This window comes from Bradyrhizobium sp. NBAIM18, assembly GCF_020193825.1.
Taxonomy (GTDB): domain Bacteria; phylum Pseudomonadota; class Alphaproteobacteria; order Rhizobiales; family Xanthobacteraceae; genus Bradyrhizobium; species Bradyrhizobium yuanmingense.
Genome location: NZ_JADYVO010000023.1, coordinates 1 through 56,153, shown reverse-complemented (window position 1 = coordinate 56,153; position 56,153 = coordinate 1). Strand labels below are relative to the sequence as shown.

The 56,153-nt window shown below is 65.3% G+C and carries 51 protein-coding genes; 19 read left to right on the top strand and 32 right to left on the bottom strand.

Annotated features, from left to right (window positions below; genetic code table 11):
- Positions 1-64 precede the first annotated feature (64 nt).
- Positions 65-418: a cupin domain-containing protein gene (locus I6F17_RS32280; RefSeq protein ID WP_036024830.1), complete on the bottom strand. Its 354-nt coding sequence runs from the start codon at positions 416-418 to the stop codon at positions 65-67.
- Positions 419-529: 111 nt separating this feature from the next.
- On the opposite strand from I6F17_RS32280, the gene I6F17_RS32275 reads away from it, so the two are divergent.
- Positions 530-1,216 carry a glycosyltransferase family 29 protein gene (locus I6F17_RS32275; protein WP_157785115.1) on the top strand — a complete coding sequence of 229 codons (687 nt, stop codon included), beginning with the start codon at positions 530-532 and terminating at the stop codon, positions 1,214-1,216.
- Positions 1,217-1,293: 77 nt separating this feature from the next.
- Here the strand turns inward: I6F17_RS32275 and I6F17_RS32270 are convergent, their stop codons facing one another.
- The 6 genes from I6F17_RS32270 to I6F17_RS32245 all read right to left on the bottom strand — a co-directional run bounded on the left by I6F17_RS32270 (position 1,294) and on the right by I6F17_RS32245 (position 5,961).
- Positions 1,294-2,124, bottom strand: coding sequence for an outer membrane beta-barrel protein (locus I6F17_RS32270; RefSeq protein WP_050991748.1), 831 nt, complete (start codon positions 2,122-2,124; stop codon positions 1,294-1,296).
- Positions 2,125-2,381: 257 nt separating this feature from the next.
- Positions 2,382-3,152, bottom strand: coding sequence for a sulfite exporter TauE/SafE family protein (locus tag I6F17_RS32265; RefSeq protein WP_036037120.1), 771 nt, complete (start codon positions 3,150-3,152; stop codon positions 2,382-2,384).
- Positions 3,149-4,405: a CCA tRNA nucleotidyltransferase gene (locus I6F17_RS32260; protein ID WP_225130894.1), complete on the bottom strand. Its 1,257-nt coding sequence runs from the start codon at positions 4,403-4,405 to the stop codon at positions 3,149-3,151. The genes I6F17_RS32265 and I6F17_RS32260 overlap by 4 nt, the downstream gene beginning before the upstream one ends.
- Positions 4,406-4,415: 10 nt before the next feature.
- Positions 4,416-4,679 (bottom strand): DUF6111 family protein, encoded by a 264-nt coding sequence (locus I6F17_RS32255; RefSeq protein WP_036013774.1) that lies wholly within the window; start codon positions 4,677-4,679, stop codon positions 4,416-4,418.
- Positions 4,676-5,347: a CoA pyrophosphatase gene (locus I6F17_RS32250; protein WP_057026264.1), complete on the bottom strand. Its 672-nt coding sequence runs from the start codon at positions 5,345-5,347 to the stop codon at positions 4,676-4,678. Before I6F17_RS32250 ends, I6F17_RS32255 begins: the two co-directional genes overlap by 4 nt.
- Before the next feature lie 2 nt (positions 5,348-5,349).
- The gene (locus I6F17_RS32245; RefSeq protein ID WP_225130892.1) at positions 5,350-5,961 is read right to left on the bottom strand and encodes a DUF1285 domain-containing protein; all 612 of its coding nucleotides are present in this window, start codon (positions 5,959-5,961) and stop codon (positions 5,350-5,352) included.
- Positions 5,962-6,229: 268 nt separating this feature from the next.
- Here I6F17_RS32245 and I6F17_RS32240 point away from each other — a divergent pair, with 268 nt between their 5' ends.
- The 6 genes from I6F17_RS32240 to I6F17_RS32215 all read left to right on the top strand — a co-directional run bounded on the left by I6F17_RS32240 (position 6,230) and on the right by I6F17_RS32215 (position 16,260).
- The gene (locus tag I6F17_RS32240) at positions 6,230-7,228 is read left to right on the top strand and encodes a MoxR family ATPase (RefSeq protein WP_025038173.1); all 999 of its coding nucleotides are present in this window, start codon (positions 6,230-6,232) and stop codon (positions 7,226-7,228) included.
- Positions 7,228-8,172 (top strand): DUF58 domain-containing protein, encoded by a 945-nt coding sequence (locus I6F17_RS32235; protein ID WP_225130890.1) that lies wholly within the window; start codon positions 7,228-7,230, stop codon positions 8,170-8,172. The genes I6F17_RS32240 and I6F17_RS32235 overlap by 1 nt, the downstream gene beginning before the upstream one ends.
- Entirely contained in the window at positions 8,169-10,979 is a 2,811-nt protein-coding gene (locus tag I6F17_RS32230; protein ID WP_225130888.1) for a DUF4159 domain-containing protein, read from the top strand. The genes I6F17_RS32235 and I6F17_RS32230 overlap by 4 nt, the downstream gene beginning before the upstream one ends.
- A gap of 142 nt (positions 10,980-11,121) precedes the next feature.
- Positions 11,122-13,185, top strand: coding sequence for a hypothetical protein (locus I6F17_RS32225; RefSeq protein ID WP_225130886.1), 2,064 nt, complete (start codon positions 11,122-11,124; stop codon positions 13,183-13,185).
- A 143-nt stretch (positions 13,186-13,328) separates the two neighbouring features.
- Positions 13,329-13,736 carry a DUF2946 family protein gene (locus I6F17_RS32220; RefSeq protein ID WP_225130884.1) on the top strand — a complete coding sequence of 136 codons (408 nt, stop codon included), beginning with the start codon at positions 13,329-13,331 and terminating at the stop codon, positions 13,734-13,736.
- Between the two features lie 145 nt (positions 13,737-13,881).
- Positions 13,882-16,260: a TonB-dependent receptor gene (locus I6F17_RS32215; RefSeq protein WP_225130882.1), complete on the top strand. Its 2,379-nt coding sequence runs from the start codon at positions 13,882-13,884 to the stop codon at positions 16,258-16,260.
- Between the two features lie 279 nt (positions 16,261-16,539).
- On the opposite strand, the gene I6F17_RS32210 is transcribed toward I6F17_RS32215, so the two are convergent.
- From I6F17_RS32210 to I6F17_RS32200, 3 genes are all read right to left on the bottom strand, one after another.
- Positions 16,540-17,055, bottom strand: a complete 516-nt coding sequence (locus I6F17_RS32210) for an N-acetyltransferase (protein WP_225130880.1) — start codon at positions 17,053-17,055, stop codon at positions 16,540-16,542.
- Between the two features lie 92 nt (positions 17,056-17,147).
- On the bottom strand, positions 17,148-18,089 hold the full coding sequence (locus I6F17_RS32205; RefSeq protein ID WP_036013795.1) for a glycosyltransferase family 2 protein: 942 nt from the start codon (positions 18,087-18,089) through the stop codon (positions 17,148-17,150).
- A gap of 87 nt (positions 18,090-18,176) precedes the next feature.
- The gene (locus tag I6F17_RS32200; RefSeq protein ID WP_036013806.1) at positions 18,177-18,668 is read right to left on the bottom strand and encodes an NUDIX domain-containing protein; all 492 of its coding nucleotides are present in this window, start codon (positions 18,666-18,668) and stop codon (positions 18,177-18,179) included.
- A gap of 108 nt (positions 18,669-18,776) precedes the next feature.
- On the opposite strand from I6F17_RS32200, the gene I6F17_RS32195 reads away from it, so the two are divergent.
- On the top strand, positions 18,777-19,661 hold the full coding sequence (locus tag I6F17_RS32195; RefSeq protein ID WP_225130927.1) for a metallophosphoesterase: 885 nt from the start codon (positions 18,777-18,779) through the stop codon (positions 19,659-19,661).
- Positions 19,662-19,769: 108 nt separating this feature from the next.
- On the opposite strand, the gene I6F17_RS32190 is transcribed toward I6F17_RS32195, so the two are convergent.
- The 3 genes from I6F17_RS32190 to I6F17_RS32180 form a co-directional block, all read right to left on the bottom strand.
- Positions 19,770-20,324, bottom strand: a complete 555-nt coding sequence (locus I6F17_RS32190; protein ID WP_036037088.1) for a hypothetical protein — start codon at positions 20,322-20,324, stop codon at positions 19,770-19,772.
- A gap of 184 nt (positions 20,325-20,508) precedes the next feature.
- The gene (locus tag I6F17_RS32185) at positions 20,509-20,718 is read right to left on the bottom strand and encodes a hypothetical protein (RefSeq protein ID WP_036013800.1); all 210 of its coding nucleotides are present in this window, start codon (positions 20,716-20,718) and stop codon (positions 20,509-20,511) included.
- Positions 20,719-20,788: 70 nt separating this feature from the next.
- Positions 20,789-22,423, bottom strand: a complete 1,635-nt coding sequence (locus I6F17_RS32180) for an isocitrate lyase (protein ID WP_225130878.1) — start codon at positions 22,421-22,423, stop codon at positions 20,789-20,791.
- Between the two features lie 230 nt (positions 22,424-22,653).
- On the opposite strand from I6F17_RS32180, the gene I6F17_RS32175 reads away from it, so the two are divergent.
- Positions 22,654-24,099 carry a short-chain fatty acyl-CoA regulator family protein gene (locus tag I6F17_RS32175; RefSeq protein ID WP_036013804.1) on the top strand — a complete coding sequence of 482 codons (1,446 nt, stop codon included), beginning with the start codon at positions 22,654-22,656 and terminating at the stop codon, positions 24,097-24,099.
- Between the two features lie 179 nt (positions 24,100-24,278).
- Here I6F17_RS32175 and I6F17_RS32170 read toward each other — a convergent pair whose 3' ends face one another.
- Positions 24,279-24,572: a hypothetical protein gene (locus I6F17_RS32170; protein ID WP_036013813.1), complete on the bottom strand. Its 294-nt coding sequence runs from the start codon at positions 24,570-24,572 to the stop codon at positions 24,279-24,281.
- A gap of 227 nt (positions 24,573-24,799) precedes the next feature.
- Here I6F17_RS32170 and I6F17_RS32165 point away from each other — a divergent pair, with 227 nt between their 5' ends.
- Positions 24,800-25,600, top strand: coding sequence for a hypothetical protein (locus I6F17_RS32165; RefSeq protein ID WP_225130876.1), 801 nt, complete (start codon positions 24,800-24,802; stop codon positions 25,598-25,600).
- A 165-nt stretch (positions 25,601-25,765) separates the two neighbouring features.
- Positions 25,766-26,116: a hypothetical protein gene (locus I6F17_RS32160; RefSeq protein WP_036013820.1), complete on the top strand. Its 351-nt coding sequence runs from the start codon at positions 25,766-25,768 to the stop codon at positions 26,114-26,116.
- Between the two features lie 203 nt (positions 26,117-26,319).
- On the opposite strand, the gene I6F17_RS37975 is transcribed toward I6F17_RS32160, so the two are convergent.
- The 3 genes from I6F17_RS37975 to htpX form a co-directional block, all read right to left on the bottom strand.
- Positions 26,320-26,712: a DUF3551 domain-containing protein gene (locus I6F17_RS37975; RefSeq protein ID WP_346657042.1), complete on the bottom strand. Its 393-nt coding sequence runs from the start codon at positions 26,710-26,712 to the stop codon at positions 26,320-26,322.
- Positions 26,713-26,920: 208 nt separating this feature from the next.
- Positions 26,921-27,562 carry a tetratricopeptide repeat protein gene (locus I6F17_RS32150; protein ID WP_193375055.1) on the bottom strand — a complete coding sequence of 214 codons (642 nt, stop codon included), beginning with the start codon at positions 27,560-27,562 and terminating at the stop codon, positions 26,921-26,923.
- 135 nt (positions 27,563-27,697) lie between these two features.
- Complete coding sequence (gene htpX, locus I6F17_RS32145) at positions 27,698-28,636, bottom strand: zinc metalloprotease HtpX (RefSeq protein ID WP_225130874.1); 939 nt, start codon at positions 28,634-28,636, stop codon at positions 27,698-27,700.
- 287 nt (positions 28,637-28,923) lie between these two features.
- Between htpX and I6F17_RS32140 the strand changes: the two genes are divergently transcribed.
- The gene (locus I6F17_RS32140; protein WP_225190461.1) at positions 28,924-30,270 is read left to right on the top strand and encodes an HlyD family secretion protein; all 1,347 of its coding nucleotides are present in this window, start codon (positions 28,924-28,926) and stop codon (positions 30,268-30,270) included.
- Entirely contained in the window at positions 30,267-32,207 is a 1,941-nt protein-coding gene (locus I6F17_RS32135; RefSeq protein ID WP_225131890.1) for a glycosyltransferase, read from the top strand. The genes I6F17_RS32140 and I6F17_RS32135 overlap by 4 nt, the downstream gene beginning before the upstream one ends.
- 35 nt (positions 32,208-32,242) lie before the next feature.
- Here the strand turns inward: I6F17_RS32135 and I6F17_RS32130 are convergent, their stop codons facing one another.
- A complete protein-coding gene (locus I6F17_RS32130; RefSeq protein WP_225131891.1) occupies positions 32,243-34,567 on the bottom strand; it encodes an AI-2E family transporter in 2,325 nt (774 codons plus the stop codon).
- 278 nt (positions 34,568-34,845) lie between these two features.
- On the opposite strand from I6F17_RS32130, the gene I6F17_RS32125 reads away from it, so the two are divergent.
- The 3 genes from I6F17_RS32125 to I6F17_RS32115 all read left to right on the top strand — a co-directional run bounded on the left by I6F17_RS32125 (position 34,846) and on the right by I6F17_RS32115 (position 38,042).
- Complete coding sequence (locus I6F17_RS32125) at positions 34,846-36,147, top strand: lytic murein transglycosylase (protein ID WP_225131892.1); 1,302 nt, start codon at positions 34,846-34,848, stop codon at positions 36,145-36,147.
- Between the two features lie 111 nt (positions 36,148-36,258).
- Complete coding sequence (locus I6F17_RS32120) at positions 36,259-36,762, top strand: DUF1993 domain-containing protein (protein ID WP_036013837.1); 504 nt, start codon at positions 36,259-36,261, stop codon at positions 36,760-36,762.
- A gap of 179 nt (positions 36,763-36,941) precedes the next feature.
- Positions 36,942-38,042, top strand: coding sequence for an alkene reductase (locus I6F17_RS32115; RefSeq protein WP_225131893.1), 1,101 nt, complete (start codon positions 36,942-36,944; stop codon positions 38,040-38,042).
- 236 nt (positions 38,043-38,278) lie between these two features.
- Here the strand turns inward: I6F17_RS32115 and I6F17_RS32110 are convergent, their stop codons facing one another.
- The 7 genes from I6F17_RS32110 to glpD form a co-directional block, all read right to left on the bottom strand.
- On the bottom strand, positions 38,279-40,021 hold the full coding sequence (locus I6F17_RS32110) for an ABC transporter substrate-binding protein (protein ID WP_225131906.1): 1,743 nt from the start codon (positions 40,019-40,021) through the stop codon (positions 38,279-38,281).
- Between the two features lie 130 nt (positions 40,022-40,151).
- A complete protein-coding gene (locus tag I6F17_RS32105) occupies positions 40,152-40,481 on the bottom strand; it encodes a DUF2160 domain-containing protein (protein ID WP_036013844.1) in 330 nt (109 codons plus the stop codon).
- Positions 40,482-40,491: 10 nt separating this feature from the next.
- A complete protein-coding gene (locus I6F17_RS32100) occupies positions 40,492-41,298 on the bottom strand; it encodes a carbohydrate ABC transporter permease (RefSeq protein WP_036013847.1) in 807 nt (268 codons plus the stop codon).
- Positions 41,298-42,287 (bottom strand): sugar ABC transporter permease, encoded by a 990-nt coding sequence (locus I6F17_RS32095; protein ID WP_225131894.1) that lies wholly within the window; start codon positions 42,285-42,287, stop codon positions 41,298-41,300. Before I6F17_RS32095 ends, I6F17_RS32100 begins: the two co-directional genes overlap by 1 nt.
- Complete coding sequence (locus I6F17_RS32090; RefSeq protein WP_036024798.1) at positions 42,287-43,372, bottom strand: ABC transporter ATP-binding protein; 1,086 nt, start codon at positions 43,370-43,372, stop codon at positions 42,287-42,289. Before I6F17_RS32090 ends, I6F17_RS32095 begins: the two co-directional genes overlap by 1 nt.
- A 12-nt stretch (positions 43,373-43,384) precedes the next feature.
- Positions 43,385-44,524: an ABC transporter ATP-binding protein gene (locus tag I6F17_RS32085; protein ID WP_225131895.1), complete on the bottom strand. Its 1,140-nt coding sequence runs from the start codon at positions 44,522-44,524 to the stop codon at positions 43,385-43,387.
- Positions 44,521-46,071: a glycerol-3-phosphate dehydrogenase gene (glpD, locus tag I6F17_RS32080; RefSeq protein WP_225131896.1), complete on the bottom strand. Its 1,551-nt coding sequence runs from the start codon at positions 46,069-46,071 to the stop codon at positions 44,521-44,523. Before glpD ends, I6F17_RS32085 begins: the two co-directional genes overlap by 4 nt.
- A gap of 228 nt (positions 46,072-46,299) precedes the next feature.
- Between glpD and I6F17_RS32075 the strand changes: the two genes are divergently transcribed.
- Together I6F17_RS32075 and I6F17_RS32070 are read left to right on the top strand one after the other, a co-directional pair.
- A complete protein-coding gene (locus I6F17_RS32075; protein ID WP_036024793.1) occupies positions 46,300-46,584 on the top strand; it encodes a type II toxin-antitoxin system Phd/YefM family antitoxin in 285 nt (94 codons plus the stop codon).
- Positions 46,581-47,006: a type II toxin-antitoxin system VapC family toxin gene (locus I6F17_RS32070; RefSeq protein ID WP_225131897.1), complete on the top strand. Its 426-nt coding sequence runs from the start codon at positions 46,581-46,583 to the stop codon at positions 47,004-47,006. Before I6F17_RS32075 ends, I6F17_RS32070 begins: the two co-directional genes overlap by 4 nt.
- Positions 47,007-47,009: 3 nt before the next feature.
- On the opposite strand, the gene I6F17_RS32065 is transcribed toward I6F17_RS32070, so the two are convergent.
- Positions 47,010-47,855, bottom strand: a complete 846-nt coding sequence (locus I6F17_RS32065) for a DeoR/GlpR family DNA-binding transcription regulator (protein ID WP_225131898.1) — start codon at positions 47,853-47,855, stop codon at positions 47,010-47,012.
- A 106-nt stretch (positions 47,856-47,961) separates the two neighbouring features.
- Positions 47,962-48,648 carry an HAD-IA family hydrolase gene (locus I6F17_RS32060; RefSeq protein ID WP_225131899.1) on the bottom strand — a complete coding sequence of 229 codons (687 nt, stop codon included), beginning with the start codon at positions 48,646-48,648 and terminating at the stop codon, positions 47,962-47,964.
- A gap of 152 nt (positions 48,649-48,800) precedes the next feature.
- On the opposite strand from I6F17_RS32060, the gene I6F17_RS32055 reads away from it, so the two are divergent.
- Complete coding sequence (locus tag I6F17_RS32055; protein ID WP_225131900.1) at positions 48,801-49,253, top strand: nuclear transport factor 2 family protein; 453 nt, start codon at positions 48,801-48,803, stop codon at positions 49,251-49,253.
- Positions 49,254-49,529: 276 nt separating this feature from the next.
- Here I6F17_RS32055 and I6F17_RS32050 read toward each other — a convergent pair whose 3' ends face one another.
- The 5 genes from I6F17_RS32050 to I6F17_RS32030 form a co-directional block, all read right to left on the bottom strand.
- Positions 49,530-49,721, bottom strand: a complete 192-nt coding sequence (locus I6F17_RS32050) for a hypothetical protein (protein ID WP_225131901.1) — start codon at positions 49,719-49,721, stop codon at positions 49,530-49,532.
- A 226-nt stretch (positions 49,722-49,947) separates the two neighbouring features.
- Complete coding sequence (locus tag I6F17_RS32045) at positions 49,948-50,355, bottom strand: acyl-CoA thioesterase (RefSeq protein ID WP_225131902.1); 408 nt, start codon at positions 50,353-50,355, stop codon at positions 49,948-49,950.
- Between the two features lie 7 nt (positions 50,356-50,362).
- A complete protein-coding gene (locus I6F17_RS32040; protein WP_225131903.1) occupies positions 50,363-52,459 on the bottom strand; it encodes a 3-hydroxyacyl-CoA dehydrogenase NAD-binding domain-containing protein in 2,097 nt (698 codons plus the stop codon).
- Between the two features lie 2 nt (positions 52,460-52,461).
- Positions 52,462-53,745, bottom strand: a complete 1,284-nt coding sequence (locus I6F17_RS32035; protein WP_225131904.1) for an acetyl-CoA C-acetyltransferase — start codon at positions 53,743-53,745, stop codon at positions 52,462-52,464.
- Complete coding sequence (locus tag I6F17_RS32030; protein WP_225131905.1) at positions 53,745-56,012, bottom strand: acyl-CoA dehydrogenase; 2,268 nt, start codon at positions 56,010-56,012, stop codon at positions 53,745-53,747. Before I6F17_RS32030 ends, I6F17_RS32035 begins: the two co-directional genes overlap by 1 nt.
- Between the last annotated feature and the right edge of the window lie 141 nt (positions 56,013-56,153).

Sequence of the window (56,153 nt, the reverse complement as noted above, 5' to 3'; positions counted from 1 at the left end):
CTCGACGGCGAGGACGCTGTGCGTCGACGGCCTCACCGCGGCACCGATGGCGGGCGCGGGTCGATCAGACGAGGATACGAGGCGCCGCCGTAGCTTTGTCTCCCGAATTCGGTGTCCCCGTCGGTTCGATCAAGAGGATGTGCACTTCCCCACGTGCGACCGGCCGGTGCTCAACGCCCTTCGGCACGACAAAAACCTCGCCGGGGTTGAGGGTGACCGTGCGGTCCCGCAGCTCGATGTCGAGCGTCCCGCTGAGCACGAGAAAGAAGTCGTCCGTGTCCTCGTGCTTGTGCCAATGAAACGGCCCCTCAAGCTTGGCCACCATGATGTCGTTGTCGTTATAGGTCGCCACCGTGCGCGGGGAGAAGCGATCGGTAAACGTTGCGAGCTTCTCGGCGAGATTTGCGGGTGCTTTCATCGCGTTTCCTCAAAGTGAAGACTTCCAGCCCATATGGTGACGGGTTACGCTCCTGGAAGGGATAGCGCGACCTGCTTTGGGAGCTTCATAAGACGCCTTCGAGGGAGTACCATGAGGATCGCAATTGTCGGAAATAGCGGTGGTCCGCTCAAGATGAAGCTTGGGCCATTGATTGACAGGTGCGATCGAGTCGTTCGTATCAACGAGTTCCGAACCAGTGGTTATGAGGAATCGGTCGGCTCGCGACTCGATATTCACATGGTCAATAGTTGGACCAGGATTGCCGCAGGGGACGACGAACGGCGAGCCGGCCAGTGTCTGTGGTTCGCCTTTCCAGATCCCATGTCATGGACGAGGATGCCGACGGCGTACGAAGGCTTCGAGCTGGAATACCTCACGAGGTGGCATCTCGATCTTCTTCCGGAGGAGGCGTGTCCTGAAATCCATGCTCGTGCACTGGAAGCGGTCGTTTCGTGTCCCGTGCAGTACTTCAGCCAGTCATTGATGATCGATCTGGTGCGCGCGATGGAGTTTGAACGCGCGGGGATCATGATTGGCAAAGACGGCAAAGTCGTACAACCAACGACGGGTCTGAAGGCCCTGTCGCTCGCACGCCATCTTTACCCAAATGCGGAGCTGCTTGCTTTGGGTTTTGATGGCTTTCAGTCAAGTACCTATTATTGGGATCCGCAGCGAGCCGACCAGTACGATAACCACGCGTACGCTCGGGAGGTCGAGTATTTCAGTCAGCTCGTGCAGCGCGGGGCGATAACGAGACTTGATGGTCGCGCGCCCTGACGGGCTGCTGCATGCGCTGTCAAGGACAATGGGTTTCGCAAGGGCTCGACCCATCCTGCGAGCTGATGTCGGTCGGATCAGAACCGATAGTTGATGCCGCCCTTGGCTGTATGAAGCTGAACCTCGGTGTCCGTGAAGGACGCGCCGGGGAAGGCAAGAGCATTGCCGTTCGACTTGCCGAGATTGATGTAGATGTACTCGGCCTTGAAGGTCCAGCGCGGGTCGAAGGCCCATTCAAAGCCGCCGCCAACGGAGAAGCCGACCTGGACGTCGGACGATGACGCGCTGCGCGTCAGGGCCGGGAAGAAGCCGTTGAAATTGGCGATGTTCGGCGTGGCGAGGTCGGAAGTGGAGATGCTGTTCTTGACGTGGCCCCAGGCGAAGCCGCCGGTGCCGTAGATCAAGAGATTGTTCGCCGCGTAGCCGATACGTCCGCGGACCGTGCCGAAGACGTCGATCTCCTGCTTGAGGTTGAACACGCCGGTGAACGCGCCATTGTCGCCACCGATCGTGCCGGTGACGCTGAAGGGGCGGCTCGCCGTCTCCTTGATGGCTGCGCCGCTGACATCCGCTTCCAGGCCATACACAAACGTGCCGGACTGCCAGTTATAGCCGATCTGGCCGCCGCCAAACCCGCCCTTGGGGCTCACATCCAGGGTGAACGGCCCGGTGCCACCCGTGACGACATAGCCGGGGACCGTCCCGGTTGCGAGCGCGCCCGGATCGAAGGTCGCGGTCGGATCGCTCCAGCCATAACCGCCATGCACGCCGGCATAAAAGCCGGTCCAGCTGAATGCCACCGGCACGGGCGGCGCCTTGGTGTAAGCCCTGCCGAGATCGGCCGCGGAGGCGGCGTGGGAGAGACAGAGAGCCGAGACCAGGAGAGTACCGGAGACGATGGATTTCATGACTTCCCTCGAACGCTGTGCGCGTGACAAGGCGGCGCCTTGCCGCGTGAGCACTCGTCAAACCGCCGATGACCGGCCGTTCGCTTTGAGCCGAGTTATAGAGGTGATCGTGCATTGCCGCTGTAGCAGCGGCAACACAGCGTAGAGCTGTCAAATAGCGGTTATGCGCGCGAAGTTCGCCTGACGCGACGCAGCCGAGATTATCGCGACGTCAGATGCTCCCAAGACGCCAAGAACGCCATTTCAGCCGGCGTCGTCTAGGCCATCAGCTGCCGCGCCGCCGCCGCGATCATCACCAGCCCGCCGGTGATCACGGCGGCATCGAGGATCGCCGTGTGAATCTGCACCGGCATCCGTTCGACGAAAGCCCTGGCCAGGAACGCGCCGGGCACGGCCATGCCGCCGATCAGCAGCGCCAAGGCGAGCACCTGCGCGGTGACGGCGCCGGCGAGGCCGAACACCGAGATCTTGATCAGGCCGGTACCGAGCGAGATCATCGCGTCGGTCGCAATCACGGCGGCGCCTTCGAGCCCTGAGGCCATCAGCAGCGAGAGCAGGATCACACCGGAGCCCGATGTGCCGCCCACCAGGACGCCGTAGCCGACCGAGCCGGCGGCAAGGCCCGCATCGCCGATCCTGACATCGCGGCGGCGGAGCATGCGGCGCAGCGGCACGCTCAGGATCAGCATGGTGCCGATCACGAGCGCGGCGCCGGCATTGGTGAGGCGGGTGTAGCCATAGGCGCCGAGGGCGGTGGTCAGCGCGGCGCAGGCCAGCACGATCAGCACGCGGCGGCGGTCGGCATGGCGGACATAGGCAAGCGCGCGGCTCGCGTTGGTCAGCATCGCGGAGATCGCGATGATCGGCACGACGGGCTCGGCCCCGACCAGCGGCACCAGCACCAGGGGCATCAGGGCCCCGGTGCCGTAGCCGGCGAGACCGCCGATGATCGATGCAAACAACGCCATCGCTGCGATCAGCAGAAGCTGCAGAAGCGAGATATCGGCGAAGCCTGAGACGATGGTCAATCTTTCTGGCCGCCTCTGATGCGGGCCACGGCTTGATCGGCAAGCGCGGCGAGCGCGGCTTCTTCCAGCGGGAAATCCGCCGCGAGCCAAGCGTCTTCGGCGAGCGCCAACACATGGCCGAGCGCAGGTCCTTCGGCGAGACCGCGAGCGATGAAATCGGCTGCCTTCAGCGGAAATTTCGGCGCGGTCCAGCGCTGCGGCAGCTCGGCGAGCGCGCGCCAGCGCGGCGAATGCACGTCAGCGGCGGCGCGTGCCCAGCCAAGCAATACGCGGTCTTGATAGCTCTCGGGCCCGAGCCGGTACAGCAAGCGCCGTGCATTGGCTTCGTCCTTGGTGGCGAGGCGCCACCAGCGGTGCCCCATCGAATCCAGCGCCTTGGCCTCGGCATTGGAGAGCCGCAGGCGCACGGCGAGGCGCTTGGCGTCTTCGGTGACGGCGACCGAGAGCGCGGCCAGGCGCCGCGTGCTGCTGGGGCTGAGGCCGAGCTCGCGCTCGATTGCGATCATCGTGTCCAGGGGACCCGTATAGACGACGCCGCCGGTCAACGCCTGCAGCAATCCGCCCTCGGCCATGGCTCGCACGGCCGCAGCCGCACCACCGGCGACCAGCAGCTTGAGCATCTCCATACGCACCCGCTCGGCCGACAGGCTGGCCAGGCCCGCGCGTCCGCGGATGCAGGCGAGATAGCCGTCCGGGTCGGGCTCGCCGGCACCGAAGGCGGCGTGGATGCGGAAGAAGCGCAGGATGCGTAAGTAATCCTCGGCGATGCGCTGGTCGGGATCGCCGATGAAGCGCACGCGCCGCGCTTTGGCGTCGTTGATGCCGCCGACATAATCGTAGACGACGCCGCGCGCATCGACCGACAGGCCGTTCATGGTGAAGTCGCGCCGCTCGGCATCCTTCACCCAGTCGCGGCCGAACGCGACCTTCGCCTTGCGGCCGAAGGTTTCGGTATCCTCGCGCAGCGTCGTGACTTCATAGGGGTGGGCATCGATCACCAGCGTAACGGTGCCGTGGTCGATGCCGGTCGGCACGCTCTTGATGCCGGCAGCCTTGGCACGCCGTATCACCTCGTCGGGCAGCGCCGTGGTTGCGATGTCGATGTCACCCGGCGCAAGACCGAGCAGCGCGTTGCGCACGGCGCCGCCGACCACCCGCGCCTCCTCGCCATCGGTGCCGAGCAGCGCCAGGACGCGCGCGGTGCCGCCTGCGGTCAGCCAGGGCGCATCGGCGAGTAAAGGCTCCGCGCTCATGGACCCGCCCCTACTTTTCCGTGCCCGGCACGAGCTTGCCGTCCTCGATATGGGCGGGGACGTAGGTCGAATCCGGCGGCGCGCCGGAGAACTCCGCCAAGCCGATGAGGCCGGCGATGACCAGCACGATCGCCACCAGCGCAAGACGCGCGACGATCGCGACCGGCCATGAGGAGCGTGCGAACACACCGGACCGCGTCGCTGCCAGGAACAGCGCATAGACGGCAAAGGGGATGAGGAAGATTCCGATCTCGGTCAGAACCGTCCGGATCATGACGAATAGATCCGCTCATACAGCACACGCAGCATGCCCGCCGTCGCCCCCCAGATGTAGCGTTCCGCAAACGGCATCGCGTAGTAGGACCGCGGCGTGCCGCGGAATTCCTTGCTGTGCACCTGGTGGTTCACCGGATTCATCAGGAAGGATAGCGGCACCTCGAAGGCATCATCAACCTCGGAATGGTTGATGCTGAGCGAAAAGCCGGGCCTGACCCTGGCAACCGTCGGCAGGATGCGGAAGCCGAAGGCGGTGCCGTAGAGATCGAGATAGCCGAGCGGCTCGACGAAGTCGCGTGCCAGCCCGACCTCTTCCTCGGCCTCGCGCAGCGCCGCGTCGAGCGGCGAGGCATCGATCGCGTCGATCTTGCCACCGGGAAAGGCGATCTGGCCGGCATGGTCGTTGAGATGCGCCGAGCGCTGCGTCAGCAGGATGGTGGGCTCGGGATGGTCGACCACCGCGATCAGGACCGCTGCGGGACGCACCGGCTGCTCGCGCGCGATGATCTCGAGCATCTTGTCGGTGCCGGGATCGCCCGAGGCGGGGATGATGTTGGGATCATAGAGGCCGGGCGGCACGTCGAAGCCGAGCCGCGCCTTGGAGCGGGCGAAGAAATCCGCAGCGCCAAGCGCGACCGGCTCGTTCGTCAGGATAGGGTTGTTCAAATTCAAAGCGCCGCCCTCACCTGCTCCGCATCGGCCATGGCGAAGAACTCGCCGGCCGACTCGACACCGAACATCGGCTGGCCATCGACCATCCGCTCCTCGCCCATGTCAACCAGATCGTAATAGAGCGCGCGCGTCACCTTGGCCCAGAGGTCGGCACGGACGTGCAGATAGGGCGTCAGCCCGCCATCCTCCGCCTGCTCGAAACGCAGCCGGTGCGCCGCGTCGCAGGTGACCCAGTCGTCGACATTGGTGCGGAAGTGCAGCACGCGATGGCTGCCCTCGCTGTCCTTCTGCATCTCGACCGCCATGAAGGGCGCGTCGTCGACGCGGATGCCCACTTTCTCCACTGGCGTGACCAGGAAGTGCTTGTCGCCCTCGCGCTTGAGGATGGTCGAGAACAGCCGCACCAAGGCAGGGCGCCCGATTGGCGTCCCCAAATAGAACCAAGTACCATCCGAGGCGATTCGGATGTCGAGATCGCCGCAAAACGGCGGATTCCACAGATGCACCGGAGGCAGGCCCTTCTTGGCGCCTTCGGCATTAGCAGCGCTTTTGGCGGCGGCAGTCAGTCCCTCGAGACCCCGATCGGCGCTCTGCCCTTGGTTCGCCATGGTTTGCCCTGACTTTGTGATTGGCACGATTGGTGCAGGTCTACGTTGTACTTAGGTGCGCGGTTCCATCCGGAATAGCCCGGTGTGGAGGTCGCCACTTCGTGATGCCGTACATACCCCGAAGCCGATAAGGTGGGGATAGGTTAATTCAACGAATACATGGCTTTCCTGCAAGTCTAGCATGGGGCCCATGATCTGGCGTGATGACCTGACGTGACAGGCTGACGATGCAAGCAAGCCGCGTTGCACAGGCTGAAGGAGCAAGCGAATGGCGGAGAGTGTCGAGAAACTCGAGGACGGGATCGTCCGTTCGGCCGAGCAGGTGTCGAGCCAGGTTCGCGCGGCCAAGGACGCGATCGCCTCGGTCATCTTCGGCCAGGATCGCGTGATCGAGAACACGCTGGTCACCATCCTCTCCGGCGGCCATGCGCTATTGATCGGCGTGCCGGGCCTTGCCAAGACCAAGCTGGTCGAGACGCTCGGCGTCACGCTCGGTCTCGATGCCAAGCGCATCCAGTTCACGCCCGATTTGATGCCCTCCGACATTCTCGGCGCCGAAGTGCTGGACGAGAGCACCGCGGGAAGGCGCGCCTTCCGCTTCATTGCCGGTCCCGTGTTCGCGCAGCTCCTGATGGCCGACGAGATCAACCGCGCCTCACCGCGCACGCAATCGGCGTTGCTGCAGGCGATGCAGGAGCAGCACATCACCGTCGCCGGTGCGCGTCACGATCTGCCGAAACCCTTCCACGTGCTCGCCACGCAAAACCCGCTGGAGCAGGAAGGCACCTATCCGCTGCCGGAAGCGCAGCTCGACCGCTTCCTGATGGAGATCGACGTCGACTATCCCGATCGCGATGCCGAGCGCCGCATCCTGTTCGAGACCACGGGCGCGGAGGAGACGCTGGCCAAGGGCGCGATGACGCCCGATGCGCTGATCACCGCGCAGCGCCTGATCCGGCGCCTGCCGGTCGGCGATTCCGTGGTGGAAGCAATTCTCTCGCTGGTGCGCTCGGCCCGCCCGGGTCCGGACGCCGGCGAAGCCGGCAAGTTCATCGCCTGGGGCCCCGGCCCGCGCGCCAGCCAATCGCTGATGCTGGCGGTGCGCGCGCGTGCGCTGATCGACGGCCGCCTGGCGCCCTCGATCGACGACGTGCTCGACCTTGCCGAGCCCGTGCTGAAGCACCGCATGGCGCTGACGTTCCAGGCGCGCGCCGAAGGCCGCACGATTCCGGACGTGATCCGGCAATTGAAGACACGGATCGGTTGATGGCAGCGGAGAACGGGCGGGCAGCGAAGGAGATCCTGGCGATCCGACGTGCCGATGGCGAAAGCCGCACGCTCGCCGCTTCGTTGCCGCGCCTGGTGCTCGAGGCCCGCCGCATCGCCGCCAACGTCATCCACGGCCTGCATGGACGGCGCCGCGCCGGCTCGGGCGAAAACTTCTGGCAGTACCGCCGCTTCGTCTCGGGCGAACCGTCGCAGAACGTCGACTGGCGCCGCTCGGCGCGCGACGACCATCTCTACGTGCGCGAGCTGGAATGGGAAGCCTCGCACACGGTCTGGATCTGGCCGGACCGCTCGCCCTCGATGGCGTTCGCCTCGAAGACGGCGCGCGAGTCCAAGCTCGAGCGGACGCTGATCGTCGCCTTCGCGCTGGCCGAGCTGCTCGTCGCCGGCGGCGAGCGCGTCGGCATTCCCGGGCTGATGGCGCCGACCGCAAGCCGCAGCATCATCGACAGGATGGCGCAGGCGATGCTGCATGACGATGCCGACCGCCTCAGCCTGCCGCCATCCTTCGTTCCGGCCGCGTTGGCCGAGATCATCGTGCTGTCGGATTTCTGGTCTCCGATCGCCGAGATCAGGACGACGCTCGCCGGGCTGTCCAGCTCCGGCGCGCACGGCACGATGGTGCAGGTGGTCGATCCCGCCGAGGAATCGTTCCCCTATTCCGGCCGCGTCGAGTTCGTCGAGCCGGAAGGCTTTGGCGTGATCACCGCCGGCCGCGCCGAGAGCTGGGCGCAGGATTACACCGCGCGGCTCGCGCTGCACCGCGACCAGATCCGCGCCGAGACCAACAAGCTCGACTGGCTGTTCACGACCCACGCGACCGACCGCTCCGCCGCCGAACTCTTGCTGTTCCTGCATGCCGGCATGCAGGTGAGCAAGTCCGGCGCCCGCACCACGACGATCAAGGCGGGGCCGGCCGCATGATGGGATTGCCGCTCGCCTTCACGCAACCGCTGCTCCTGATCGGCCTCCTCAGCCTGCCCGTGCTGTGGTGGCTCCTGCGCGTGATGCCGCCGCGGCCGCGGCGCATCGAGTTTCCGCCGACGCGGCTGTTGTTCGACATCACGCCGCGCGAAGAGACGCCCTCACGGACGCCGTGGTGGCTGACCGCGCTTCGCCTGCTCGCCGCCGCGCTGGTGATCTTCGCCGCCGCCGGCCCGATCTGGAATCCGCAAACGGGCATCGCCGGCAGCAAGGCGCCGCTGATGATCATGTTCGACGACGGCTGGAGCGCTGCATCGCACTGGGACGTCAGGATCAGGACCGCCGACGAGCTTATCGCCAATGCCGACAATGACGGCCGCGGCATCGCGCTGGTGCCGCTGTCCGAGCCGAACCGCGACATCACCCTGATGCCGGCGGGTGCGGCGCGCGTCGCGCTGCGGCAGCTGGCGCCAAAGCCCTATTCGATTGATCGCGTCGAGACGCTGGCCGCGGTCGACCGTTTCCTCAAGGTCACCGGCGACTGCGAGATCGCCTGGCTCTCGGACGGCGTCGACACCGGCCGCGGCGAGGACTTCGTGGCCGGCCTCGGCAAGACCATCGGCGACCGCAGCCTGACCGTGTTCCAAGGCGGCACCTCCTCGCCGCTGGCCCTGGTCGCCGCCGAGAACGCCGCGGCGAAGATGACGGTGAAGGTGCTGCGCACCGACGGCGGGATCGCGGTCGGCACCGTGCGCGCGCTGGACCAGAAGGCCTCGCCGATCGGCGAAGCGCGCTATTCGTTCGGTCCGCAGGACAAGGAAACCGAGGCGGCGTTCGACCTGCCGGTCGAGCTGCGCAACGACATCACGCGACTGGAAATCTCCGGCGAGCGCTCCGCCGGCGCGGTGCAGCTGCTCGACAAGCGCTGGCGCCGCCGCGCCATCGGCGTCGTCTCGGGCGCGACCAGCGAGACCGCGCAGCCGCTGCTGGCCCCGACCTTCTATCTCACCCGCGCGCTGGCGCCGTTCGCCGACGTCAGGCTCGCCGACAAGGGCTCGCCGCAGCAGGGCATCACGCAGTTTCTGGACCAGAAGCTGCCGATGATCATCCTCGCCGATGTCGGCACCATCGCGCCCGAGCTGCGCGAGCGCCTCAATGCCTGGGTCGACCAGGGCGGCGTGCTGGTGCGGTTCGCCGGGCCCCGGCTCGCACAGGCGGAGGACGACCTCGTGCCGGTCAAGCTGCGCAAGGGCGGCCGCACGCTCGGCGGCAGCCTGACCTGGGAGAAGCCGCAGCGTCTGGCCTCCTTCGCCGTCGACGGCCCGTTCGCCGGCGTCGCGGTCCCCAAGGACGTCACCGTGAGCCGCCAGGTGCTGGCCGAGCCCGACGCCGTGCTCGCCACCAAGAGCTGGGCCTCGCTGGAAGACGGCACGCCACTCGTCACCGGCGAACATCGCGGCAAGGGCCTCGTCAGCCTGTTCCACGTCAGCGCCGACATGCGCTGGTCTGACTTACCGATGTCGGGCACCTTCGTCGAAATGTTGCGGCGGGTGGTCGACATGTCCGGCTACACCGCAAAGCCCGGCGCCGGCGTTGCCGGCGAAGCAACCACTGAGACCGTGGCGCCGCTGCACATCCTCGACGGATTTGGCGCGTTCGGTCCGCCGCCCGCGACGGCCAAGCCGCTTCCTGCCGATTATCGCGACCGCGCCACATCAGATCATCCGCCCGGCTTCTACGGTCCGGCAGAAGGACCGCTCGCCGTGAACACGCTTGCCAGCGCCGACCGCATCGCCGCCCTGAACACCGCGAGCCTGCGCGCCCGGCACGCCACCTACACCAATGCCGAGCCGCGCGACTTGCGCGGCTGGCTGCTGTCGACGGCGCTCGCGCTGTTCCTGATCGACGCCATCATCATCGCGGTGCTCGGCGGCGGCATTGCCGCGCTGCTGCGCCGCCGCGCCGCGCCCGCGATGATCGTGCTGGCCCTGCTCGCCGGATTCGCGGCGCTCTCGCCGGCGCCGTCGCGCGCCGACGGCGTCACGGACGAGTTCGCGATGAAGTCGGTGTCGCAGACCCGCCTCGCCTATGTCGTCACGGGCAATGCCGACGTCGATTCCATCGTCAAGGCGGGAATGAATGGGCTGACGCTGTTCCTGGCCCAGCGCACGGCGCTCGAGGCCGGCGATCCCGTCGGCGTCGATCCCGCGCGCGACGAGCTCGCCTTCTTCCCGCTGATCTACTGGCCGATCGTGCCGGGCGCGCCGAAGCCGCCGCAGGACGCCATCAACAAGATCGACGCCTACATGAAGCAGGGCGGCACCGTGCTGTTCGACACCCGCGACGCGATCGAGGCGCCGCCCGGCGCCAACGGCGCGGCGCAGACGCCGGCGATGCAGACGCTGCGCGAGATCCTGTCCTCGCTCGACGTGCCCGAGCTCGAGCCGGTGCCGCGCGAGCATGTGCTGACCAAGACCTTCTATCTGCTGCGCGACTTCCCCGGCCGCTTCACCGCCGGCCAGACCTGGGTCGAGACCTTGCCGCGCGAAGACGACGATGAGAGCGCGCAGCGGCCGGCGCGCGGCGGCGACGGCGTCTCGCCGATCATCATCACCTCGAACGACCTGGCCGGCGCCTGGGCGGTGCGGCCCGACGGACAGGCCATGCTGCCGGTGACCGGCGGCGACCCCCGCCAGCGCGAATTCGCCTACCGCGCCGGCGCCAACATCGTGATGTACACGCTGACCGGCAACTACAAGGCCGACCAGGTGCACGCTCCGGCGCTGATCGAACGGCTGGGGCAATGATGCGGGTGGTGAAATTGAACATCCCCCCAATGGAAGCCGTCATGCCCGGCCTTGTGCCGGGCATCCACGTTCTTCGTGCCGCACGGCAAGTCGTGGATGGCCGGGACAAGCCCGGCCATGACGATGCCCAGAGAGTGACGCCATGAACTACGGTATCGCGTTCACACCGCTTGTTCCTACTATCGTGCTGTGGCTCGCGCTCGCCGCGATCGTCATTGTCGCGCTCGTGCTGCTGCTGGCGCGCGCGCGGGGGGCCGCGGTGCGCGTGGCCGCGCTGGCGCTGTTCCTGCTGGCGCTTTCCAATCCCTCCTTCACCCGCGAGGACCGCGATCCCCTCACCTCGGTCGCCGCTGTTGTCGTCGACAAGAGCCCGAGCCAGAACTTCGGCAACCGCAATCGCGAGGCTGCGCAAGCGCAGGAGGCGCTGGTCGACAGCCTGAAGAAGATCAAGGGCCTCGAGGTCCGTGTCGTCGAAGCCGGACAGGCCGACGGCGAGACCGACGGCACCAAGCTGTTCGGCGCGCTGGCCTCGGCCTTGGCGGACGTCCCGGTGGACCGCGTCGCCGGCGCGTTCCTGATCACCGACGGCCGCGTCCACGATATTCCCGCGAACGCCGCTGCGCTCGGCTTCCAGGCGCCGGTGCACGCGCTGGTCACGGGCCAGAAGGACGAGCGCGACCGCCGCATCGCGATCACCGCCGCGCCGCGCTTCGGTATCGTCGGGCAGAGCCAGACCATCTCCTACCGCCTCGATGACCAGGGTGTCACCGGCGAGCGCGCCAAAGTCACGGTCCGCCGGGACGGCGAGGTCATCAATGAGCGCACGCTCTCCAGCGGCCAGGCCGCGAGCGTCGACGTCGACATCAAGCATGCCGGGCCGAACATCGTCGAGATCGAGGCCTCGCCGCTCGAACGCGAATTGACGCCGGTGAACAATCGCGCCGTCGTCGCCATCGACGGCGTGCGCGACAAGCTGCGTGTGCTGCTGGTCTCGGGCGAGCCGCATTCGGGCGAGCGCACCTGGCGCAACCTGCTCAAGTCCGACGCCAGCGTCGACCTCGTGCATTTCACCATTCTGCGCCCGCCGGAGAAGCAGGACGGCACGCCGATCAACGAATTGTCGCTGATCGCGTTTCCGACCCGCGAGCTGTTCCAGCAGAAGATCAACGAATTCCAGCTGATCATCTTCGACCGCTACGCCCGCCAAGGCGTGCTGCCGATCCCCTATTTCGAGAACATGGCGCGTTATGTGCGCGCAGGCGGCGCCGTGCTGGTCTCGGCCGGCCCCGACTATGCCTCGAACAGCAGCATCTGGCGCACGCCGCTCGATTCGGTGCTGCCGGCCGAACCCGTCGGCGTCACCGAGAAGCCGTTCTATGCGCATCTGTCCGACCTCGGCAAACGCCATCCCGTCACGCGCGGGCTGGAAGGCTCCGCCAGCGAGCCGCCGCGCTGGAGCCGGTTCTTCCGCACCGTCGACACCCGCAATGCGGTCAACCCGCCCGTCATGACCGGCGTCGACGGCAAGCCGCTGCTGTTCCTGTCGCGCTTCGGCGAGGGCCGCGTCGCGCTCCTGCTGTCCGACCACATCTGGCTGTGGGCGCGCGGCTATGAAGGCGGCGGTCCGCATCTCGACCTGCTCAGGCGGATGTCGCACTGGCTGATGAAGCAGCCTGATCTCGACGAGGAGGCGTTGCGCCTCCAGGTGCAGGGCAAGGACCTCGTCGTGGTGCGTCAGACCATGGCGGACAGCGTCCAGCCCGTCAGCGTGACCTCGCCGTCGGGCGTGTCGCAGGATCTGACGCTGAGCGCCGGCGATCCCGGCGAGTGGCGCGCCAGCCTGCCGGCGAGCGAGCTCGGCCTGTGGCAGGCGACCGACGGCACGCTGAAGGCGTTGATCAATGTCGGCCCGACCAATCCGAAGGAATTTTCGGAAGTGACCTCCACCGTCGATACGTTGAAGCCGCTGACACAGGCGACAGGCGGCGATGCCGTGCGCGTGGCCTCTGGCTCGAGCGTCGAGCTGCCGCGCATCCTGCCGGTGCGCTCGGTCGGCATGTTCCACGGCGATGGCTGGATGGGCGTGCGGATGCGCGATGCCAGCGTCGTGAAGGGCGTCGGTGTGCTGCCGATCTTCGCCGGCGTGATCGGCCTGCTGCTGCTGCTCGGCGCGTTTGCGGCGACCTGGGTGCGCGAGGGGCGGTAGTTGCCCGAACGACACATCGGCTTGGCGGCTTGCATGCGCCGATCCCCCCGCCGTTGACATCGGTGAACCGGTCGGGCGATGTTATACTATAACATCGCGGCGTCCTGGGATTGACGCCTCGGTGTGGGGGTGGCGTTTTCCAGATGAAGTGGTTCCGGTCGAATAGCAGGCACGGCGCCCGGCTCGCGTTGTTCGCGATGCTGGTGCAGCTCGCGCTGACGTTCGGCCACAGCCATTGGTTCGCGCAGGCCGCGCCTTTTGCTCAATCATCGGTCCAACACATCGAAGGCGGCGCCAAGGACGTTGCAGCGACCGACGGCGCCGTCGTCGAGAAGCAATCGCCCTCAAGTCCCGACCGCGAGCATTCGCGCGACGAGAGTTGCGCCATCTGCGCCATCATTGCGATGGCGGGTGCGATCGTGTCGGCGACGCCGCCCGTGCTGCTGCTACCGCAGGCGATCGAGCTGCTCAGGCGCAGCCTCGACGCCGAGTTCGCTCATCTGACATCGGCCGGCACGGCGTTCCAGCCGCGCGCCCCTCCTGCGTCCTGACTCCAACGCTTGATCACGCCCAGCCTCGCCGCGCATCGGCAAGTGCCTGGGAGAAGTTGAAGTCGAATTCCGTCGCATCGCGACGGCAGGCCGCCTCCGATCAGCAGAGCATCATCCGGACGGCGCCTTAAGTGGAATCAGGACCATGTCATTTCAATTGCGGCGCGCGCAGCGCCTTGGCGGAGCAAGCCTGCTCCTGCTCGGCGCCGCCGCCACACCCGCCTTCGCTCAAGAGCCTGCCCAAGACAAATCATCGACCGAGCTCCCCGCCATCACCGTAACGGCGCCAAGCCCGATCGTACGCAGAGCAGTGGTGCCGTCGCGCAATGCGGGCCGCGGCACCCGCACCGCGCGGGTGCGCAGTCGCGAGCAGACGGCCGAAGCGGCACCGGCGGCCCCGGTGCCTGCCGCGCCTCAGCAAGGCGTGCTGCCAGTTGTGACCGATCAGTTCGCGACCGTCACCGTGGTGCCGAACGAGGAGATTCGGCGCAACGGCGGCGGCACGCTCGGCGATCTCCTGTTCTCCAAGCCCGGCATCACCGGCTCTGAATACGCACCCGGTGCATCGAGCCGCCCGATCATTCGCGGCCTCGACACCAACCGTGTCGGCATTATCGAGAACGGAACGGGCAGCAACGGCGCGTCCGACCTCGGCGAGGATCACTTCGTGCCGATCGATCCGCTGGCAACCAACCAGGTCGAGGTCATCCGCGGACCGGCGACGCTGCGCTACGGCTCCACCGCGATCGGTGGTGTGGTCAGCGCAACCAACAATCGCATTCCGGATGCCTTGCCGTCCTGCGCGGCGCCCTTTCCGACTTACGGACTCCCGACCAAGGCGCCGCTGGCAAACGTTGGATCGCCGGGCTGCATCACCGCGGAAACACGGACGGCCGTGACGTCGGTCGATCGCGGCACCGAAGGTGCCGTGCTGCTCGACGCCGGCGGCGGCAACTTTGCCTTCCACGCCGATGCCTTTGGCCGCAAGGCCGGCGACTACAACGTCCCGAGCTACCCGTTCTTGACCGACCCGACGCTGCCGTTCAACGGACGCCAGCCGAATTCGGCATCGCAGGCCTACGGCGGATCTGTCGGCGGCTCCTACATCTTCGACGGCGGCTACGTGGGCGCGGCGATCACGCAGCACAACGCGCTCTACCACATTCCCGGTATCGAGGGCAGCGAGTTCCTGACGCGGATCGACGGACGACAAACAAAATTCACGACCAAAGGCGAATATCGGCCGGACGCGGCGGCGATCGATGCGATCCGGTTCTGGGCCAGCGCCACCCGCTATAAGCACGATGAGGTCGGGCTCGCCGACTCCGCCGACCTCGGCTCCCTCGGCGTGAGACAAACCTTCACCAACAAGGAACAGGAAGGCCGCGTCGAGGTGCAGCTTGCGCCGTTCGACGTCCGCTTTGCCGCGCTGACCACCGCTGTGGGCGTTCAGGCCTCGCACCAGAAGCTGACCGCGCCGAGCCCAGACGATCCAGGCAGCCCGGTCAACGGACTGTTCGATCCGAACAAGAACACAAAGGTCGCCGGGTACATCTTCAACGAGTTCAAGTTCAGCGAAGCCACCAAGACCCAGATCGCCGGGCGCGTCGAGAGCGCAAGGTTGAGCGGCACGGCGCCGGCCTTCGTCCCCGATGTGTTCGACCTCGCCGTCGATCCGGCCGCGATCGGCCCAGCAATTGCGGTCAACCGCAACTTCACGCCGGTGAGCGGGAGCGTCGGCCTGATCCACAACCTTCCCTGGGATCTGGTCGCCAGCATCACCGGCCAATATGTCGAGCGCGCGCCGAAACCTGCGGAATTGTTTTCGCGCGGCGGCCACGATGCCACCACCACTTTCGACATCGGCAATCCCAATCTCGGCATCGAGACCGCCAAGTCGGTCGAGGCGGGGCTGCGACGGGCGGTCGGACCGCTTCGCTTCGAAATCACCGGCTACTACACCAAGTTCAACGGCTTCATCTACCGGCGCCTGACCGGCAACACGTGCGAGGACGGCGTTTGCCAGCTTGGCGCGGGCCTCGAGCTGAATCAGGCGGTCTATTCGCAGCGCGACGCGACATTCCGGGGCGGCGAATTCCAGTTCCAGTACGACGTGATGCCGGTCTGGAACGGGATCTGGGGCATCGAGGGTCAATACGACATCGTGCGCGCGACCTTCGACGACGGCACCAACGTGCCACGCATTCCGCCGCAGCGGCTGGGCGGTGGTGTGTACTATCGCGACGCCGAATGGTTCGCCCGGATCAACCTGCTGCACGCGTTCGCGCAAAATGACATCGCACCGATCGCGGAGACGCCGACGCCCGGCTACAACCTGCTAAGGGCCGAGGTCAGCTACAAAACGCAGCTCGATCAACGTTGGTTCGGCGCGCGCGAGATGCATGTGGGGCTCGTCGGCAACAACCTGCTGAACGAAAACATCCGCAATGCCGTCTCCTTCAACAAGGACCAGGTGCTGTTGCCCGGCATCGGGGTCAGGGCGTTCGCGAACTTCAAGTTCTAGGTAACGACACGCGCCGTCATTGCGAGGAGCCCTTGCGACGAAGCAATCCAGACCGCCTCCGCGGAAAGACTCTGGATTGCTTCGCTGCGCTCGCAATGACGGAGTATGACGCGCGCAGCCGCGCGTCTTCTCGACGGTCTCTTAGCCGGATGAGATACGAGCAGTGTCGTAGCCCGGATGGAGCGTAGCGTAATCCGGGGTTCTCTCGTTGCGGAAGACCTTCCCGGATTGCGCTGCGCTCCATCCGGGCTACGGCGTTTCCAACGACGCGCGCCGCTCCTATGTCCGCGCTTTGCTCCAGTCGGGGCCGACCGCGCCCGACACGCCCTCGAAGGCGCCGTCGACGAGCTCGAACACCAGGATGCGCGCGGCATCGACGGGACCCGGCATGGTGACGCGGCCCTTCGGCACCTGTTTGAAGCCGACGCGGCTGTAATAGGGCTCGTCGCCGACCAGCAGCACGAGGCGGTGGCCTTTTTCCCTGGCGTCCTTCAGCGCGCGCTCCATCAACTGACGGCCGATGCCGCGATCGCGGAACGGCGGCTCGACGGTGAGCGGCCCGAGCAGCAGCGCCGGCGTTTGGCCGATCAGAATCGGCAATTGCCTGACGGAGCCGACCAGGAGCGTGCCGATACGGGCCGTGAAGGACAGTTCGAGCAGATGGTCGACGTGCTCGCGGATCCGGTAGGCGCTCAGCACGAAGCGGCCGGGGCCGAAGGTGCGTTCGTGCAGCCGCTCGATCGCCTGAGCGTCGCCGGCGGCTTCGGGAAGAATGGTCAGTGAGAGATCGTTCATGTCAATTCGCGGAGTAGCACTTGCGCCTGCGAAGGTCCATGGGCGGCGGCGGTGCCCCGTTTACCTCCCGGCGGGAGAAGTGCAAGCCTGGCTCAACCTGCGTTCCGTTTCGACGCCGGCTGGGACAGATAGGCCAGCATCTTCATCTCCCGCCGCCCTCGCGTCACCGTATCGAGCACGAGCCCTGACGACACCGACAGCAAGGCCATGATCATCAGGCCCATCGACAGCACGGCAGTGGGCAGGCGCGGCACGAGGCCGGTTTCGATGAAGGTGATCACGATCGGAATCGCGAAGATGATCGACGCCAGCGCCAGCAGGATTCCGATCACCGTGAAGAAGCGCAACGGCCGCTCGCTGCGATAGAGCTTCAGCATGGTGCCGAGGATGCGAAAGCCGTCGCGCCAGGTGTTGAGCTTGGAGAACGAGCCTTCGGGGCGCGCATAATAGGGCGTCTCGACCTCGGCAACCGGCAGCGACAATTCCAGCGCATAGACCGCAAGCTCGGTCTCGATCTCGAAGCCGTCGGAGAGGACGGGAAAGGATTTGACGAAGCGGCGCGAGAACACCCGGTAGCCGGACAGGAGGTCCTTGAAAGCGTGGCCGAAGGTGTCGGACAGGAAGCCCGTCAGCATGCGGTTGCCGGTGCGGTGGCCGAGCCGGTAGGCAGCCTGGACCTGATCGACGCGAAGCCCGACCACCATGTCGAGATGCTCGTCGAGCAGCTTGTCGATCATGATGGGTGCGCTCGGCGCATCGTAGGTGGCATCGCCGTCGACCAGCACATAGACGTCGGCCTCGACGTCCGCGAACATGCGGCGCACGACGTGACCCTTGCCCTGCCGGCGCTCGCTGCGCACGATCGCACCGGCTTCGCGCGCGACCGCGGCGGTCCGGTCGCGCGAATTGTTGTCGTAGACGTAGATCTCCGCCGCGGGCAGCGCCTTGCGGAAATCGGCAACGACGGTCGCGACCGCGGCCTCCTCGTTGTAGCAGGGCACCAGCACCGCGATACGAAGTTGCGTTGTGGTCATCAGGGCAGCACTCCGAGGCTTGTCGGCTCGCGCCCGAGCGGCGTGGCCTGCCGTGCGCGTCGAGCGGGTTACTAGCACAAGCTGCCCTCAGCGCCACGTCGCAATCACGGGCCTGCCATCGAGCACTTCGGCGATCCGCAGCCGCGTGCCGGGCGTGGTGCCCTCGGGCAATGCGGCATTGTCGAAGAACCCGCATTCGACGATCTCGCGGTTGGGCTCAGGGACGCGGTCCTGCCTGAACTGCCTGACCACGTAGACCGCGACGTGGTCGCGGCGGGAGACGTGGCTATTGAGGAAGACGCCGTGCAGGATCGCCTCGCCGGTCAGATCGATGTCGCCCTCCTCCTTGAGCTCGCGCCGCAATGCCTCTTCCATGGTCTCGCCGAAATCGACGCCGCCGCCAGGCAAATACCAGCCGCTGACGTAGCTATGCCTGACCAGGAAGACACGATTGTCGGCATCCAGCACCACGGCACGGACGCCGAGCGTCATGCCGCGGACGAGCAGGAAATAGCCGTGCAAGAACCGCCGCAGCAGCGGCTCGGCTTTCCGTCGGGCTCGGTTCAGACGTTCTCCCATCAGGCTCCTTGACGCCCCCTGTTTCAGGCCCTGCTTGCGCGGGGCGCGCGACCTTGCCATTACAGCGGAGCAATAGCGAGGCATTCGCGCGCCATGACTCCCTTCACGCTGGCTCCCTTCACGCTCGCCCACCTGTCCGATCCGCATCTGGCGCCTTTGCCGAAGCCGCGGCTGATCGAGCTCGCGGGCAAGCGCGTGTTCGGCTATGTCAACTGGACGCGCAACCGCCACAAGTACCAGCGCCGCGAGGTTCTCGACGCGCTCGTCGCCGACATGAAGGCGCAGGCGCCCGACCACATCGCAGTGACAGGCGATCTCGTCAACCTGGCGCTGGAGGCCGAGTTCGCGCCGGCGCTGGCCTGGCTCGAAAGCGTCGGCCCGCCCGACCGCGTGACCGCGATCCCCGGCAATCACGACGCCTATGTCAGCGCGACGCGCCATCGCTTCGGCGAGACGTTCCTGCACTACATCGCCGCGGACACACCCGGCGGAGCAGCCTTCCCAGCGGTGCGCCGGCGCGGGCCGTTGGCGTTGATCAGCCTGTCCACGGCGGTGCCGACCCTGCCGCTGATGGCGACCGGCACGCTGGGGCGCGATCAGCTCGCCGCGCTCGCGGAGGTGCTCGAGCGACTCGCCGCGGAAGACGTCTTCCGCGTGCTGCTGGTGCATCATCCGCTGAAATCCAGCGCGCGGGCGAAGCGGATGACGGACGCGCCGGAACTGCTGGGACTGTTGAAGCGCCACGGCGTCGAGCTGGTTCTGCACGGGCACGACCACATTCATTCGACGATGTGGTTCGAAGGTCCGAACGGCAACATTCCCGCGCTCGGCGTGCCGTCGGCCTCCGCGCTGGCGCACGGACGTTATCCAGCGGCGGCGTATAATCTGTTCACCATCGAGAAGGACAATGCCGGCTGGCGCTGCGAGCAGACGGTGCGAAGCCTCGGGGCTGGATTTCAGATCGGACAGATCAAGCATGTGCGGTTGATCTAGACCGCGGTCGTCATTGCGAGCGCAGCGAAGCAATGCAGGAATCTCTCCGCAGAGGCAATCTGGATTGCTTCGTCGCAAGGGCTCCTCGCAATGACGAAGGAGAGAGCCTCACCAGCTCCGCAAGACCGCAAGCACTGCCACCCCGAACAACGCGGCAGCGCCGAGCACGAAGCCGAACACGAATGGCCACAGGCGCGAGCGGCGCGGCGGCGCGGCAGTCGGGGCCTGCGGTTCGGGCGCGACCACCATCGCCCGCTCGCGCTCGACCATGCGGCGCGCGACATAGTCGGTGACGGCCTCGACGATCACGGCGGTGTCGTGCGATTCCGCGAGCACGATGCGGCCGAAGCGGGTGTCCTGGACGAAGCGGTACATCCGCTTGTCGCGCCCCATCACGATGTGGGCGACGACGTCGATCCACAGCCGCGGCGTATCGCCCTGGCTGATGCCGCGGTCGAACAGGTCGATCTGATCAGGCACCTGCGCGAACAGGGGATCGAGCGCATCGTTGAGGATCTCGAGCCGCGCCACCTCGGCGTCGCGCAAATCGACCACGACGCCGGTGCGGTCGGCCGCCTCGATCCGCGCGCGCAGCAGCGCATCGCGCAGCCGCACCGGGCGCGGCTGGCCGGGATCGGTCCCGCTGGTCTCGGGCTCTGACATTGTCGGCCTCGTCCTCGACTTATCCCCATTAACCTATCAGCAACCAAACCCTCCGCAAAGACCTACAATTCCAGAGACTTACGGCGCCCACAGCCGTTTCACCTGTGCCAAAAACAGACGATCCCACCCAGGCAGGGCCTGGATGGGACCATCCGTCCTTGGACGTCTTCTTAAGTCGGGGCGATCAGGCCGAGACCCGCGAGGGCTCTTCCACGATCGAGAAGCGGACGCCGGCCTTGTGACGGCTTTCTTCCGAGACTTCCTTCCAGCACTCTTCGGCTTCCTTGCGGGTCTTGAACGGACCTTTGACCTGGGCCGAGCCTTCCACGAGCTTGTGGAAGTTCATCGAACCGAACTCGCCGCCGATCACCCAGAAATTGCTGCCTTTGGTCATTGTCAGTCTCCTGTTGAGGTGCGTGACCGGCCTGGACTCAACCTGGCTTCCAGACCGGTCCGATCCGCCGTTAGCCGAACTGGTTCATCGTGTTGTGGACGCCGCCCGCCTTCAGCGCAGCTTCGCCCGCGAAGTACTCCTTGTGGTCGTCGCCGATGTCGGAGCCGGCCATGTTCTGGTGCTTCACGCAGGCGATGCCCTGACGGATCTCGGCGCGCTGGACGTTCTTGACGTAGCCCAGCATGCCCTGCTCGCCGAAATACTCGCGGGCGAGATTGTCGGTCGAGAGCGCGGCCGTGTGATAGGTCGGCAGCGTGATCAGGTGGTGGAAGATGCCGGCGCGCTTGGCCGAATCCGCCTGGAAGGTACGGATGCGCTCGTCGGCTTCCTTCGCCAGCGGCGTGTCGTCGTACTCCGCCTTCATCAGCTCGGCACGGTTGTACTTGCTGACGTCCTGGCCCGCTTCCTTCATCGCGTCGTAGACCTGCCAACGGAAGTTGAGGGTCCAGTTGAACGACGGCGAGTTGTTGTAGGCGAGCTTGGCGTTCGGCACCACCTTGCGGATGCGGTCGACCATGCTGGCGATCTGCTCGATATGCGGCTTCTCGGTCTCGATCCAGAGCAGGTCGGCGCCGTTCTGCAGCGAGGTGATGCAATCGAGCACGCAGCGGTCTGCACCGGTGCCGGGGCGGAACTGGTAGAGGTTGGAGGGCAGCCGCTTCGGACGCATCAGCTTGCCGTTGCGGTTGATGATGACGTCGCCGTTCTTGGCGTTCTCCGCGGTGATTTCCTCGCAATCGAGGAAGCTGTTGTACTGGTCGCCGATGTCGCCGGGCTTGTGGCTGACGGCGATCTGCTGCGTCAGGCCGGCGCCGAGCGAGTCGGTGCGGGTCACGACGATGCCGTCTTCGACGCCGAGCTCGAGGAAGGCGTGGCGGCAGGCGCGGATCTTCGCCAGGAAGACGTCATGCGGCACCGTGACCTTGCCGTCCTGGTGGCCGCACTGCTTCTCGTCGGAGACCTGGTTCTCGATCTGTAGCGCGCAGGCGCCCGCCTCGATCATCTTCTTGGCGAGCAGATAGGTCGCCTCCGCGTTGCCGAAGCCGGCATCGATGTCGGCGATGACGGGGACGACATGGGTCTGGAAGTTGTCGATCTTCTCGATCAGCTCCTTCTCGCGGGTCTTGTCGCCTTCCTTGCGTGCCTTGTCTAGGAGGCGGAAGATGTCGTTGAGCTCGCGCGAATCGGCCTGACGCAGGAAGGTGTAGAGCTCCTCGATCAGCGCGGGCACCGAGGTCTTCTCGTGCATCGACTGGTCGGGCAGCGGACCGAATTCGGAGCGCAGCGCCGCGATCATCCAGCCGGAGAGATAGAGGTAGGTGCGGTCGGTCTTGCCGCCGAAATGCTTCTTGACCGAGATCAGCTTCTGCTGGGCGATGAAGCCGTGCCAGCAGCCCAGCGACTGGGTGTACTTGGTGGGATCCTTGTCATAGGCGGCCATGTCGGCGCGCATCACGGCCGCGGTGTAGCGGGCGATGTCGAGGCCGGTCTTGAAACGGTTCTGCAGGCGCATGCGCGCGACGGCCTCCGCCGACACGCCGTTCCAGGTCGGCTGGGTCTCGAGGAGCGCCTGAGCCGCCTTGACCTCGTCCTGATACGAGGACGGACCCTGGAGGGTGCTGATACCGCGGGGCTGGTAATTCATGTGCCTGATCCTTTCGCTGAAGATGGCGAGGCAGCCATCGACATTCTTGACAATGCATTGCGAGATGCGTGTCAGAAGCTAAACGCGAAAAGGAAAAGTTCGTACAGATGGCTTGTTTTTTATTGGTGATGTCATGTAACATCTGAACGTGTAATACATGTCACTTTGTAAAATCTGTAAAAATAATAGGTCAACTATTCTGACCTTGGTTGAGTCTGGAGATCTGAGACATGCCCGCCGATTCCGGCAAGAAACTCTTCGTCGGCCCGCGCTTCCGGCGAATCCGGCAGCAATTGGGGCTGTCGCAGACCCAGATCGCCGAGGGGCTCGGGATCTCGCCCAGCTATGTCAACCTGATCGAGCGCAACCAGCGCCCGGTCACGGCGCAGATCCTGCTGCGGCTGGCCGAGACCTATGACCTTGACCTGCGCGATCTCGCCACCGCGGACGAGGACCGCTTCTTCGCCGAGCTGAACGAGATCTTCTCCGATCCCCTGTTCCGGCAGATCGACGTGCCCAAGCAGGAGCTGCGCGACCTCGCCGAGCTCTGCCCCGGCGTCACCCATGCGCTGCAGCGGCTCTACGCGGCCTATACCGAGGCGCGTCAGGGCGAGACGCTGGCCGCGGCGCAGATGGCCGACCGCGACGTCGGCACGCGCTTTGAAGCCAATCCGGTCGAGCGCGTGCGCGAGCTGATCGAGGCCAACCGCAACTATTTTCCGGAGCTGGAGCAGGCGGCGGAAAATCTGCGCGACGAGTTGAACGAGCCCGCCGAAGGGCTGTATGCCGCGCTGATAACGCGCTTGCGCGAGAAGCACTCGATCCAGACCCGCATCATGCCGGTCGACGTGATGCGCGAGACGCTCCGCCGATTCGACCGCCACCGCCGGCAGCTGCTGATCTCGGAGCTGGTCGATCCGCCCGGCCGCGCATTCCAGCTCGCCTTCCAGCTGGGCCTGGCGGAATGCGCGCAGGCGCTGGAGACCATCATCGGCCGGGCCGGCCCGCTGGACGATGCGCCGCGGCGGCTGTTCCGGATCACGCTCGGCAATTACTTCGCGGCCGCCGTGATGATGCCCTACCCGGCGTTCCTCGCGGCCGCCGAAGCGCTGAACTACGACATCCACGTGCTGGCACAGCGCTTCAATTCCGGCTTCGAGCAGGTCTGCCACCGCCTCACCACGCTGCAGCGACCGAATGCGCGCGGCATTCCGTTCTTCCTCTTGCGCGTCGACAATGCCGGCAACGTCTCCAAGCGTTTCTCCTCCGGCACCTTCCCGTTCTCGAAATTCGGCGGCACGTGTCCGCTCTGGAATGTGCATTCGACCTTCGACACGCCGGATCGCCTGCTCAAGCAGGTGATCGAGCTGCCCGACGGCACGCGCTATTTCTCGATCGCGCAGATGGTGCGCCGCCCCGTGGCGCCGCATCCGCTGCCGCAGCCGCGCTTTGCCATCGGCCTCGGCTGCGAGATCCGCCACGCCGCCCGCCTGACCTACGCCACCGGCATGGACCTGGAGAAGGCCGAGGGCACCCCGATCGGCGTCAACTGCCGCCTCTGCGAGCGCGAGAACTGCGCCCAGCGCGCCGAGCCACCGATCACGCGCACGTTGATCCTGGACGAGACGACGCGGCGGGTGTCGAGCTTTGCGTTCTCGAATGCAAGGGAGTTGTGAGGGAGCGGCTGCGCGTTCGACGGAAGGAGCACGCTACGCCCACCGCTGTCATGCCCCGCGAAAGCGGGGCATCCAGTACGCCGCGGCCCATCTGCTCAATCGTTGCTGCCGCGGAGTACTGGATCGCCCGCCTTCGCGGGCGATGACAGTTGAATGTGTGGTGATAGCGACGCGCCCAACTACGCCAACGTATGCACGATCACCGGTCCCGCCACGGCGCGGGCGTCGCCGGCGAGCAGCGGGCCGAGATCCTTCTCGATCCAGGCGATGGCGCGCTTGTTGGCTTCCTCCGCCTGCTCGAACTTGTCGAAGATCGAGATCGCGGTGACCGTGTCGTCGCCGCCATAGACGACGTAATAGGCGCGGAAACCGTCGACGTCGCTGATGATGGGAACGGCGCCGTCCTTGATGCGGCGCGTCAGCTCTTCCGCGCTCCCGCTTTTTGCCTTGGCCTGACGGATGGCGGCATACATGGCATCCTCCCCTTCCGGCTATGATGTGAGGGCCTCGAGCCCGGGCGTATGTTACGCCGAAGCGCGCAGCCGATCCACGCTTGGTTAACCCGACCCTAATCCGCCCGCGCGATCTGCAACCAACGGTTAAGCACGCCTCAACATCAGTGCCTTAGTCTCGCCGCACTCACTTTTCGCAAACAAGGGCGGCCTAATCTGCCGGGCGAAGTGACATCAGGGGGTTCACCATGCGCATTGCGTTGCTGCTGACCGCGACCATTGTCGGCGCGCTATTCGCCAGTCCAACCATCGCCGGGTCGCTCGATGCCGGCGCGGCGCAGCCGCTGCCGCCGGGCTTCCAGAGCTACCGCGGCTACATGTTCGACGTCTCCGAGAACCGCGACCGCAAGGATGTCGACAAGCTCACCGAGAACCTGAAGAGCCAGATCGACGTCGTCGAAGGCGTCGGCCTCTCTCCGCGCGTGCTGCGCTTCTTCCACACCGTTCCGATCGTCGCGAGCGAACTCGCCTGCCTCGACGAAGGCGCCGCCACCGCCTGCTACGGCCGGGTCACGCCGGACATGCAGCGCACCGCGCCCCGGACCCTGACGGTCTGGGACCCCACCAAGCAGCGCTGGACCAATCCCAATGCCGTCGACCTCGCGGTCGATTCGGGCCTCGGCGTGATCATGCTGCGGCCGGACATGATGCGCTACGAGAAGGAGGCCGTGCTGCTGCACGAGATGCTGCACGCCTTCCACGCGCGACTGCTGCCGGACGGCTACGCCAACAAGGGCGTGATCACCTACTACGCCCTCGCCAAGTCCAAGGACCTCTTGCCAAAGGAATCCTATGCGATGAAGAATCCCATGGAGTTCTTTGCGGTGACCGCCAGCATCTTCCTGGCCGGCAAGAGCGAATTCCACGATCCGAAGTCGCGCGAGGCGCTCAAGGAGAAGATGCCGGACTATTACAAATACCTGGTCGGCGTGTTCGGCTTCGACCCCGAGCCGGCGGCCTCGAACGGCCCGGTCGCCTCGCTGAAATGAGCGGACGGCGCCAAGCCAAGCCAAAGAGCCGCGCGAACAGCGCGGCTTTTTTGTTTCGCACGCTCGGTAAGCTGCGGATGACGCACAGCCGGGAATTGCCAAGCCGGGGTCCGATCTGCATAGTCCCGCCCGCATCGATACCGTTTTCGAAGGGGATGAGAGACCATGGCGGAAGCCGACCTGGATGTCGTGATCCGGCAATTGGCCAGACAGCTGCATACGGGCCTGATGACCCGTGCCAAGGAGCGGCGGGATCGCTTCAACAGCCTTGCGGCCAAGGCCAAGGGCAAGGAGACCGGCGAGCGCTTCAAGATGATGGCCAAGGCCACCATGGAGCAGGCGACTGCAGCCGCCAAGCGCCTGCAGATGTCCGCCGATAACGTCGCCGACAGCTACGCGCGGTCGATGCGCCTCGCCGCCAGCACGCCTGTTACGGTGAAAGCGGAGAAGAAGGCAAAGGACGAGAAGCCGGCGAAGAAGGCCGCAAAGAAAGCCAAAGCGAAAAAGAAGACGTAGTCGTTGCACGTTCCTGATTGCCGCCACGGGATTGGCGATCTGGAGGCTCGCCGGCCTGTCTCCCAATCATCTCCGGCTTGATCGGATCGCCGCGTTGCGCGTTTGCGACGCGCTCCCTCGCGGCCGCCGCAATCGGGCCGGCCGCGACCTCAACGATTCCTCCGCCCCTGGCATGGGCTGGTCGAACAGTCGAGCGACATCCCTCACATGTATTGCCTCACACTTTGGAGAAAGCGCTCTTTCTCGCCAGGCGCGTAACCTTGGGATGCCCCATAATAGGGTTCATTGAACTGATTATAGGGTACCGCCCGGTACTGGACCGGCGGCCTCGGTGGCGCGTAGGTCTGGCGATGATGCCGCCGAGCGTTTCCTCTCGCCGGAGGACCGGCGTAGTAGGGATTGAGGACGCACATCTGGCCGTTTGCCGACGCCCTGCATTGGTCCATCGTCGTGAAGCTGCATCGGTAGTATGGCGTCATTCCGCGAGAAACGACGTTCAAGCAAACGGGATAAGCCGGGTCATATCTTTGGGCCCGGGCATCTCCCGCTGTCAGGGCGATACTCACGGTCAGAATCGTCAAAGCCCATTTGTACATTGGAAGCTCCTCCAGGAGCGCACGACATGGATGCACTCTGGACCCTGCCGGTATTGATCCAACTCAATACTTGTTGAATTGGTTCATAAGCGCAGCAGACAGCCGCGACAGTCTCGCTTTCCGCATCTCCCACCGGCTCGCCGCTATGCGGCAAGCCACCTGTCCTAAAGACGTGAGAGGGTGCCGCCGCGAATGCCGCGCCAGATCCTCATCTTCGGGGCGCGGCCACCAGTGTCGGCTCGGCGCTGGCGAGTTCCGCGAGCTTGGCGCGCGCGGCCTCTCGCGCGTGACCGTCCTTGCCGGCGGGCAGCGCCAGCGCGGCTTCGAAATCGGCGCGGGCGTCGTCGGTCTGGCCGCGGGCGAGGAACGCAAGGCCGCGGTCGAGACGGGCCTGCGCATCGGAGGGGTCGAGGCGGACCGCCGTGCTGTAGCTCAGGATGGCGCGGTCGAGATCGCCCATTGCGGCGAGCGCGAGACCGCGCTGGTGATAAGGTGCCGCGCGCTTGGGATCGTGCGCGATCGCCTCGTCGTAATCCGCAATGGCAAGCTCGAGGTCGCCGTTCTGCCGGCGCGCCAGCGCCCGGTCGCGATAGAGCGAAGCGCGGTTGGGATTGAGGTGGATGGCTTCGTCGAAATCGGCGATCGCCCGCTTGAAGTCGCCGTGACGCAGCGCGATCCGTCCACGTCCCGCATAGGCGAAGGCGATCAGCGAGCCGCGCAGCGGCGAGAAGCCGATCACGGCCGAGCAGATGTCGGGATCATCCTCGTCGCCGCAATTGACGACCATGTGCGTGGACAAGCCGACGAGCACGCAAAGGACGATCAGCAATGGTACGGCAATTCTGGTCATCTTCGACGGTGGCCGGCAGCGCGCCAGCCACGCATCCCCTTTCGAAGGAATGGTCACGCCGAGGAGTTAACACTGGTCGGGGACCCCCCTGTGTGCGCCAGATCACAAAGCCAGACGCAATCCTTGCCGGCTCCGTCAGCCCCAGGGACTACGACGTGAGGAGGAGCGGCCCCACGGCCCGCGCGGTGGATAGTTCTCGTTGGCGCCGACCGACGGCGCCGCGCGCGCGCCGAGCTCGGCCGCCAGTTGCTGGAGCGCGGCGACGCGGTTCTGCGTCGAGGGGTGGGTGGCGAACAGGTTGTCCACCCCGTGGCCCGACAGCGGATTGATGATGAACATGTGCGCGGTCGCAGGGTTTCGCTCGGCCTCGTAGTTCGGGACCTGGTGCGCGGCGCCCTCGATCTTCACCAGCGCAGAGGCCAGCCACATAGGTTGTCCCACGATGCGCGCACCGAGATTGTCGGCGGCATATTCGCGGGTCCGGCTGATCGCCATCTGCACCAGCATGGCACCGAGCGGAGCGAGGATCATCAACAGGATCGAGCCGATGATGCCCGGACCACTGTTGTTGTCGCGATTGCCGCCGAAGAACATGCCGAACTGCGCCAGCATCGAGATCGCACCGGCAATGGTCGCGGTGATCGTCATCAGCAGCGTGTCGTGATGCTTGATATGCGCGAGCTCGTGCGCAATCACGCCGGCGAGCTCCTCGCGGCTGAGCTGGTTGATCAGACCGGTGGTGACGGCGACCGCGGCGTTTTCCGGATTGCGGCCGGTGGCGAACGCGTTGGGCTGGATCTCATCCATCACGAACACGCGCGGCATCGGCAGGCCGGCACGGCCCGCAAGCTCGGCGACGAGGCCGACCAGCTCCGGCGCGGTCGAACGATCGACCTCATGGGCGCCGTACATCGACAGCACCATGCGGTCGGAGTTCCAGTAGGTGAAGAGGTTGGTTGCGGCGGCAATGACGAGCGCGATCATGGCGCCCGAGGCGCCTCCGATCAGATAGCCGACGCCCATGAACAGGGCGGTCAGGCCAGCGAGCAGCATTGCGGTACGAAAATAGTTCATGGCCGTCTCCTGGGGCGGCCGCGGGCGAACCTCTGGCCGGCACCTTCGAAGTATGAATGCGGCCGCCGGCTGCAAGGTTCGTGCGTCGTGGAGCCGCAGACGCCAGCGGCGCCAGCCAGCCTTTCCGCCGCCACTAAAGCTTGACCGGGATTTGCGCAAAAACACACGCGGAGGCTTAGCAACCTGGAAAGCGCAATTTCCGCATAACTCGCGGTAACCGGGCACGCGGCATTGGCCTTGTGCATTGACCGGGTTCCCGTTGGCCTCCCGTCAGCAAGGTGACCGCCATGGTAGACCGCTCGAGCGCCGCCTCCGTCGCCCCCTCATCCGCCCCCTCCCCTCACGACGCCAGAACTGATGCGAAGGGTTTGCAGGACTCCCTACACGAGCAGCTCTTCACCAATGACGAGTCCGACCATGCTTCCACGTCGCAGAGCGGGCAAGAATCGGGACGCCGCTGGCCGTATCTGCGGCGCGGCGCCAAGGTCGCGATCGGGCTCGCCATCGTCGCCGTGTTCGGCTGGCTGCCGCTGCGCGCGATCTGGGAAAATTCGAGCGTCGAAGCCGTGCTAAATTCCCGCCTTGTCACCTTGCGCACCCCCATCGGTGGCCGCGTCGCGGCCGCCCAGCGCGTCACTGACCAGGCCAAGCTCGAAGCCGGGACCGTCGTCCTGCGCGTCTTCAACTCGCGCGGCGATCGCACCCGGCTCGACGATCTCCGGCGGCAGAAATCGCGCCTGGAGAACGAACGGCCCAGCCTTGCGGCGAAGCTCGCTTCGGCGCAGGCGGCACAAAAGGATCTGGCGCGGCAGGCCGCGCTATTTCGCGACGGACGCGTGCTCCAGCTCGAGGCCCGCATCGCGGAGATCCAGACCTCGATCGAGGCTGCGGCGGCGCGGCGGGACGAGGCCAGTGCCGCCGTCGAGCGCGCCTCCTCGCTGGCAAAATCGGGCAATGTCTCGACCGTCGAACTGGCACGTCTGACGCGCGAGCTCTCCGTGTCGCAACAGACCGAGCTCGGTGCGCGCAAGCGGCTGGACGCGGCCAAGGTCGAGCTCGCCGCGGCACGGAACGGATCCTTCCTCGGCGACAGCTACAACGACCGGCCAAGCTCGGTTCAGCGCGAGGAAGAGATGCGCCAGCGTGCCGGCGACCTCGAGGCCGATCTCGCGCGCACCGACACGGAGATCGCCTGGCTCGCCAACGAGATCATCGTCGAGGAGGTCCGGTTCGCGGATCTCACCGAAGCCAACATTACGACACCCGTCGCAGGCCGCGTCTGGGAAATGATGACATCGCCGGGCGAGGACGTGCAGGCAGGCCAGCCGTTGCTCAAAGTGCTCGATTGCAGCGGCGCCGTGATCACCGCCAATGTCACCGAGAACGTCTACAACCGCCTGCAGCTCGGCGACCACGCGACGTTCGAGCCCAATGACGGCGGCGAGCCGATCTCCGGCACCGTGGTCAACCTGACCGGCGCTGCCGGCGCGCCGGCCAATCTCGCCATCAATCCGGACGCGCTGAGCAAGGAGCCCTATCGTGTGACCGTGGCCTCGCGCGATGCCGCAGCTCGCGCCTGCACGGTCGGGCGCACCGGCCGCGTGGTGTTTGCACGGCACGAGACCGCACCGTGACGGCGGCGCTGACGCCCGGCCTGATCGCGCTCGGCGCCTTCATGGCGATCGTACCGCTGCTTAGGCGCGACAGCACGATGGCACGCTCGTTCCTGGCCATTGTCTCGGTGACCTTGCTGCTGCGCTATCTCTATTGGCGGATCATGTCGACGCTTCCGCCGCCGCGCCTGACCGTCGATGCCGTGATCGGCTACCCCTTCATGCTGCTGGAGGCGGCCTCGCTCGTCGCGGTCGCGTTGTCGCTGCTGTTCCTGAGCCGGACGCGCGACCGCACCGGCGCAGCGAAGGTCGACGGCCGCACCACCGATCCGGGCGCGCCGCTGATCGACGTCTTCATCTGCACCTACAACGAGGAACGAGGGATCCTCGAGCGCACGATCATCGGCGCGACGGGCATGGACTACGGCAATTACCGCGTCTGGGTGCTCGACGACGGAAGGCGGCCCTGGCTGCGGCGGCTGTCCGGCGAGCTCGGCTGCCACTATCTGACGCGACCCGACAACCAGCACGCCAAAGCAGGCAACATCAATCACGCACTGAGGCATGTCGGGGCGCTGCCGGAGCGGCCGCAGTTCGTCGCCATTCTCGATGCGGACTTCGTGCCGCGGCCCGATTTTCTTGCGCGCACCGTCTCGCTCATGGACGATGCGTCGGTCGGCGTAGTCCAGACCCCGCAGCACTTCATCAATCCCGACCCGATCCAGACCAACCTCGCCGCGACCGACGTCTGGCCCGACGAGCAGCGCTTCTTCTTCGACATCCTGCTGCCGGCCAAGGACGCCTGGGGCGTCGCGTTCTGCTGTGGCACCTCCTCCCTCATCCGCTATTCCGGACTGATGCGGATCGGCGGCTTTCCGACCGATTCGGTGACGGAGGACTATCTCGTCACGCTGCGCCTCAAGGAACGCGGACTCAATACGATCTATCTCAACGAGCGCCTGACGATCGGGCTCGCGCCGGAAGGGCTGAAGGAATACATCACCCAGCGCGCCCGCTGGTGCCTCGGCTTGATGCAGATCGTGCGCGGCCGCAGCGGACCGCTCTCACGGGACTCGAAGCTGCCCTTCATCGACCGCCTCTCGCTGGCCGACGCCTTCATGAGCTGGTCCGCGGTCTACACCTCGAAAGTGGCGGGCCTTGTGGTGCCCTGGCTGTTCCTGCTGTTCGGCATCCAGGCGGTACGGGCCGATCTGAGCGAGCTGTTGCGGATCTTTCTGCCCTTCTATGTCTGGAACGGCCTCAGCATGGCCTGGCTTTCGCGCGGCCGCTCGCTCGCAATGATGACGGATGTCTCCCAACTGATTGCCGCGCCTGCCGTGCTCAAGGCGGTGGCGACCGGCCTGTTGAAGCCGAAGGGACACAAGTTCAGGGTCACCGCGAAAGGCGGCGACCGCGACCGACGCTTCGTCGAATGGCCGCTGCTGCGCATCTACGGCTGCGCACTTTTCATCACGCTCGCATCCATCGCCTATGCCTTCATCCTGCAGCAGCGCGGCGAGAACATCGCCTATGGCGGACTGGCGCTGGCCTGGAGCTTCTACAACGCGTTCATCCTCACCGTGGTCTGCTTCGTCTGCATCGAGCAGCCGCGCAAGCGCAAGGCGGAGCGCTTCAATCGCAACGAGCCGGTGCTGCTGCGCCAGGACGGCAGGTCGCATCTGGCTCGGCTCGCCGATATCTCCATCACCGGCGCGCGGCTAATCGATCCCGATCCGCCGGCGCCTGGAAGCACCCTCGAGTGCCAGATCTACGGCCGCTCGATCGCGGCCATCGTGGTGCGGCGGACCATTGATGGATTTGCCGTGCGGTTCGCGGAAGGCATGGACACGCGCGTGCATGCAATCAGGGCGTTCTATGCCGGCGAATATGTTCGGGCCTATCGGGGCGTCAGGGCGCTCCCGGTCGGTAAGGCGCTGCTGATGCGGCTGTTCGGCTAGCGCCACTGTTAGCGGCAAGGTCGGCTTCCTCGCCGCTAGGGGGCGGGATGCACCTCTCTCGAGCTATCCGACTCGACGCCTGTGGCCACTCGAGCGCTCTGGATATCGATCATCAATTGCTTCGCCATCTCCTGCAGGCGGTCACGATCCCGGTCGGTGAACTCCCGCGGTTGAGTATCAATTACACAAAGGCAGCCTACAACATGACCGGATGAAGTCCGGAGCGGGACCCCCGCGTAGAAGCGAATGCCTCGCTCCAGCACATGCGGATCGTCGGCGAAGCGCGGGTCTTCGGTCACATCCTCCGAAACCAGCATATCGCCTGCAGCGATCACATGCGCGTCGAGGGAGCCCTCGTGATTGCTCGGCAGACCTGCTTGGACTTCTTGGGCGCGGGCTTCAGCGGCGGTTAGCTGAATATTATCGACCAATGTCACCAGCGCGATCGGAACGTTGAACGCTTGCGCGACCTTTCTGGACGCCTCATCCAGGTCCTGGCGTTTCGAGGCGTCCAAGCCAAGTCCGCGCAGCGCGGCGAGCTGCGCACGTTCGGCGTCGGCCGTGAGCTGGGGCGTATCGCCGAGAGCTGCCGCGCGACCGACCCATGCTTCAACCTGCTCGACGCATGCTTGGAGAGAGGCGAATGCCGCGTCGGCCGCCATCTGGGTCTTGAGCTCTCCCGTCTGTTCCGTTCCGGCGATCAAATTCCAGCAGCAGGCGGCAAGCTTCACCTGTGGAGCCCGACGGCGCAGGCGACGAAAGACATAGCGGGCGTAGACCTGCGGCTGCGGGTGAAAGTAGGACAGGCACACCACGTCGACCCCCTGGAGATCGAGTTGCTCCAATGCTCCCCGACTGACCGCGATCGGCGGCAAGACCTTGGCGCCGATGGTGCGCTCCTCGAGCACCTGCGCGAGCATCTCCGCCGCTGCATGATCGAGCTCCGTGCGTCCAGCGAGACAGAGGACGCATGGTCGCTGCGCGGTGTGATTTCCCTCGTCCACTGCATTCGCTTTTTCGCGGATATGGTCATCTACCTCCCGGACAACCGAAATAGCCGTATCCGCAACGAGACGCCGGTAATTGGTGTCGATGCTGCTGCGCTGACGATCATTCTCCGCCAGGCGCAGCGCCGGAATTCCGACGTTGTCGTACAGCTCGCGTGAGGAACACTCGTCGACATAGTTCTCGGCGAACTCAACCGCCTCCTCCAGGTTGCCGGCCAATAACCGCTGGTAGAGTTGCTCCTCCGGCGCGAGCACAGGGTCGCTGCCGAGCAGAACGCCCAAGAACTCCAATTGCGGGACGTAGCGCCCCATGACGACGAGGCAGACGGTCAAAGGTGTCGCCAGAAACAGCCCGACGGGTCCCCACAGCATCGTCCAGAAGATCGCGGCGATGATAATTGCGAGGGACGACAGCCCGGTGCTGGATCCGTAAAGCCAAGGCTCGACAACATTGTTGCTGACGAGTTCAGCCGTAACGAACAAACCGACGACCCAGAACAGCATCGTCCAGCCTGGATCGACGGCGATGGCCAGGGCAACGGGAAATATAGCAGCCAGGAAAGGGCCGAGGTAGGGAATGAATCGAAGTACCGCTGCGAGCAAGCCCCAAAGAATCGCGTTCGGCACGCCAACAAAGTAGAGTGCAACACCGATCGGCACGCCGTAAGTCAGATTGACAACAAGCTGCATCAGCAGATAGCGGCTGACCCGCGAGGCAGCATCGTTGATGGCCTGAGTACTCTTCTGAAGGTCACCGGCTCCGGCTAACTTGATGAATCGGTCGCGCAGGTCTTCGCGCTCGAGCAGCACGAAGATCACGAAAATGACGACCAGCCCGGAAGTCGCAAGCGGCGCCAGCAATGGACCTATGACCGATCGAATGAGCTCCAGCGGTCTCGGCTGTGGCGGCTCCACCCGCACGGTGACAGGCTCCCGACTCTCACTGCCGGTGCCAAGCCGGGAGGATGCAGCCGCCGACTTTTTCTCATCTCCCGAGATCTCTCTGCCGAGATCCTGCATCGTCGTGGTAACGGCGTCGACGACCCCGCCGCCCGGCGCGGAGCTTTGCAACGAGCGGATCTTCTCGGTGATGGTGGTCTGATAATTGGGAAGGTTGCTGGCGAGCTGGACCAGTTGGCGCCCAACGACCAAGGCGATCCCTGCGACGACGATAAAGGCAATGGAAACGGCAATTAGCACCGCTGCAATGCGGGGCACTTTCCAACGTCTCAGCCAATTGACCAAGGGCGTGAGAACGAAGCTCAGCAGGATCGCAAGGGCAAAGGGAACGAAGATTTCCCGGCCGAGATAGAGGGCTCCGATGGCTAGGACGATGCCGCCGGCCGTGAGCATGGGCGAGGTTGCGGCTCGCACGGCCGGTGTTCGTTGCGTCGACGCCGGAGGCAACTCGGCCACAGAACGAGCCTTTCCGTAACGGGTTCGACAGGTCAACCCCGATTCGGCGGGATTGATCCAACCGAGCCGATCGCTTGATTCCTGAATACATGCCCCCCTGTGCACCAAGAGGGGCGACCACCCGTCCTCCAGATGCAGGGTGGGGATGGCCTGGGGCGGCCGCTTCCCCTAAACTTCGGCCGAATCCACGCCTGCCCTTCCCCGCCGGAACCCCCATGGTCCAGACCCGATTTCCGATCGCGGCCGTCGCGCTTCTCGCATGCACGGCCACGGCACCCGCCCAAATGCTTCCGCCTCCGGCCAAGCCCGCAGCGCCGAAAGCGACAGCCCCCTCGTCGCGCGGGGCGTCGTGCCACAATGGCGCGAGCTTCGATCGCTTCCTGACCGAGGTGAAGCAACAGGCGGTGGCCGCCGGCGTGTCGCAGCGCACGATCGCGGAGGCATCGCCCTATCTTGTCTACGACCAGGGCATCGTCAACCGCGACCGCGGCCAGCGCGTGTTCGGCCAGCTCTTCACCGAATTCGCCGGCCGCATGGCCGCGGCCTATCGCATGCAGAACGGGCAGCAGCACATCAAGCAATACGCCGCCGCGTTTACGCGCGCGGAAAAGGAATACGGCGTGCCGCCCGCGGTGATCGCCGCGTTCTGGGGCCTCGAGAGCGATTTCGGCGCCAACATGGGCAATTTGCCGACGCTGAAATCGCTGGTGTCGCTGGCCTATGATTGCCGCCGTTCGGAGATGTTCGTGAACGAGACCATCGCGGCGCTGAAGATCATCGACCGCGGCGATCTGCATCCCGACGAGATGATCGGCTCCTGGGCCGGCGAGCTCGGCCAGACCCAATTCCTGCCCGTGCACTACGTCAACTACGCGGTCGACTTTGACGGCGACGGACGGCGCGACCTGTTGCGCTCGCCGGCCGACGTGATCGGCTCGACCGCGAACTACATCGCAAACGGGTTGAAGTGGCGGCGCGGCGAGCCGTGGCTGGAGGAGATCAAGGTGCCGCCGAACCTGCCGTGGGAAAAGACCGATCTCGCGGTACGCGAGCCGCGCTCAACATGGGCGCAACTCGGCGTCACCTATCCCGACGGCCGGCCCTTGCCGAACGACAATCTCGCAGCCTCCGTGCTGCTGCCGATGGGACGCTTCGGGCCGGCCTTCATGGCCTATCCGAATTTCGCGGCCTACACCGAGTGGAATAACTCGCTGATCTACGCGACCACCGCGGGCTATCTCGCCTCGCGCATCGCCGGGGCCGCGCCGATGCGCAAGCCGGCTGCGCCGGTCGCGCAGCTGCCGTTCAACGAGCTCAAGGAATTGCAGCAGCTCTTGGTGCGCGCCGGCTTCAACGTCGGCAAGGTCGACGGTGTGCTGGGGCAGCAGAGCCGCGCCGCGGTGAAGGCGACGCAGATCAAGTACGGCCTGCCGGCGGATTCCTGGCCGACCGCCGAGCTGCTTGCGCGCATGCGGGGCAGCACGGCGCAGGTCCTGCCCCAGACGACGGTGCGGTAGAATTTCGCATCGCACAAGCGACTTTCCGCGATTGCAATTTTCCATGAGGCTCCCATGTGAGTGGCTCAGGTTTCCTCCCTGAGATTTCCCACCATTTGAAGCGAGCATCACATGTCCTTCTACGACGCCGTCGTCCCCGCCTATTTGCAGATGCTGAACAGCGTGACCGGGCTGCTCACCAAAGCTGAGGCGCATTGCGCGGCCAGGAAGATCGATCCCAGCGTCCTGCTCGGCTCGCGCCTCTTCCCGGACATGCTGCCGCTGTCGCGGCAGATCCAGCTGGTCAGCGACTATCCGACCAGAGGCTGTGCGCGGCTGACGCATAGCGAGGTCCCCTCGACGCCCGACACCGAAACGAGCTTTGCGGAGTTGAAGCAGCGGCTGGCGAAAACGATCGACTATGTCAAATCCTTCAAGCCCGAGCAGTTTGAGGGCGCCGACGCCAAGGACGTCACCTTTCCGATCGGCCCCGGCAAGACCATCACCATGACGGGACAGCAATTCCTGAGCTCGTTCTCGCTGCCGAACCTCTATTTCCACGCCGCGATCGCCCACGGCATCTTGCGTCACAACGGCGTCGAGATCGGCAAGCGCGATTTCCTCGGCGCGAACTGATTTGTGAAATCGCACGGCCGCGACAGTGGGATTTCGCTGTCGCAGCCGACATTGCACATGAATTATGCTACGCGCGCCTTGCCGCGCAGCTCGTCTGCACTTTGCGTATGGCTCATCCCTTGCGCCCGATGCCGCGATGCACAATTGTTCGAGACCTCTCATCGCCTGGAAGCATTCCCATGAGCCGTTCGACCAAATTGTTTGAGACCTACAAGCTCGGCCCGATCACGCTGGCCAACCGTCTGGTCATGGCGCCGCTGACGCGCAACCGCGCCGTACCCGGCACCTTCGTGCCCGGTCCGCTCGCCGCCGATTATTACGCCCAGCGTGCATCCGCAGGCCTCCTGATTACCGAGGCGAGCCAGGTCTCGCAACAAGGTCAGGGCTACCAGGACACGCCCGGCATCTATAGCAAGGAGCAGGTCGCCGGCTGGCGCAAGGTCACCGACAAGGTGCATGAACGCGGCGGCAAGATCTTCATCCAGCTCTGGCATGTCGGCCGCATCTCGCATGTCGATCTGCAGGCGAATGGCGTAGCCCCGGTGGCACCGAGCGCGATCCGAGCCAAGGGCAAGACCTTCGTCAACGGCGGCTTCGCCGACGTCTCCGAGCCGCGCGCGCTCGAGCTCTCCGAGATTCCCGGGATCATCGACGACTTCAAGCGCGCCACGAAGAACGCGCTGGAAGCCGGCTTCGACGGCGTCGAGATCCACGGCGCCAACGGCTATCTGCTCGAGCAGTTCGCCAAGGAAGGCGCTAACAAGCGCACTGATGCCTATGGCGGCTCGATCGAGAACCGCGCGAAGCTGATGCTGGAGGTCTCCAAGGCCGTTGTCGCCGAGGCCGGCGCCGAGCGCACCGGCATCCGCATCTCGCCGGTGACGCCGGCCAACGACATCTCGGATCCCAATCCGCAGGCCCTGTACGATCACATCGTCGACGGCCTCAGCGCGTTGAAGTTGGTCTATCTCCACGTGGTCGAGGGCGCCACCGGCGGGCCGCGCGACATCGCGCCGTTCGACTATGCATCGTTGCGCAACCGCTTCTCGGGCGCCTACGTCGCCAACAACGGCTACGATTTCGACTTGGCCAGCAAGGTGCTGGACGCGAACGCCGCCGACCTCATCGCCTTCGGCAAGCCGTTCATCTCCAATCCCGACCTGGTCGAACGCTTGAAGGCAGGTGCGGCGCTGAACGACTGGGACAAGAACACCTTCTACGGCGGTGGTGCGAAGGGCTACACGGATTACCCGACGCTCGCGGCCGAGCCGGCGGAGTAGGTTCTTCTCCACACATGACGCTGTCATGCCCCGCGAAGGCGGGGCATCCAGTACGCCGCGGCTTCTCGGTTCAACCACGACCGTCTCTGGAATACTGGATTGCCCGCCCCTGTGCGCAATTGCGCACTAGGCGGGCAATGACACCGAGGGTGTGAAAAACCCTCGCACCACAACGACAAAACAAAAAGGCCGGGATCGCTCCCGGCCTTTCGTGTTTGATATCGCTCTAGCGCCGCTTACTTCGCTTCCGCGCGCTTGGGCGGAGTGGCGGGCCACGACTTGATCAGGGTGTCGTAGTCCACCGTCTCGCCCTTCGGCTTCTCGTTGGCGAGCTTGCGCTGCGGCGCGATGGTGCCGTCCTTCTGGGCCTTGGCGAACCAGTACTCGGCCGACTCCTTCTTGTGCAGCTTCGGACCGCAGGCGCCCTGCACGCCGGACTTCTCCAGACGCTCCAGCACGGAGTCTTGGGCCGCCGCGAGAGCATCCATCGCCTGCTGCGGCGTCTTCGCACCGGACGACGCATCGCCGATGTTCTGCCACCACAGCTGCGCGAGCTTCGGATAGTCGGGCACGTTGTTGCCGGTCGGGGTCCACTGCACGCGCGCGGGCGAGCGGTAGAACTCGATCAGGCCGCCGAGCTTCGGCGCACGCTCGGTGAACGACTTGTCCCAGATGTCGGATTCACGGATGAAGGTGAGACCGACATGGCTCTTCTTCAAGCTCACCGACTTGGAGACGATGAACTGGAGATAGAGCCAGGCTGCCTTGCGGCGATCCGGCGGAGTCGACTTCAGCAGCGTGGCGGAGCCAGCGTCCTGGTAGCCGAGCTTCATGCCTTCCTTCCAATAGGAGCCGTGCGGCGACGGAGCCATACGCCACTTCGGCGTGCCGTCCGCATTCACCACCGGCAGACCCGGCTTCACCATGTCGGCAGTGAAGGCGGTGTACCAGAACATCTGCTGGGCGATGTTGCCCTGCGACGGCACGGGGCCGGACTCGGAGAAGGTCATGCCCTGCGCCTGCGGCGGGGCGTACTTCTTCATCCAGTCGAGATACTTCGTGATCGAGTAGACTGCGGCCGGACCATTGGTGTCGCCGCCACGCTCCACCGAAGAGCCGACCGGGCGGCAGCCCTCCATCCGGATGCCCCATTCGTCGACCGGCAGACCGTTCGGAATGCCCTTGTCACCGTTGCCGGCCATCGACAGCCAGGCGTCGGTGAAGCGCCATCCGAGCGAGGGGTCCTTCTTGCCATAGTCCATATGGCCGTAGACCTTGACGCCGTTGATCTCCTTGATGTCGTTGGTGAAGAACTCGGCGATGTCTTCATAAGCCGACCAGTTCACGGGCACGCCGAGCTCGTAGCCATACTTGGCCTTGAACTTGGCCTTGTAGTCGGCATTGGTGAACCAGTCGTAGCGGAACCAGTAGAGGTTCGCGAACTGCTGGTCGGGCAGCTGATAGAGCTTGCCGTCCGGCCCGGTGCCGAACGACTTGCCGATGAAGTCGTTGACGTCGAGCATGGGGTTGGTGACGTCCTTGCCCTCGCCGGTCATGTAGTCCGACAGCGCAATGGTCTGGCCGTAGCGGAAATGCGTGCCGATCAGGTCGGAGTCGTTGATCCAGCCGTCATAGACGTTCTTGCCCGACTGCATCTGGGTCTGGAGCTTCTCGACGACGTCACCTTCCTGGATGAGATCGTGCTTGAGCTTGATGCCGGTCAGCTCGGAGAATGCCTTGGCGAGCGTCTGCGCCTCGTATTCATGGGTCGTGATCGTCTCGGAGACGACGTTGATCTCCATGCCCTTGAAGGGCTCGGCGGCCTTGGCGAACCACTCCAGCTCCTTCTTCTGGTCTTCCTTCGACAGCGTCGAAGGCGTGAATTCCGCGATCCACTTCTGGATCACGGCCTCGTCCGCGGCACGAACCGGCGCCGAGACGGCGAACGACACCGCGATGATCGCAGCGGCGCTGGACATGGTCAGAAAACTATTCTTGGTCAATGGACCTTTCCTTCTCCTAAACTGTCGCATGTTGTTCCTCCGTTGCAGCGACAAACTTTTATACAGGCCCGGGTTGGTCCCGGATCTGGCCGTCCCTTCGCAAGCTTCAGACCGTGCGGAAAATGAGCGCGGCCGTGACCAGCGAAATTCCTGATGCGAGCCACAGGCTCGAGATTTCAAACCCCTCCTCGCCGATAGGCAGCGTAGCGATCGCATCGGTGCCGACGAGGCCGATCCATGCGAGGTGGATGACGGCGGCCGCGATCAGCGAGATGAACAGTCGATCGCCGCGCGTGGTCGGGATGCGCAGCACGCCGACACGCTCGGCCTCGGGATAGACCGCGGCGAGCCAGGTCATCACGAGAAGCGTGCAGGCGAGCGCGGCGAAGAAGATCGCGGTCGGCAGCGTCCAGGCCATCCATGCGATGGATTCCATTGATGCCTCCTCAGACGCGGCCGAGCGCGAAACCGCGCGCGATGTAGTTGCGGACGAACCAGATCACCAGCGCGCCCGGAATAATGGTGAGCACCCCGGCGGCGGCGAGCAGGCCCCAATCCATGCCGGCCGCCGACACCGTACGCGTCATGATCGCTGCGATCGGCTTGGCATGCACCGACGTCAGCGTGCGCGCGAGCAAGAGCTCGACCCAGGAGAACATGAAGCAGAAGAAGGCGGCGACGCCGATGCCGCTCGCAATCAGCGGCACCAGGATCTTGATGAAGAAGCGCGGGAAGGAATAGCCGTCGAGGAAGGCGGTCTCGTCGATCTCGCGCGGCACACCGGAGACGAAGCCTTCGAGGATCCACACCGCGAGCGGCACGTTGAAGATGCAATGCGCGAGCGCGACGGCCCAGGGGGTGTCGAACAGGCCGATCGCCGAATAGAGATTGAAGAACGGCAGCGCATAGACCGCAGCCGGCGCCATGCGGTTCGACAACAGCCAGAAGAACAGATGCTTGTCGCCGAGGAAACGGTAGCGCGAGAAGGCGTAAGCCGCCGGCAGCGCCACGGCGATCGAGATGATGGTGTTGAGGACGACGTATTCGAGCGAATTGATGTAGCCCGAATACCAGCTCTCGTCGGTGAAGATGCGCTTGTAGTGCTGCAGCGTCGGAGTGTGCGGCCACAGCGTCATCGTCGAGACGATCTCGCTGTTGGTCTTGAAGCTCATGTTGACGAGCCAGTAGATCGGCAGCAGCAGGAAGATCAGGAACAGCCCCATGATGAGGCGACGGCCGGGGATCGAATGCATCAGGCCACTCCTTCCCTTGGCTCGAGTGCGGGCACGGGCTTGGGCGCGGCCGAAGGCTTGGGCTCCGAAGGCTTGGGCTCCGCCGCCGGCTCGCTCGAAGCCTGGACTTTGCGTTCGACACCGGCATTGGTCATGACGGTGTAGAAGATCCAGCAGACGATCAGGATGATGAGGTTGTAGACCAGCGACAGCGCCGCGGCCTTGCCGAGGTCGAACTGGCCGAGCGCGATCTTGACCAGCTCGATCGACACGAAGGTGGTGGAATTGCCGGGCCCGCCACCGGTGACGACGAACGGCTCGGTGTAGATCATGAAGCTGTCCATGAAGCGCAGCAGCACCGCGATCAAGAGCACGCGGTTCATCTTCGGCAGCTGGATCGCCTTGAACACGGCCCAGCGCGAGGCGCCGTCGATCTGCGCGGCCTGGTAATAGGCTTCGGGAATGGACTTCAGGCCGGCATAGCACAGCAGCGCGACGAGGCTGGTCCAGTGCCAGACGTCCATCACGATGACCGTGAACCAGGCATCGACGTCGTTGGAGACGTAATTGTAATCGAAGCCCATGGCATTGAGGACGTAGCCGAGCAGGCCGATGTCGGGACGCCCGAAGATCTGCCAGATGGTGCCGACCACGTTCCAGGGGATCAGCAGCGGCAACGCGAGAATGACGAGGCAGGCCGCGACGGTCCAGCCCTCGCGCGGCATCGACAACGCGACGACGATGCCGAGCGGCACCTCGATGGCCAGGATAACGAGCGAGAAGAACAGGTTGCGGCCGAGCGAGGCGAGGAAGCGGCCGCCGAGGTCGGTGGAGGGATCGAGCAGCTCCTTGAACCAGCCGACGCCGTTCCAGAAGAACTGGTTGTTGCCGAAGGTGTCCTGCATCGAATAGTTCACCACCGTCATCAGCGGCAGCACCGCCGAGAAGGCGACGACCAGGAACACCGGCAGCACCAGGAACCAGGCTTTTTGGTTGACGGTCTTGTCCATCAGGCAGCTCCCTCCACCAGAAGGCTGTCGGCATAGACGTGGACGTGCGACGGATCGAATTTCAGCCCGGCGGTACCGTCCGCGCTGGTGAAGCCGCCAGGAGCGCGCGCCGCGAGCTTGGCGTCGACGACGCGCACGCGCGCGAAGCGGATGCGGCCGAGATCGTCGATGCGCTCGATTCTGGCGGTAAGCAGGCCAGGTGCGGGCGCGACCACCTCGACGAATTCGGGACGGACGCCGATCTCGATCTTCGCCCCTGCAGGCAGGTTGTCGTAGCTGCGGTTCAGCGCGATGACGTGGCCGTCGATCCTGGCCTCGCGCCCCCTCACCTCGGCCGGCAGGATGTTCATGCCGGGCGAACCGATGAAATAGCCGACGAACGTATGCGCCGGCTTGTCGAACAGCTCGGCCGGCGTGCCGCTCTGCACCACGCGGCCGTCATGCATGACCACGACGGTGTCGGCGAAGGTCAGCGCCTCGGTCTGGTCGTGGGTGACATAGATCATCGTGAGGTCGAGCTCGCGATGAAGCGCCTTCAGCTTGGAGCGGAGCTGCCATTTCAGCTCGGGGTCGATCACCGTCAGCGGCTCGTCGAACAGCACGGCGGCAACGTCGTTGCGCACGAGACCGCGGCCGAGCGAGATCTTCTGCTTGGCGTCGGCGGTCAGGCGCGTGGCCTTGCGGTTCAGATAGGGCTCGAGATCGAGCAGGCGACCGATCTCGGCGACGCGCCTGTCAATGTCGGCCTTCGGCACGCCGCGGTTCTTCAGCGGAAACGCCAGGTTCTGTCCGACCGTCATGGTGTCGTAGATCACCGGAAACTGGAACACCTGCGCGATGTTGCGCTTCTGGGTTGACAGCGGCGTGATGTCCTTGCCGTCGAACAGGATTTTCCCCCGTGACGGCGTGATGATGCCGGAGATGACGTTCAGCAGTGTGGTCTTGCCGCAGCCGGACGGGCCAAGCAGCGCATAGGCGCCGCCCTGCCGCCAGGTCATGGTGACCGGCTTGAGCGCAAAGCTCTCCTGCGGCGCGTCGTTGCCGCCGTAGGAATGGGCGAGATCGACGAGGTCAATGCGGGCCATGGCGCATCTCCCTCAAGCTTTTTTCTTTGACGCGTTTTCTTCACGCGAACCGCTAGGCACTTCGCTTGAAAACGCTATGGAGCCCGGTGCCGCGACCAGACGGTCGGCGGCATCGAAGACGAAGACATCCTTGGGATCGAGCACAGCATCCAGCATCTGGCCGGGCTCGAATTCGTGCACGCCGTGCAGCACCGCCACCCAGTTCGATCCGTCGCGGGTCAAATGCACGAAGCTCTCCGAACCGGTGATCTCGGTCACCGTGACAGTGGCGTGGAAGGCGTGGCGGTCGGCCTCGCCATTGGCAAGCCCGAGCTGATGGGCGCGCAAGCCGACGCGATAGGCGCCGTCGGCGAGCGAGGCATAGAGGCCCGAGGCCGGTGAGGACGTGCCGCCGGCATAATGCACGGAGCCGTTCTTCTTCTCGATGCCGACGAGGTTGAGCGGCGGATCAGAGAACACCTGGGCGACACGAAGCGTCTGCGGCCGGCGATAGACATTGGTGGTCTCACCCATCTGCAGCGCCTGGCCCTCCCACATGCACACCGTGTTGCCGCCGAGCAGCAGCGCCTCGGTCGGCTCGGTTGTGGCATAGACGAAGATCGCGCCGGAGGCCTCGAAGATGCGCGGCAGCTCCGCCCGCAGCTCCTCGCGCAGCTTGTAGTCGAGATTGGCGAGCGGCTCGTCGAGCAGCACGAGGTCGGCACCCTTGACCAGCGCGCGTGCGATCGCGGTGCGCTGCTGCTGACCGCCGGAGAGCTGGAGCGGCGTGCGCTTCAGGAACGGCTCGAGCCGCAGCAGCTTTGCGGCCTCGGCGACGCGCGCCTCGATCTCGTCGCGCGGCTTGCCCTGCACGCGCAGGGGCGAGGCGATGTTCTCGTAGACCGTGAGCGAGGGATAGTTGATGAACTGCTGGTACACCATCGCGACCGAGCGCTGGCGCACGTCGGCGCCGGTGACGTCCTTGCCGTTGACGAACACCTTGCCCGTGGTCGGCTTGTCGAGGCCGGCGAGCAACCGCATGATCGAGGTCTTGCCTGACAGCGTCGGCCCGAGCAGCACGTTGAGCGTACCGCTCTCGAGCGTCAGCGAGACGTCACGGATGTGCGGCACGCCTTCCACGGTCCGGGTCACGTGATCGAGTGTCACGGTCATGAGCGTCCTCCCGTTTCCAGCAGGGGACTTTGCGCCACGGCATGGCTCCTGATCCAGTCGTCGAGGGTCGCGATCTCGTCGGCAGATAGTCGCAGGCCGAGCTTGGAACGGCGCCAGACCACGTCCTCGGCGGTGACGGCCCATTCATTGGCCATGAGATAGCGGACCTCGCGCTCGGTCAGCGTGGCGCCAAAGGCCTGGCCGAGATCCGCAGCCGATTTTGCATCGCCGAGCAGCTTCATGGCACGGGTGCCATAGGCGCGCGCCAGGCGCCGCGCATGCTCATGGCTGAGGAAGGGATAGCCGCGCTGCAGCTCGGCGATCAGGCCGTCAATGTCGGATACGTTCATGTCACCGCCCGGCAGCGGCCATTTGCCGGTCCAGCCCTCGCGCGCTTTCGCACTGCGCAAGTAAGGCGCAAGGCGCTGCAGGGCCTCTTCGGCGAGCCTGCGATAGGTCGTGATCTTGCCGCCATAGATCGACAGCAGCGGCACGCCGCCGGGCGTGTCGAGCTCGAACACGTAGTCGCGCGTCGCGGCCTTGGCCTCGCTGGCGCCGTCGTCATAGAGCGGACGCACGCCGGAATAGGTCCAGACCACGTCGGCGGGCGCGACGGGCTTGGCCAGATATTCGCTGGCCGCCTTGCAAAGATACTCGATCTCTTCAGTCGTCGCCTTCACCTTGGCAGGATCGCCGTCATAGTCGCGATCGGTGGTGCCGATCAGCGTGAAGTCGTCCTGGTACGGGATCACGAAGATGATGCGGCCATCGGCATTCTGGAACATGTAGGCGCGGTCGTGGTCGTAGAGCTTCTTCACGACGATGTGCGAGCCCTGCACCAGGCGCACCTTGGCTTTCGCATTCACGCCGGCGCCGCGGCCGAGCACGTCCTCGACCCAGGGTCCGCCAGCATTGATCAGCGCCTTGGCCTGGATCTGCGAGCGCGCGCCGGTCAGCGTATCGACCATGCTGACGGTCCAGACGCCGTCCGACTGGCGAATCTCGGTGGCGCGGGTTCGGGTGCGGATCTCGGCGCCCTTGTCGGCGGCATCGCGCGCATTGAGCACGACGAGGCGGGCGTCGTCGACGAAGCAGTCCGAATATTCGAAGGCGCGGCTGTAGCGGTTCGGGATCAGCGGCTTGCCGACCTCATCGCGCTTGAGATCGACCGAGCGGGTCGCCGGCAATAGGTGACGGCCGCCGATGTGATCATAGAGGAAGAGGCCGAGGCGCAGCAGCCAGGCCGGGCGCAGGCCGGCGTGATGCGGCAGAACGAATCGCAGGGGCCGGATGATGTGGGGCGCGATGCCCCAGAGGATCTCGCGCTCGATCAGGGCCTCGCGGACCAGCCGAAACTCGTAATATTCGAGATAGCGCAGGCCGCCATGCACGAGCTTGGTCGACCACGACGATGTCCCGCTCGCCAGATCGTTCATTTCGCACAGGAAGACCGTGTTACCGCGGCCGACCGCGTCACGCGCGATGCCGCAGCCGTTAACACCGCCTCCGATGATGGCGAGATCGAAAATACGCTCCAACAGACGCATCCCCCGGCGACCGCCCGTTCCATCAAGCGGCTACTTTCGCTTTTGATTAGATCATACCGAAAAACGAAAGCAAGATGAAAGAGAGGCGAAAGGAAGCGAAAGTGGAAGTTTCTTAGTGAGCAAGAGGAGTTCGTTTTGGGCAGCGCCACGGCGATTTGGGAGGCACCAGCACCTTGATTGGTCAGCGTCGAGCGATTATAGTCACATTAGTCAAAATGGTTTATCCCTATGGTCAATCGTAACGTTGAACCCGACGCGCTTCCAACGAATGACAGCTGGACGTTGGCCAATGCCAAGGCGCGACTGTCCGAGGTGCTCGACCGCGCCCAGACCGGCCCGCAGGTCATCACCCGTCACGGCAAGCCGAATGCCGTCATCGTTTCCGTCGAGGAATGGGCGCGCAAGACAGCGCGCAAGGGCACCCTGGCCGAATTCCTGCTGGCCTCGCCATTACGCGGCGTTGACCTTGAACTCGACCGGCTGCACGACACGCCACGCGACGAAGTGCCATGAACCTTTTGCTGGACACCAACGTGCTTTCGGAAGTTCAGCGGCCCGCGCCTTCGCCAAAAGTTGTGGCATGGCTGGATAGGATCGATGAGGACCGTGCGTTCATCAGCGTCGCCTCGATCGCCGAGCTTCGCCGTGGCATCGCATTGCTTGAGGATGGTCGCCGACGCACCGCGCTGGCCGCCTGGCTTGCCCACGATTTGCCTGCGCGGTTTGCCGAGCGCGTCCTGCCGATCGACCAAACAGTGGCCGAGCGTTGGGGTGACCTCATGGCGCAGAGCCGCAAGAGCGCCGTCGCATTGTCCGTCATGGACGGCTTCTTTGCGGCGACTGCGCTGGTCAACGATCTCACGCTCGTCACACGCAACGTGAAGGATTTTGCGGCTTTCGGCGTTCCGCTGCTCAACCCGTGGGACGACGCTTAGCCTCTATCTCAGCCGCACCACTGGCGCGGCTTCCGGCGCGGCATCCTGGGCCTCGGACGGCGTATCGTCGATATCCGCGCCCTTCGGCATCGCCTCGACCACCTCGATGCCCTTGCTGTGGCAGATGGTGGCGAGGCGCTCGGGCAGCTCCTGGTCGGTGACGAAGGTCTGTATCTGGGTGATGTGGGCGATGCGCACCGGCGCGCTGCGGCGAAGTTTTGTGGAATCGGCGACCAGCATGACGCTGCGGGCATTGGCGATGATGGCCTGCGCCACCTGCACCTCGCGATAGTCGAAGTCGAGCAGCGCGCCCTCCTCGTCGATCGCCGATGCGCCGATGATGGCATAGTCGACCTTGAACTGTCCGATCAGCTGCGTCGCGGTCGAGCCGACCACGGCGCCATCGGCGCGCCGCACCGTGCCGCCGGCGACCACCACCTCGATGCGCGGATGGCGGTAGAGCAGCATGGCGACATTGAGGTTGTTGGTGATGACGAGCAGATCCTCATGCGAGGTCAGCGCGCTCGCCACCTCCTCCGTCGTGGTGCCGATGTTGATGAAGAGCGAGCAGCCGTTCGGGATCAGCGAGGCGGCGGCAGCGCCAATCGCCTTCTTCTCGTCGGCGGCGACGAAGCGGCGCGCCTCATAGGCGAGGTTTTCCACGCCCGAGGCGATGATGGCGCCGCCATGGATGCGGGTCAGCGAACGCCGCTCACAGAGATCGTTGAGATCCTTGCGGATGGTCTGCGCCGACACCTCGAAGCGGCGCGCGAGCTCCTCGACCATGACACGGCCGGAGGCGCGCGCGATGTTGAGGATTTCGGCTTGGCGATGGGTCAATCCGGTCACGGCAACGGCCTCAAATCAGAATGATGCATGGTGCGGCGGTTTGCGCCCTCGGTCAATGCGGACGCCGATCACGGTTGACGGATGAAGGTCCTCACCATGCCAATTCTCACCACGCCATGGCACTTGCAAGACGTGCGAGCAGCGTCGGGTCGTCGAACGCGCTGGCGGAGGCAACCGCGCCTGCTCCAACCAGGTCAGAATGGCTGAGGCTGGTGCGGATGCCGACAGTCGGAATGCCGGCGGCCGTTGCGGACTGCACGCCGGTGCGGGAGTCCTCGAATGCGATCGAGGCTCGCGGGCTCGCGCCGACGAAACGCAGCCCCTCCTGATAGGGCAGCGGATGCGGCTTGCCGTGCGGCAGCTCGGCGCCGATCACCAGCGCCTTGAAACGATGCGTGATGCCGAGTCCTGAGAGCAGCAGCTCGGCGTTGAGACGCGGCGCGTTGGTCACGGCGACCATGGGGATGCCGGCGCCATCGGCGCGGTCGAGCAGCGCCATCAGGCCCGGCAGCGGCGCGATCTGCCCGGCCACCAGCGTGCGGAAGACCTCCTCCTTCTCCTCGAGGATGAGGGCGCGCCGCTCCGGCGCCTCGTGGGGCAGAAAGCGCTCGCCGATCGCGACATTGGCGAAGCCCTGCAGCTCGAGCGAGAAACGTGCATGATCGAAGACGTGTCCGTGCGGGCCGAGCACCTGGTTGAAAGCCTTCAAGTGCAACGGATCGGTGTCGGCGAGCGTGCCGTCGATGTCGAACAACAAAGCCCGGCCCATTCCATCGTGTTTGGTCTCGATCATTTCCGTACTTTCCCAGATGCGCGGCGCATCGATGCGGAAGGCGTATCAATACGGCTTTCATTGTGCAATGACGCATCCACATGAGGCATGTGACACTCGACAAAGCCGCGCGCGACTGCAACACTGATAGCAAGATCAAAAAGGAGGAAACGATGACGATCAACCGACGCGATCTGGCTCTCTCGACGCTCGCCGTCTCCGCGCTTGCGTTCGCCACCCCGGCGTTCGCCGCTTCGGCAGACGAGGACGCCGTGGCGAAGAGGGTCGAGGCCTTCCGCCTCGCCCAGATCGCGGCCGATCCCAAGGCGCTCGGCGCGCTGTGCGCGGAGGAACTGAGCTACAGCCATTCCAGCGGCAAGGTCGAAGACAAGGCGGCGTTCATCGCCAACGCCACCGACGGCAAATCGAAATTTCTGTCCATCGAATACAAGGATCCCACCATCAAGGTCGTCGGCCCCGCAGCGATCGTGCGTTTCCACTGGCTGGGCGAGCAGGAGATGGCGGCCGATGGGAAAAAAGTATCGACCAACCTTCACATCCTGATGAACTGGCAGAAGCAAGGCGACGAGTGGAAGCTCTTGTCGCGGGCGGCGACGAAGTTGTGATCACGTCTTTCCCTCTCTCCTTGCGGGAGAGGGTGGCTTCGCAAAGCGAAGCCGGGTGAAAGGTATCTGTCCGCGGGTCTAACTCTCTATTGAATTCGCGGAGCCAACCCCTCAACCGGCGCCGTAGCCGAAGCTTTGCTTCGGCGATCTATTAAGGCACGGCCGCCGGAGGCGGCCTATGCCACCTTCTCCCACAAAGGGAGAAGGAAGGGCAACGGTGCGCTCGGCAAAAAATTCCGACCACGCTTCGCGCGTCGCAATCACGGAAGGAGGCGCCTACGCCGCCTCCTTCACGTCGCCATTCACCAGCCTGCGCGCGGCGCGCTCGGCTTCGCGGGCGTTGCGGAAGAGCTGGCCTTCGAGACGGTTGAAGCGGTGCGATGAGGCGAAGAAGCAGTAGCCTCCAGAAGAACGAACGACGATACCTGCGGTCTGCGAATTGACTTCGATAATGTAGCTGTCCGGCATGGTCCGTTGATCCCTCAGTGCGGGCAAATAACGGCAATCGTGCCTGAAGGTTCCCAGGCATTAGAGGCCGTATCCACCCCCGAATCGACAGGCTAGGGAGTACGCCGGGACCTCATCCGTTTTATGACTGGTTCTTGACTGGTTTTTGGCGAAGCCCGACGGGAGTGACGCGCTGCGCCGCCTTTGCGACGTGTCTTCGCGAGATGAGGCAGAGCGCCGCGCGCGGTTACGTCGCGATCGGCGGATCGTTTCGCTGGATCGCCTGCGGACGGCCGTGGTCGTCGATCGAGACATAGGTGAAATTGCCGTCGGTGACGAGGAACGGGTGAAGCTCCTTACGCCGCAATGCCCAGGCCTCGAGATGCACCGTCAGCGAGGTTCGCCCGACGCGCACGAGATTGGCGTACACCGAGACGAGATCGCCGACGTAAACCGCTTTGCGAAAGTTCATCGCCTCGATCGCGACCGTGACGGTGCGCGACCTCGCAGCCTTCGAGGCGAACACGCCGCCGCCGACGTCCATCTGGCTGAGCAGCCAGCCGCCGAAGATGTCGCCGTTGGCGTTGGTGTCGGCCGGCATCGCCAGCGTGCGGATGCAGAGATCCCCGCTCGGTCCGGTCGCTTGTTCGCTCATATGGCTCTCACTTGAAATTGTCCCAGCCCGGATCAGGCGCGAAACGCGCGCCGAATCGTTCCGCCAGCGCGCGCAGAGTGGATACGATGTTCTCCACGCCGCGCGTGCGCGCGTAATTCAGCGGGCCACCGCGGAAGGGTGCATAACCAGTGCCGAAGATCATGGCGCCATCGACCGCGTCGGCATCGTCGACAATACCCTCGCGAAGCGCCGCGACGCAGACATTGGACATCGGCAACACCAGGCGGTCGATCATCTGGTCGGTGACGCGCGGCCCGGTCTCCGGCAACGGTGCTTTCTCCGCCTTGCCGTCCTTCCAGGTGTAAAAGCCCTTGCCGGTCTTGCGGCCGAGTTCGCCCTTGGCCACCTTCTCGCGCAGCCAGGCCGGCGTCGGCGGCAGCAGATCGCCGAACTTGGAGCGCAGCATGTCGCCGACGTCGAGGCAGATGTCGAGCCCGACCTGATCGGCGAGTTCGATCGGCCCCATCGGCATGCCGAACTGCTCGGCCGCGGTGTCGATCAGGCGCTGGTCGATCTTCTCGTCCAGCATCACCATGGCTTCCAGCATGTAGGGCGTCAGCGCGCGGTTGACGAGGAAGCCGGGCGAGCTCTTCACGGCAAGCGGCAGACGGTCGATCGCGCCGACGAAGGCGAGCGCCTGTTTCAGCACCTGTGCTTCGTTGCCGTCATGGCTGACCACCTCGACCAGCTGCAACCGCGACACCGGGTTGAAGAAATGCAGGCCGACCAGCCGCTCCGGCCGCGCCAGCGTGGTGCGCAGGTCCTGCAGCGGAATGCTGGACGTGTTCGTCGCAAGGATCGCGTCCGGCTTCATTCGGGGCTCGAGGCCGGCATAGACCTTCTGCTTCAGCTCCAGCTTCTCCGGCACCGCCTCGATGATGAGATCGGCATTGCGGACGCCGTCGCCGTCCATGTCCGGGATCAGGCGGTCGAGCGCGTCGCGCACGTCGGTGGGCTTCCGGATGATCTTGCCGTAGAGGTCGGCCGCGCGCCTCACCGCGCCTGCGATCGGCTCCGGCTTCATGTCGGCGAGCGACACGCGAACGCCCTGCCCCGCACACCAGGCCGCGATGTCGCCGCCCATCGCGCCGGCGCCGATGACGTGGACATGCTTCACCGTGCTGCCGGCGCCTGCCGCCTTCTTCATCTGCTCGCGCAGGAAGAAGACCCGGATCAGATTCTGCGCGGTCGGCGTCACCATCAGCTTGGCGAACGAGGCCTGCTCGGCCTTCAGCATCGCGGATTTGCTCCCGCCATGCGCTTCCCAGAGATCGATCAGCGCATAGGGCGCTGGATAATGCTCGCGCGATGCGGCCTTCGCGGCCTCCGCGCGCATGCGCTTGGCCAGCAGGCCGCGCACCGGCCCGAGATTGGCGGCGCGCGTCAGCAGTCCAGGCTTGGCCCGCTTCAGGCGGCCGAACAGCGCATCCTTCACGGCTCCCTGGACATGCCGCTCCTGCGTCACGGTATCGACGAGGCCGATCGATTTCGCCCGTCGCGCATCGATGGTGCGGCCGGTCAGCATCAGCGCCATCGACTGAGTCGGATTGACCAGCGCGGTGAACCGCGCGGTGCCACCGAGGCCGGGATGCAGGCCCAGCATCACCTCCGGGAAACCGAAGCGCGCACCGTCGATCGCGATGCGGGCCTGGCAGGCGAGCGCCACCTCGAGCCCGCCGCCGAGGCAGAAACCGTGAATGACCGCGACCGTCGGCAGCTTGAGCGCTTCCAGATGGTCGACCACCGCATGCGCGGCGCGGATACGCGTTTCCACCATGCCTGGGTCGGATGCGCCGCGGAACTCGTTGACGTCGGCGCCCGCGATGAAGCCGGACGGCTTTGCCGAGCGGATCACGAGACCGGCGGGGCGCTCGGTCTCGACCGCCGCGAGCACGGCGTCGAACTCCTCCATCACATCCGAAGACAGCGTGTTGGCGCTCGAATCAGCACGGTCGAAGAGCAGCCAGGCGATGCCGTCCGCATCGCGCGTCAGCTTGAAATGCTTGTAGGGACTGTCGGTCGCGGGCTTGGGTCCGAGCTCCAGGACGCGATCGCCAAGCGCGGTCATGATCTTGGAATGCATGATCACACCGCCTCGATCAGCATGGCGCCGCCGAGCCCGCCGCCGATGCATTCGGTGGCAATTCCGCGCCGTGTGCCGAGCCGTTTCATGGCGTTGACGAGATGCAACACGATGCGGTTGCCGGAGGTGCCGACGGGATGGCCGAGCGAGATGGCGCCGCCATCGACGTTCAGCCTCTCACGGTCGATCGCACCGGCCGCGCCATCGAGACCGAGGATCTCACGGCAGAACTTGTCGTCGTTCCAGGCGGCGAGACAGCCGAGCACCTGCGTCGCAAAGGCCTCGTTCAGCTCCCAGGTCTCGACATCCTTGATGGTCAGATTGTTGCGCGTGAGCAGCGGCGTCGCCGACATCACGGGGCCAAGCCCCATGATACTGGGATCGAGCGCAGCCCAGTTGCTGTCGACGATCGCGGCCTTCGGCGTCAGCTTGTGTTTGGCCACCGCCGCGTCGGAGGCCAGGATTACCCAGGAAGCGCCGTCTGTGATCTGCGAGGAATTGCCGGCGGTCACCTGTCCCCAGGGGCGCTCGAACACCGGCCGAAGCTTTGCGAGAGACTCGGCCGTGGAATCCGGGCGCACGCCGTCGTCATGGTCAAAGAACTTGCCGTCGCGGGAGAAGGCGGTCTCGACCTCGCCCTTCAAGTAACCAGCGCCTTGCGCATGCGCGAGGCGGCGATGGCTCTCGGCGGCATAGGCATCGGATTGCGCGCGGGTGATGCCGAAGAGATGGCCGACCACCTCGGCGGTCTGGCCCATGTTCAATTCGGTGACGGGATCAGTCAGGCCGCGCTCGAGGCCGATGACCGGCTTGAGATCGCGCGGGCGCAGTTTGAAGGCCGCCGCGAGCTTGGCGGCAACGCCCTTGGCGGTGGCGAGGCCGGCGAACCAGCGCACGCCTGAATTCGGCCAGACCAGCGGCGCGTGGCTCAGCGCCTCGGTGCCGCCGGCGAGGATCATGTCGGCATGGCCTTCGCGGATGTAGCGGTAGGCGGTGTCGATCGACTGCATGCCGGAGCCGCAATTGATCTGCACGGTGAAGGCGACCATGTCCTCGCCCATGCCGAGCCGGAGCGCGGCGACACGGGCCGGGTTCATCTCGTCCGCGATCACGTTGACGCAGCCGAGGATGACCTGGTCGAAGCTATCGGGCGAGAACGGCTGGCGCGCCAGCAGCGGTCGGCCGCATTGCACGGCGAGATCGACCGGTGTGAACGGCCCCGGCCCCGAACGCGCCTTCAGGAACGGCGTCCGGCTGCCGTCGACGATAAAAACCGGTCGTGCCATCAGCTCGCCGCCCTCTGCTCACCGAGTTCCTGGAAGAACTGATGCACATTGACGGTTTTCTTGTAAATCGGCGACAGCGCCTCCGGCGCAAAATCGTCGACCTCTATCACTTTTGTGACGGCTTCGCGGGCAGCGGCGAGTTGCTCGCCCTCGGCTTGCGTGATTACGCCCTTGGTCACCGCCTCCTTCCAGTCGCGGATATGCGCAGCACGCATGCGCCTGGCGATCGCATCTGTCGCCGCGACCAGCTTGAACGCGCGCTCCAGCCGGGCAAAGCCGCCGTCGTCGTCGACATGGGCCAGATCCGGCGTGAGGCGCTCGCGTGCCGCGGACGGCTCCAGCACGATGGCAGCGCATTGGTGCACGATGCGGTCGGACGGGCCGAGCACGCGGGCGCCGAACGGCTGCACCACGAGCCTGAGGAAGCCGGCGACGAAGCGGTTCGGCAGATTGGCCAGGATTTCGGCGAGCCGGTTCTCGATGGTTTTGAACCCGGTCGCCATGCACCATTCCAGCGCGGCAAAATCCTCCTTCTGCCGCCCCTCGTCCTGCCAGCGCTTCAGCGCGGCCGAGAGCAGATAGAGCTCGGACAGGATGTCGCCGAAGCGGGCCGACAGCATTTCCTTGCGCTTGAGCGCGCCGCCGAGCGTCAGCAGCGCCATGTCGGCGCAGAGCGCGAAGGCCGCCGAGTAGCGCGAGAGCTGGCGATAGAAGGGCGTGGCATCGCCCGCATCGGGCACTGGGGCGAATGCGCCAAAGGTCCAGCTGCGACCCATGGCGCGGAAGAGTGTCCTGAAGCTGTGGCCGACATGCTTCCAGAACGCCTTGTCGAACGCGCCGAGGCCGCGCTCGCGATCGGTATCTGCGAGCGCGTTCATCTCGTCGAGCAGGTAAGGATGGGCGCGGATCGCGCCTTGCCCGAACACGATGAGATTGCGGGTCAGGATATTGGCGCCTTCGACGGTGATGCCGACCGGCACGGCGCGATGGAGATTGCCGAGATAGTTTTGCGGACCGTCGATCACGGCCTTGCCGCCATGAATGTCCATGGCGTCGTCGACCGCGGTGCGCATCCGCTCGGTCGCGTGCAGCTTCATGATGCCGGAGATGACGGCGGGATGGATGCCGGCATTCAGTGCCGCGCAGGTGAGCCGGCGTGCGGCGTCGAGCTGGTAGGCGGTCGCGACGATGCGGGCGAGCGGCTCCTCGACGCCCTCGAACTTGGAGATCGAGATGCCGAACTGCTCGCGGATGCGGGCATAGGCGCCGGTGGTGCGCGCCGCATAGGCGGCCCCGGCCGCCGACAGCGACGGCAGCGAAATGCCGCGGCCGGCGGCGAGCGCCGTCATCAGCATCTTCCAGCCCTGCCCCAGCCGCTCCTTGCCGCCGATGACGTAGTCGAGCGGGATGAAGACGTCGCGGCCCCAATTCGGGCCGTTCTGAAAGACCTGCATCGAGGGCAGATGACGCTGCCCGATCTCGACGCCGGGCAGGTTCGTCGGGATCAGCGCCACGGTGATGCCGAGCTCTTCCCGGCTGCCCACGAGATGATCGGGATCATAGGCCTTGAAGGCAAGACCGAGCAGCGTCGCGACCGGACCGAGCGTAATGTAGCGCTTGTGCCAGTTGAGGCGGAGGCCGACGACCTCGCGACCCTCGAATTCGCCCTTGCAGATGATGCCGGTGTCGACCATCGAGGCGGCGTCGGAGCCGGCTTCCGGGCTGGTGAGGCCGAAGCAGGGAATCTCGCGGCCGTCGGCGAGGCGCGGCAGCCAGCGCTGCTGCTGCTCGTGCGTGCCGAAGCGCATCAGGAGCTCGCCGGGGCCGAGCGAGTTCGGCACCATCACGGTGACTGCGGCGGCGATCGAGCGGGTCGAGATCTTGCGCACCACTTCCGAATGCGCGTAGGGCGAGAAGCCGAGGCCGCCGAACTCCTTCGGAATGATCATGCCGAAGAACTTTTCGCGCTTGACGAAGTGCCAGACGTCCTGCGGCAGGTCGCGCGACTCCCAGAAAATCTTCCACTCGTCGAGCATGGCGCAGAGCTCGTCGACGGGGCCGTTGAGGAAGGCCCGCTCCTCGTCCGTCAGCGTCGCCTGCGGGACCTTCAGCAGCTTCGACCAGTCGGGGTTGCCGGTGAAGAGATCGGCATCCCACCAGACGTCGCCGGCCTCCAGCGCCTCGCGCTCGGTATCGGACATCGCCGGCAGCACGCCGCGCGCCCATGAGAAGATCGGCTTTGTGATGGTGTCGCGGCGGAAGCTCATGGCGGACCTCATGCATCGGCGCAATTAACAGGCATTTTAGCGGAAATCGGCTGGCGGAGGCGAACATCTCGCCTGCAACATTGACGCGGCCGGGCGGCCGCCCGAGCGATAACGGCGGGGGCGGGGGTGCAGTTCCGGGAG

What these genes read in the sequence shown, in the direction of transcription:
- I6F17_RS32230 (WP_225130888.1), top strand. Translation starts at nt 8,169, where the DNA reads ATGATGGGATTGCCGCTCGCCTTCACGCAACCGCTGCTCCTGATCGGC.
- I6F17_RS32055 (WP_225131900.1), top strand. Translation starts at nt 48,801, where the DNA reads ATGACGATCAACCGACGCGATCTGGCTCTCTCGACGCTCGCCGTCTCC.
- I6F17_RS37975 (WP_346657042.1), bottom strand. Translation starts at nt 26,712, where the DNA reads ATGTACAAATGGGCTTTGACGATTCTGACCGTGAGTATCGCCCTGACA.
- I6F17_RS32170 (WP_036013813.1), bottom strand. Translation starts at nt 24,572, where the DNA reads ATGTATGCCGCCATCCGTCAGGCCAAGGCAAAAAGCGGGAGCGCGGAA.
- I6F17_RS32060 (WP_225131899.1), bottom strand. Translation starts at nt 48,648, where the DNA reads ATGATCGAGACCAAACACGATGGAATGGGCCGGGCTTTGTTGTTCGAC.
- I6F17_RS32070 (WP_225131897.1), top strand. Translation starts at nt 46,581, where the DNA reads ATGAACCTTTTGCTGGACACCAACGTGCTTTCGGAAGTTCAGCGGCCC.
- I6F17_RS32235 (WP_225130890.1), top strand. Translation starts at nt 7,228, where the DNA reads ATGGCAGCGGAGAACGGGCGGGCAGCGAAGGAGATCCTGGCGATCCGA.
- I6F17_RS32165 (WP_225130876.1), top strand. Translation starts at nt 24,800, where the DNA reads ATGCGCATTGCGTTGCTGCTGACCGCGACCATTGTCGGCGCGCTATTC.
- I6F17_RS32045 (WP_225131902.1), bottom strand. Translation starts at nt 50,355, where the DNA reads ATGAGCGAACAAGCGACCGGACCGAGCGGGGATCTCTGCATCCGCACG.
- I6F17_RS32030 (WP_225131905.1), bottom strand. Translation starts at nt 56,012, where the DNA reads ATGAGCTTCCGCCGCGACACCATCACAAAGCCGATCTTCTCATGGGCG.
- I6F17_RS32185 (WP_036013800.1), bottom strand. Translation starts at nt 20,718, where the DNA reads ATGACCAAAGGCAGCAATTTCTGGGTGATCGGCGGCGAGTTCGGTTCG.
- I6F17_RS32225 (WP_225130886.1), top strand. Translation starts at nt 11,122, where the DNA reads ATGAACTACGGTATCGCGTTCACACCGCTTGTTCCTACTATCGTGCTG.
- I6F17_RS32190 (WP_036037088.1), bottom strand. Translation starts at nt 20,324, where the DNA reads ATGTCAGAGCCCGAGACCAGCGGGACCGATCCCGGCCAGCCGCGCCCG.
- I6F17_RS32180 (WP_225130878.1), bottom strand. Translation starts at nt 22,423, where the DNA reads ATGAATTACCAGCCCCGCGGTATCAGCACCCTCCAGGGTCCGTCCTCG.
- I6F17_RS32175 (WP_036013804.1), top strand. Translation starts at nt 22,654, where the DNA reads ATGCCCGCCGATTCCGGCAAGAAACTCTTCGTCGGCCCGCGCTTCCGG.
- I6F17_RS32205 (WP_036013795.1), bottom strand. Translation starts at nt 18,089, where the DNA reads ATGACCACAACGCAACTTCGTATCGCGGTGCTGGTGCCCTGCTACAAC.
- I6F17_RS32125 (WP_225131892.1), top strand. Translation starts at nt 34,846, where the DNA reads ATGGTCCAGACCCGATTTCCGATCGCGGCCGTCGCGCTTCTCGCATGC.
- I6F17_RS32140 (WP_225190461.1), top strand. Translation starts at nt 28,924, where the DNA reads ATGGTAGACCGCTCGAGCGCCGCCTCCGTCGCCCCCTCATCCGCCCCC.
- I6F17_RS32215 (WP_225130882.1), top strand. Translation starts at nt 13,882, where the DNA reads ATGTCATTTCAATTGCGGCGCGCGCAGCGCCTTGGCGGAGCAAGCCTG.
- I6F17_RS32120 (WP_036013837.1), top strand. Translation starts at nt 36,259, where the DNA reads ATGTCCTTCTACGACGCCGTCGTCCCCGCCTATTTGCAGATGCTGAAC.
- I6F17_RS32255 (WP_036013774.1), bottom strand. Translation starts at nt 4,679, where the DNA reads ATGATCCGGACGGTTCTGACCGAGATCGGAATCTTCCTCATCCCCTTT.
- I6F17_RS32150 (WP_193375055.1), bottom strand. Translation starts at nt 27,562, where the DNA reads ATGACCAGAATTGCCGTACCATTGCTGATCGTCCTTTGCGTGCTCGTC.
- I6F17_RS32280 (WP_036024830.1), bottom strand. Translation starts at nt 418, where the DNA reads ATGAAAGCACCCGCAAATCTCGCCGAGAAGCTCGCAACGTTTACCGAT.
- I6F17_RS32075 (WP_036024793.1), top strand. Translation starts at nt 46,300, where the DNA reads ATGGTCAATCGTAACGTTGAACCCGACGCGCTTCCAACGAATGACAGC.
- I6F17_RS32210 (WP_225130880.1), bottom strand. Translation starts at nt 17,055, where the DNA reads ATGAACGATCTCTCACTGACCATTCTTCCCGAAGCCGCCGGCGACGCT.
- I6F17_RS32130 (WP_225131891.1), bottom strand. Translation starts at nt 34,567, where the DNA reads ATGCTCACGGCCGGCGGCATCGTCCTAGCCATCGGAGCCCTCTATCTC.
- I6F17_RS32105 (WP_036013844.1), bottom strand. Translation starts at nt 40,481, where the DNA reads ATGGAATCCATCGCATGGATGGCCTGGACGCTGCCGACCGCGATCTTC.
- I6F17_RS32275 (WP_157785115.1), top strand. Translation starts at nt 530, where the DNA reads ATGAGGATCGCAATTGTCGGAAATAGCGGTGGTCCGCTCAAGATGAAG.
- I6F17_RS32240 (WP_025038173.1), top strand. Translation starts at nt 6,230, where the DNA reads ATGGCGGAGAGTGTCGAGAAACTCGAGGACGGGATCGTCCGTTCGGCC.
- I6F17_RS32200 (WP_036013806.1), bottom strand. Translation starts at nt 18,668, where the DNA reads ATGGGAGAACGTCTGAACCGAGCCCGACGGAAAGCCGAGCCGCTGCTG.
- I6F17_RS32220 (WP_225130884.1), top strand. Translation starts at nt 13,329, where the DNA reads ATGAAGTGGTTCCGGTCGAATAGCAGGCACGGCGCCCGGCTCGCGTTG.
- I6F17_RS32035 (WP_225131904.1), bottom strand. Translation starts at nt 53,745, where the DNA reads ATGGCACGACCGGTTTTTATCGTCGACGGCAGCCGGACGCCGTTCCTG.
- I6F17_RS32260 (WP_225130894.1), bottom strand. Translation starts at nt 4,405, where the DNA reads ATGAGCGCGGAGCCTTTACTCGCCGATGCGCCCTGGCTGACCGCAGGC.
- glpD (WP_225131896.1), bottom strand. Translation starts at nt 46,071, where the DNA reads ATGCGTCTGTTGGAGCGTATTTTCGATCTCGCCATCATCGGAGGCGGT.
- I6F17_RS32160 (WP_036013820.1), top strand. Translation starts at nt 25,766, where the DNA reads ATGGCGGAAGCCGACCTGGATGTCGTGATCCGGCAATTGGCCAGACAG.
- I6F17_RS32110 (WP_225131906.1), bottom strand. Translation starts at nt 40,021, where the DNA reads ATGTCCAGCGCCGCTGCGATCATCGCGGTGTCGTTCGCCGTCTCGGCG.
- I6F17_RS32095 (WP_225131894.1), bottom strand. Translation starts at nt 42,287, where the DNA reads ATGGACAAGACCGTCAACCAAAAAGCCTGGTTCCTGGTGCTGCCGGTG.
- I6F17_RS32040 (WP_225131903.1), bottom strand. Translation starts at nt 52,459, where the DNA reads ATGCATTCCAAGATCATGACCGCGCTTGGCGATCGCGTCCTGGAGCTC.
- I6F17_RS32115 (WP_225131893.1), top strand. Translation starts at nt 36,942, where the DNA reads ATGAGCCGTTCGACCAAATTGTTTGAGACCTACAAGCTCGGCCCGATC.
- I6F17_RS32270 (WP_050991748.1), bottom strand. Translation starts at nt 2,124, where the DNA reads ATGAAATCCATCGTCTCCGGTACTCTCCTGGTCTCGGCTCTCTGTCTC.
- I6F17_RS32100 (WP_036013847.1), bottom strand. Translation starts at nt 41,298, where the DNA reads ATGCATTCGATCCCCGGCCGTCGCCTCATCATGGGGCTGTTCCTGATC.
- I6F17_RS32050 (WP_225131901.1), bottom strand. Translation starts at nt 49,721, where the DNA reads ATGCCGGACAGCTACATTATCGAAGTCAATTCGCAGACCGCAGGTATC.
- I6F17_RS32245 (WP_225130892.1), bottom strand. Translation starts at nt 5,961, where the DNA reads ATGGCGAACCAAGGGCAGAGCGCCGATCGGGGTCTCGAGGGACTGACT.
- I6F17_RS32090 (WP_036024798.1), bottom strand. Translation starts at nt 43,372, where the DNA reads ATGGCCCGCATTGACCTCGTCGATCTCGCCCATTCCTACGGCGGCAAC.
- htpX (WP_225130874.1), bottom strand. Translation starts at nt 28,636, where the DNA reads ATGAACTATTTTCGTACCGCAATGCTGCTCGCTGGCCTGACCGCCCTG.
- I6F17_RS32085 (WP_225131895.1), bottom strand. Translation starts at nt 44,524, where the DNA reads ATGACCGTGACACTCGATCACGTGACCCGGACCGTGGAAGGCGTGCCG.